This is a genomic window from Aromatoleum diolicum, assembly GCF_012910955.1.
GTDB classification, from domain to species: domain Bacteria; phylum Pseudomonadota; class Gammaproteobacteria; order Burkholderiales; family Rhodocyclaceae; genus Aromatoleum; species Aromatoleum diolicum.
Genome location: NZ_WTVQ01000001.1, coordinates 56,469 through 113,234 on the forward strand (window position 1 = coordinate 56,469; position 56,766 = coordinate 113,234).

The 56,766-nt window shown below is 65.0% G+C and carries 53 protein-coding genes, 1 tRNA gene and 1 pseudogene (2 of these 55 running past the window's edge); 30 read left to right on the forward strand and 25 right to left on the reverse strand.

Translation table 11 applies throughout. The annotated features are described in order from the left end of the window. From GPA25_RS00290 to GPA25_RS00300, 3 genes are all read left to right on the forward strand, one after another. Window positions 1–1,387, forward strand: partial view of a PilC/PilY family type IV pilus protein gene (locus tag GPA25_RS00290; RefSeq protein ID WP_169258352.1) — the 3' end only. It extends 1,904 nt beyond the left edge of the window; the window shows 1,387 of its 3,291 coding nt (coding positions 1,905–3,291); its start codon lies beyond the left edge, outside the window; its stop codon occupies window positions 1,385–1,387. 176 nt (window positions 1,388–1,563) lie between these two features. Next, complete coding sequence (locus GPA25_RS00295; protein WP_169258353.1) at window positions 1,564–2,337, forward strand: DUF2189 domain-containing protein; 774 nt, start codon at window positions 1,564–1,566, stop codon at window positions 2,335–2,337. 166 nt (window positions 2,338–2,503) lie between these two features. Beyond that, window positions 2,504–4,561, forward strand: a complete 2,058-nt coding sequence (locus GPA25_RS00300) for a M3 family metallopeptidase (protein ID WP_169258354.1) — start codon at window positions 2,504–2,506, stop codon at window positions 4,559–4,561. 48 nt (window positions 4,562–4,609) lie between these two features. Here the strand turns inward: GPA25_RS00300 and GPA25_RS00305 are convergent, their stop codons facing one another. The 3 genes and pseudogenes from GPA25_RS00305 to GPA25_RS23810 all read right to left on the reverse strand — a co-directional run. Then, window positions 4,610–4,789 (reverse strand): hypothetical protein, encoded by a 180-nt coding sequence (locus GPA25_RS00305; RefSeq protein WP_169258355.1) that lies wholly within the window; start codon window positions 4,787–4,789, stop codon window positions 4,610–4,612. A gap of 410 nt (window positions 4,790–5,199) precedes the next feature. Next, on the reverse strand, window positions 5,200–5,406 hold the full coding sequence (locus tag GPA25_RS23805; RefSeq protein WP_211162889.1) for a nucleotidyltransferase family protein: 207 nt from the start codon (window positions 5,404–5,406) through the stop codon (window positions 5,200–5,202). Between the two features lie 39 nt (window positions 5,407–5,445). Next, window positions 5,446–5,836, reverse strand: a pseudogene (locus GPA25_RS23810) (UDP binding domain-containing protein); the annotation flags it as partial. Window positions 5,837–5,950: 114 nt separating this feature from the next. Here GPA25_RS23810 and GPA25_RS23815 point away from each other — a divergent pair. From GPA25_RS23815 to GPA25_RS00330, 4 genes are all read left to right on the forward strand, one after another. Continuing rightward, entirely contained in the window at window positions 5,951–6,496 is a 546-nt protein-coding gene (locus GPA25_RS23815) for a sugar transferase (protein WP_343034777.1), read from the forward strand. 216 nt (window positions 6,497–6,712) lie between these two features. Next, window positions 6,713–7,474, forward strand: coding sequence for an exodeoxyribonuclease III (gene xth / locus GPA25_RS00320; RefSeq protein WP_169258356.1), 762 nt, complete (start codon window positions 6,713–6,715; stop codon window positions 7,472–7,474). Between the two features lie 29 nt (window positions 7,475–7,503). Then, complete coding sequence (locus tag GPA25_RS00325; RefSeq protein WP_169258357.1) at window positions 7,504–8,181, forward strand: Crp/Fnr family transcriptional regulator; 678 nt, start codon at window positions 7,504–7,506, stop codon at window positions 8,179–8,181. Window positions 8,182–8,346: 165 nt separating this feature from the next. Continuing rightward, a complete protein-coding gene (locus GPA25_RS00330) occupies window positions 8,347–8,541 on the forward strand; it encodes a YgaP family membrane protein (RefSeq protein WP_169258358.1) in 195 nt (64 codons plus the stop codon). A 60-nt stretch (window positions 8,542–8,601) separates the two neighbouring features. On the opposite strand, the gene rsmA is transcribed toward GPA25_RS00330, so the two are convergent. The 4 genes from rsmA to GPA25_RS00350 form a co-directional block, all read right to left on the reverse strand. Beyond that, window positions 8,602–9,381: a 16S rRNA (adenine(1518)-N(6)/adenine(1519)-N(6))-dimethyltransferase RsmA gene (gene rsmA, locus GPA25_RS00335; protein ID WP_169258359.1), complete on the reverse strand. Its 780-nt coding sequence runs from the start codon at window positions 9,379–9,381 to the stop codon at window positions 8,602–8,604. A gap of 160 nt (window positions 9,382–9,541) precedes the next feature. Continuing rightward, window positions 9,542–10,516, reverse strand: coding sequence for a 4-hydroxythreonine-4-phosphate dehydrogenase PdxA (gene pdxA, locus GPA25_RS00340; RefSeq protein WP_169258360.1), 975 nt, complete (start codon window positions 10,514–10,516; stop codon window positions 9,542–9,544). A gap of 8 nt (window positions 10,517–10,524) precedes the next feature. Continuing rightward, the gene (locus GPA25_RS00345) at window positions 10,525–11,844 is read right to left on the reverse strand and encodes a peptidylprolyl isomerase (protein ID WP_169258361.1); all 1,320 of its coding nucleotides are present in this window, start codon (window positions 11,842–11,844) and stop codon (window positions 10,525–10,527) included. A gap of 35 nt (window positions 11,845–11,879) precedes the next feature. After that, the gene (locus GPA25_RS00350; RefSeq protein ID WP_169258362.1) at window positions 11,880–14,342 is read right to left on the reverse strand and encodes an LPS-assembly protein LptD; all 2,463 of its coding nucleotides are present in this window, start codon (window positions 14,340–14,342) and stop codon (window positions 11,880–11,882) included. Window positions 14,343–14,454: 112 nt separating this feature from the next. Here GPA25_RS00350 and GPA25_RS00355 point away from each other — a divergent pair, with 112 nt between their 5' ends. From GPA25_RS00355 to hemF, 10 genes are all read left to right on the forward strand, one after another. After that, on the forward strand, window positions 14,455–15,456 hold the full coding sequence (locus tag GPA25_RS00355) for a phosphotransferase (protein WP_169258363.1): 1,002 nt from the start codon (window positions 14,455–14,457) through the stop codon (window positions 15,454–15,456). After that, entirely contained in the window at window positions 15,456–16,145 is a 690-nt protein-coding gene (gene murU, locus GPA25_RS00360) for an N-acetylmuramate alpha-1-phosphate uridylyltransferase MurU (RefSeq protein WP_246265142.1), read from the forward strand. The genes GPA25_RS00355 and murU overlap by 1 nt, the downstream gene beginning before the upstream one ends. Window positions 16,146–16,201: 56 nt before the next feature. After that, window positions 16,202–17,554, forward strand: coding sequence for an aminopeptidase P N-terminal domain-containing protein (locus GPA25_RS00365; protein ID WP_169258364.1), 1,353 nt, complete (start codon window positions 16,202–16,204; stop codon window positions 17,552–17,554). After that, window positions 17,541–18,698 carry an FAD-dependent monooxygenase gene (locus tag GPA25_RS00370; protein ID WP_169258365.1) on the forward strand — a complete coding sequence of 386 codons (1,158 nt, stop codon included), beginning with the start codon at window positions 17,541–17,543 and terminating at the stop codon, window positions 18,696–18,698. Before GPA25_RS00365 ends, GPA25_RS00370 begins: the two co-directional genes overlap by 14 nt. 129 nt (window positions 18,699–18,827) lie before the next feature. Further along, a complete protein-coding gene (locus GPA25_RS00375; protein ID WP_246265144.1) occupies window positions 18,828–20,552 on the forward strand; it encodes a diguanylate cyclase in 1,725 nt (574 codons plus the stop codon). A gap of 89 nt (window positions 20,553–20,641) precedes the next feature. After that, window positions 20,642–21,664, forward strand: a complete 1,023-nt coding sequence (gene dusB / locus GPA25_RS00380; protein ID WP_169258512.1) for a tRNA dihydrouridine synthase DusB — start codon at window positions 20,642–20,644, stop codon at window positions 21,662–21,664. Continuing rightward, window positions 21,661–21,897, forward strand: a complete 237-nt coding sequence (locus GPA25_RS00385; RefSeq protein WP_169258367.1) for a helix-turn-helix domain-containing protein — start codon at window positions 21,661–21,663, stop codon at window positions 21,895–21,897. Before dusB ends, GPA25_RS00385 begins: the two co-directional genes overlap by 4 nt. 72 nt (window positions 21,898–21,969) lie before the next feature. Continuing rightward, window positions 21,970–23,565: a bifunctional phosphoribosylaminoimidazolecarboxamide formyltransferase/IMP cyclohydrolase gene (gene purH, locus GPA25_RS00390; protein WP_169258368.1), complete on the forward strand. Its 1,596-nt coding sequence runs from the start codon at window positions 21,970–21,972 to the stop codon at window positions 23,563–23,565. Between the two features lie 68 nt (window positions 23,566–23,633). Further along, window positions 23,634–24,911 (forward strand): phosphoribosylamine--glycine ligase, encoded by a 1,278-nt coding sequence (purD, locus tag GPA25_RS00395; protein WP_169258369.1) that lies wholly within the window; start codon window positions 23,634–23,636, stop codon window positions 24,909–24,911. 2 nt (window positions 24,912–24,913) lie between these two features. After that, complete coding sequence (gene hemF, locus GPA25_RS00400; protein ID WP_169258370.1) at window positions 24,914–25,843, forward strand: oxygen-dependent coproporphyrinogen oxidase; 930 nt, start codon at window positions 24,914–24,916, stop codon at window positions 25,841–25,843. Window positions 25,844–25,902: 59 nt separating this feature from the next. Here the strand turns inward: hemF and GPA25_RS00405 are convergent, their stop codons facing one another. Genes GPA25_RS00405 through hemC form a run of 4 tightly spaced genes read right to left on the reverse strand, consistent with a single transcriptional unit; the run spans window position 25,903 to window position 30,086 of the window. After that, complete coding sequence (locus tag GPA25_RS00405) at window positions 25,903–27,078, reverse strand: heme biosynthesis HemY N-terminal domain-containing protein (protein ID WP_169258371.1); 1,176 nt, start codon at window positions 27,076–27,078, stop codon at window positions 25,903–25,905. Window positions 27,079–27,088: 10 nt separating this feature from the next. Continuing rightward, window positions 27,089–28,321: a uroporphyrinogen-III C-methyltransferase gene (locus tag GPA25_RS00410; protein ID WP_169258372.1), complete on the reverse strand. Its 1,233-nt coding sequence runs from the start codon at window positions 28,319–28,321 to the stop codon at window positions 27,089–27,091. Next, on the reverse strand, window positions 28,318–29,115 hold the full coding sequence (locus GPA25_RS00415) for a uroporphyrinogen-III synthase (protein WP_169258373.1): 798 nt from the start codon (window positions 29,113–29,115) through the stop codon (window positions 28,318–28,320). Before GPA25_RS00415 ends, GPA25_RS00410 begins: the two co-directional genes overlap by 4 nt. 23 nt (window positions 29,116–29,138) lie before the next feature. Then, window positions 29,139–30,086: a hydroxymethylbilane synthase gene (gene hemC / locus GPA25_RS00420; protein ID WP_169258374.1), complete on the reverse strand. Its 948-nt coding sequence runs from the start codon at window positions 30,084–30,086 to the stop codon at window positions 29,139–29,141. Between the two features lie 172 nt (window positions 30,087–30,258). On the opposite strand from hemC, the gene ppc reads away from it, so the two are divergent. Further along, entirely contained in the window at window positions 30,259–33,003 is a 2,745-nt protein-coding gene (gene ppc / locus GPA25_RS00425; protein ID WP_169258375.1) for a phosphoenolpyruvate carboxylase, read from the forward strand. Between the two features lie 23 nt (window positions 33,004–33,026). On the opposite strand, the gene GPA25_RS00430 is transcribed toward ppc, so the two are convergent. After that, window positions 33,027–33,791, reverse strand: coding sequence for a LytR/AlgR family response regulator transcription factor (locus GPA25_RS00430; RefSeq protein ID WP_169258376.1), 765 nt, complete (start codon window positions 33,789–33,791; stop codon window positions 33,027–33,029). Between the two features lie 171 nt (window positions 33,792–33,962). Between GPA25_RS00430 and argH the strand changes: the two genes are divergently transcribed. The 6 genes from argH (at window position 33,963) to GPA25_RS00460 (ending at window position 40,052) form a co-directional block, all read left to right on the forward strand. Next, complete coding sequence (gene argH / locus GPA25_RS00435) at window positions 33,963–35,381, forward strand: argininosuccinate lyase (RefSeq protein WP_169258377.1); 1,419 nt, start codon at window positions 33,963–33,965, stop codon at window positions 35,379–35,381. A 13-nt stretch (window positions 35,382–35,394) separates the two neighbouring features. Next, entirely contained in the window at window positions 35,395–36,675 is a 1,281-nt protein-coding gene (locus GPA25_RS00440) for a serine/threonine-protein kinase (protein ID WP_169258378.1), read from the forward strand. A gap of 271 nt (window positions 36,676–36,946) precedes the next feature. Then, complete coding sequence (locus GPA25_RS00445) at window positions 36,947–37,717, forward strand: hypothetical protein (RefSeq protein ID WP_169258379.1); 771 nt, start codon at window positions 36,947–36,949, stop codon at window positions 37,715–37,717. 105 nt (window positions 37,718–37,822) lie between these two features. Further along, window positions 37,823–38,041: a hypothetical protein gene (locus GPA25_RS00450; protein ID WP_169258380.1), complete on the forward strand. Its 219-nt coding sequence runs from the start codon at window positions 37,823–37,825 to the stop codon at window positions 38,039–38,041. 39 nt (window positions 38,042–38,080) lie between these two features. Continuing rightward, the gene (locus GPA25_RS00455) at window positions 38,081–38,947 is read left to right on the forward strand and encodes an HprK-related kinase A (RefSeq protein WP_169258381.1); all 867 of its coding nucleotides are present in this window, start codon (window positions 38,081–38,083) and stop codon (window positions 38,945–38,947) included. A gap of 4 nt (window positions 38,948–38,951) precedes the next feature. Next, entirely contained in the window at window positions 38,952–40,052 is a 1,101-nt protein-coding gene (locus tag GPA25_RS00460) for a nucleotidyltransferase domain-containing protein (RefSeq protein ID WP_169258382.1), read from the forward strand. 57 nt (window positions 40,053–40,109) lie between these two features. On the opposite strand, the gene grxD is transcribed toward GPA25_RS00460, so the two are convergent. From grxD to groES, 11 genes are all read right to left on the reverse strand, one after another. Next, on the reverse strand, window positions 40,110–40,430 hold the full coding sequence (gene grxD, locus GPA25_RS00465; RefSeq protein ID WP_169258383.1) for a Grx4 family monothiol glutaredoxin: 321 nt from the start codon (window positions 40,428–40,430) through the stop codon (window positions 40,110–40,112). 111 nt (window positions 40,431–40,541) lie between these two features. Next, entirely contained in the window at window positions 40,542–41,384 is an 843-nt protein-coding gene (prmC, locus tag GPA25_RS00470) for a peptide chain release factor N(5)-glutamine methyltransferase (RefSeq protein WP_169258384.1), read from the reverse strand. 155 nt (window positions 41,385–41,539) lie between these two features. Further along, complete coding sequence (gene prfA / locus GPA25_RS00475; protein ID WP_169258385.1) at window positions 41,540–42,619, reverse strand: peptide chain release factor 1; 1,080 nt, start codon at window positions 42,617–42,619, stop codon at window positions 41,540–41,542. Between the two features lie 62 nt (window positions 42,620–42,681). After that, the gene (hemA, locus tag GPA25_RS00480; RefSeq protein WP_169258386.1) at window positions 42,682–43,935 is read right to left on the reverse strand and encodes a glutamyl-tRNA reductase; all 1,254 of its coding nucleotides are present in this window, start codon (window positions 43,933–43,935) and stop codon (window positions 42,682–42,684) included. Between the two features lie 142 nt (window positions 43,936–44,077). Beyond that, window positions 44,078–44,153, reverse strand: a tRNA-Phe gene (locus GPA25_RS00485). 399 nt (window positions 44,154–44,552) lie between these two features. Continuing rightward, window positions 44,553–46,271: a cation acetate symporter gene (locus GPA25_RS00490; protein ID WP_169258387.1), complete on the reverse strand. Its 1,719-nt coding sequence runs from the start codon at window positions 46,269–46,271 to the stop codon at window positions 44,553–44,555. Further along, complete coding sequence (locus tag GPA25_RS00495) at window positions 46,268–46,576, reverse strand: DUF485 domain-containing protein (RefSeq protein ID WP_169258388.1); 309 nt, start codon at window positions 46,574–46,576, stop codon at window positions 46,268–46,270. The genes GPA25_RS00490 and GPA25_RS00495 overlap by 4 nt, the downstream gene beginning before the upstream one ends. Window positions 46,577–46,762: 186 nt before the next feature. Beyond that, window positions 46,763–48,247, reverse strand: coding sequence for a sensor histidine kinase (locus GPA25_RS00500; RefSeq protein WP_169258389.1), 1,485 nt, complete (start codon window positions 48,245–48,247; stop codon window positions 46,763–46,765). Beyond that, the gene (locus GPA25_RS00505) at window positions 48,222–48,908 is read right to left on the reverse strand and encodes a response regulator transcription factor (RefSeq protein ID WP_169258390.1); all 687 of its coding nucleotides are present in this window, start codon (window positions 48,906–48,908) and stop codon (window positions 48,222–48,224) included. Before GPA25_RS00505 ends, GPA25_RS00500 begins: the two co-directional genes overlap by 26 nt. A gap of 312 nt (window positions 48,909–49,220) precedes the next feature. After that, complete coding sequence (gene groL, locus GPA25_RS00510; protein ID WP_169258391.1) at window positions 49,221–50,876, reverse strand: chaperonin GroEL; 1,656 nt, start codon at window positions 50,874–50,876, stop codon at window positions 49,221–49,223. A 45-nt stretch (window positions 50,877–50,921) separates the two neighbouring features. After that, complete coding sequence (gene groES, locus GPA25_RS00515; RefSeq protein ID WP_004311482.1) at window positions 50,922–51,212, reverse strand: co-chaperone GroES; 291 nt, start codon at window positions 51,210–51,212, stop codon at window positions 50,922–50,924. 361 nt (window positions 51,213–51,573) lie between these two features. Between groES and GPA25_RS00520 the strand changes: the two genes are divergently transcribed. Genes GPA25_RS00520 through GPA25_RS00535 form a run of 4 tightly spaced genes read left to right on the forward strand, consistent with a single transcriptional unit; the run spans window position 51,574 to window position 54,137 of the window. Next, window positions 51,574–51,882 (forward strand): BufA1 family periplasmic bufferin-type metallophore, encoded by a 309-nt coding sequence (locus GPA25_RS00520; RefSeq protein WP_169258392.1) that lies wholly within the window; start codon window positions 51,574–51,576, stop codon window positions 51,880–51,882. 29 nt (window positions 51,883–51,911) lie between these two features. Next, a complete protein-coding gene (gene bufB / locus GPA25_RS00525; protein WP_169258393.1) occupies window positions 51,912–52,838 on the forward strand; it encodes an MNIO family bufferin maturase in 927 nt (308 codons plus the stop codon). After that, on the forward strand, window positions 52,835–53,620 hold the full coding sequence (locus GPA25_RS00530; protein ID WP_169258394.1) for an HvfC/BufC N-terminal domain-containing protein: 786 nt from the start codon (window positions 52,835–52,837) through the stop codon (window positions 53,618–53,620). Before bufB ends, GPA25_RS00530 begins: the two co-directional genes overlap by 4 nt. Beyond that, a complete protein-coding gene (locus GPA25_RS00535) occupies window positions 53,604–54,137 on the forward strand; it encodes a DoxX family protein (protein ID WP_169258395.1) in 534 nt (177 codons plus the stop codon). Before GPA25_RS00530 ends, GPA25_RS00535 begins: the two co-directional genes overlap by 17 nt. Before the next feature lie 61 nt (window positions 54,138–54,198). On the opposite strand, the gene GPA25_RS00540 is transcribed toward GPA25_RS00535, so the two are convergent. Both GPA25_RS00540 and GPA25_RS00545 read right to left on the reverse strand, forming a co-directional pair. Continuing rightward, on the reverse strand, window positions 54,199–54,393 hold the full coding sequence (locus tag GPA25_RS00540) for a zf-HC2 domain-containing protein (protein WP_169258396.1): 195 nt from the start codon (window positions 54,391–54,393) through the stop codon (window positions 54,199–54,201). Next, the gene (locus GPA25_RS00545; RefSeq protein ID WP_169258397.1) at window positions 54,387–55,019 is read right to left on the reverse strand and encodes an RNA polymerase factor sigma-70; all 633 of its coding nucleotides are present in this window, start codon (window positions 55,017–55,019) and stop codon (window positions 54,387–54,389) included. Before GPA25_RS00545 ends, GPA25_RS00540 begins: the two co-directional genes overlap by 7 nt. Window positions 55,020–55,246: 227 nt before the next feature. Here GPA25_RS00545 and GPA25_RS00550 point away from each other — a divergent pair, with 227 nt between their 5' ends. Further along, window positions 55,247–56,713 carry an ABC transporter substrate-binding protein gene (locus tag GPA25_RS00550; protein WP_169258398.1) on the forward strand — a complete coding sequence of 489 codons (1,467 nt, stop codon included), beginning with the start codon at window positions 55,247–55,249 and terminating at the stop codon, window positions 56,711–56,713. After that, window positions 56,710–56,766 carry the beginning of an EAL domain-containing protein gene (locus tag GPA25_RS00555; RefSeq protein ID WP_169258399.1) on the forward strand. 2,547 nt of this gene lie beyond the right edge of the window, so 57 of the gene's 2,604 nt are visible here — the first part of the coding sequence; its start codon is at window positions 56,710–56,712; its stop codon lies beyond the right edge, outside the window. The genes GPA25_RS00550 and GPA25_RS00555 overlap by 4 nt, the downstream gene beginning before the upstream one ends.

Genomic DNA, 56,766 nt, shown 5'->3' on the forward strand with positions numbered 1-56,766 from the left:
ACCCGCCAATGACGGCATGGTGCATGCGTTTGATGGCACGACCGGCAGCACCGGCGGCAATGAACTGTGGGCCTATGTCCCCGCATTGTTGCATTCGAGCCTCGCGCAACTCGCCGATCCGGCCTATGTGCACCGCTATTACGTCGACGCCACGCCGGCCGTCGCCGACCTGACAATATCCGGGGTCCGCAAGAAGATTCTGGTCGGAGGGCTGGGCAAGGGCGGACGCGGATACTATGCGCTGGACATCACCGACCCCGCTGCCGCAAGCGAAAGCGCCGTGGCCAGCAAGGTCATGTGGGAAGCGCTGGGCTCACAGGCGAACATGGGATTCAGTTTCGGCACGCCGTTGATCGTCAGCACCCCGAACGATGGCTGGGTGGTACTGGTGACCTCCGGCTACAACAATGGCACCACCACCGGTGGCGATGGCAAGGGCCGGGTCTGGGCACTCGACCCGCGTGACGGCAGGATTCTCCGGGAAATCTCCACCGGCGTCGGCACGCCGAGCTCCCCGTCCGGACTGGCGCATCTCGCGCGCCTGAGTGGCGCATCAGCCACGCAGACCACCCGCTATGTCTATGGCGGGGATCTGCTCGGTAACGTCTGGCGCTTCGACCTCGCGACCTGGTCCGCCGTCAACATCGCCGAACTCGAGGATGGCGCAGGAGCACCGCAGCCCGTCAGTTCCGCGCCGGTGGTGCGACAGGTTTCCGGCACGACGGACAAGTTCTTCGTGTATGTCGGCACGGGCCAGTACCTGGGTGTCAGCGATGTGCCAGGCGAGGCCGGAGCCAATGCGCATGCGACCCAGACGCAGTCGATGTACGGCATCATCGATGACGCGTCGATTGCCAGCCCGACCCTCCCGAACATTCGGGGCAGCAATGGCAGCGCGTGCCCTGACGGCGGCGGCAATGGCGATTTCGTCTGTCAGAAAACCGCCAGCTCGACCAGCACCAGTTTCGCCCTGACCGCCCACCCCCTTCAGAGCACCCACCGCGGCTGGTATTTCGACATCCCGGTGGCCAATAGCCGCATCAACACGCATCCGGCGATCACCACAGCCGGGGTGCTGATCTTTACGGCAAACGTGCCGACGAACGCGCTGTGCGATCCCGGCGGTTCGAGCTGGTTCATCGCGGTCGACGGCGACACGGGCGGATCGGTCAAGAAAAGCACCAAGGGTTCGGAAACCTACGAAAGCGGCTGGTCCCTTGGCTCGGCCCTCGCCAGTCGGCCCGTTATCGTTGAAACGTCCTCCGGAAAACGCGCCCTGATCCGGATGTCCGACAAAGGCGTCAAGAACCCCGCAATTCCGGAAACCGCGCCGCCCACGCCATCAGCGGTCAAATGGCGCCGTATCTACTGGCGCGAGCTGATGTAAGGCCGCTTGCCCGTCACCGCCACGCTCACCCGCGGAGCGCGGCGGCGACGCACGGCACCAACTCGCGAACTTGTCGCTTCTTTACTAGACTAAGTTTCGTATCGGTGGGGCTGCTACCGATCGCACTGCAGTCATATGGGCAGTCCCAAGGTACTTCCACCCCCAAGGAGGCCACCATGGACAAGCCTTTTAACACCCTGGATCGCCATTTTCACCTGCCCCACGTACGACAGGTCGATGCGAGCCGGCCATTGATGTGGCTGCGCATGGGCTGGGATGACATGCGCGCGAATTTCGGCGCCAGTTTGGCGTATGGTCTGATATTCGCCGCGATTGGCTACGTCATTCTCGCCTACGCGGCGGATCTCCCTTACTTGTTTACTGCGGCGATTTCCGGCTTTTTCCTGGTCGGACCGCTGGCGGCAGCCGGCTTGTACGAAATCTCCCGGCGCCATGAGCGTGGCGAGTCGGCGACCTTTGCCGACTCCTTGCGGGGCCTGCGCGAGCACGGCGATCATCTGCTCTATTACGGGGCCTTCCTCGCCGTAGTGCTGCTGGCGTGGGAACGTCTGTCGGCAATCCTGTTCGCCTTGTTCTATGAGGGGGTTGCGCCGGATCTCGGTAATTTCTTCGCGGACGTCTTCCTGTCCGGCGCGTACACCCACTTCGTCGTTTCCTATCTGGTTGTGGGCGGAGCGATCGCCGGAGTGGTTTTCGCCCTGTCGGTGGTTTCCGTGCCGATGCTGATGGATAGAAAGTCGGACATGGTGACGGCGATGATGACCAGCGCCCGTGCTGTCGGCTTCAACCTCGGCGCGATGGCAGTATGGGCGGCGCTGATCGTGGTGCTGATCGGCATCGGCTTCGCGACAATGATGATCGGCATGGTGGCGCTGCTGCCGCTGCTCGGCCACGCCACCTGGCATGCTTACAAGGACCTGGTCGAGTAACAGTGCGCCCACGCGCTGCCGCGTCTGCCACGCGGGGACATCAAACCCCGAGCGGCAGACGCCGTCATGCTCGCGCTGCGGTTAGAATGCCTTGTCAGCCGGCTCGCCACGCCGGCTTTGCCATTTCCGTCTGTTCGACTTTGCCCAAGCGTCCCCGAGGCCCTGCATGTCCAATCCCCTGCTCGACTTTTCGACCCTGCCCCGCTTCGACGCGATCCGGCCGGAGCACGTCACCCCGGCCATCCGTCAACTGATCGACGAGAACCGCGCGCTGATCGCGGAACTGGTCGCCGATCCGGCGCCGCCGACGTGGGCCAATTTTGTCACCCCGATGACCGAGGAAGGCGAACGGCTCGGCCGCGCCTGGGGCATCGTCGGCCACCTGCACAGCGTCATGGATGTGCCGGAATGGCGCGAAGCGTACAACGCGATGCTGCCCGAAGTGTCGAGCTTCTACGCCGAGGTCGGGCAGAACCTGGAGTTGTTCGACAAGTACCGGCAGCTCTTCGGCAGCGCCGAATATGACATGCTGACGCCGGCGCGACAGCGCATCATCGACCATGAATTGCGCGACTTCCGCCTGTCCGGCGCCGAGTTGCCCGACGCTGACAAGCCGCGCTTCAAGCAAATCCAGGAGGAGATGTCGGCCCTCGCCGCCAAGTTCTCCGAGAACCTGCTCGATGCGACCAACGCCCACGCGGAATGGATCGAGGACGCGTCCATGCTCGCCGGCCTACCCGACGACGCAATCGCGGCGGCGCGCGCTGCGGCCGAACGCGACGGCAAACCGGGCTGGAAATTCACCCTGCAGATGCCCGCCTACCTGCCGGTGATGCAGTATGCGGACAACCGCGAGCTGCGCGCCCGGATGTATCGCGCGTATGCGACACGCGCGTCCGAGCAGGGCAGACCCGAGCTCGACAACGGTCCGCTGATCGGCAAGATCCTTGCACTGCGCGCCGAGGAAGCGAAGATGCTGGGCTATCGCGACTTCGCCGAAGTCTCTCTGGTCGCGAAAATGGCCGAATCGGCTGGTGAGGTGCTCGGCTTCCTGCGCGAACTCGCGACCAAGGCGAAACCCTTCGCCGAACGCGATCTTGCGGAGCTGAAGGAGTTCGCCCGCAGCGAACTGAAGCTCGACCCCCTTGAACCCTGGGACGTCGGCTATGCGTCGGAAAAGCTGCGCCAAGCCCGCTACGCGTTCTCGGACCAGGAGGTGAAACAGTACTTCCCCGAGCCCAAAGTGCTCGAAGGACTGTTCGGCGTGATCCGCACGCTGTACGGCGTCGACATCGTCGCCGACGAGGCGCCGAAGTGGGATCCGAGCGCGCATTTCTTCCGTATCGACAAGGGCGGCGTGACCGTCGGGCACTTCTACCTCGACCTGCATGCGCGCGAAACCAAGCGTGGCGGCGCATGGATGGATTCGGCCAGGAGCCGCTACGTCGGTCCGCGCGGCACGCAGACGCCCGTCGCCTATCTGGTCTGCAACTTCCCCGGCCCGGTGGGCGGCAAGCCGGCGACTTTCACGCACGACGACGTGCTGACGCTGTTCCACGAATGCGGCCACGGCCTGCATCACCTGCTGACGCGCGTCGATGACCTCGCGGTGTCCGGCATCCACGGGGTCGAGTGGGACGCGGTCGAACTGCCGAGCCAGTTCATGGAGAACTTCTGCTGGGAATGGGACGTGCTGTCCGGCATGACCTCGCATGTCGACACCGGCGCGCAGCTTCCGCGCGCACTCTTCGACAAGATGATCGCGGCGAAGAACTTCCAGAGCGGCATGCAGACGGTGCGCCAGCTGGAATTCTCGATGTTCGATCTGCGGCTGCACAGCGAGGTCGACGCATCCGGCGGACCGGTGCCGATCGAGCGTGTGATGGCACTGCTTGATGAGGTGCGGAGCGAAGTTGCAGTGATGATCCCGCCCGCCTGGCATCGCTTCCCGCACAGCTTTTCGCACATCTTCGCCGGCGGTTACGCGGCGGGCTACTACAGCTACAAGTGGGCGGAAGTGCTGTCGGCGGACGCCTTCGAGGCCTTCGAGGAGGCCGGCGCCGGCAAAGGGTCGTTGCTGGATCGCGAAACGGGTGAACGCTTCTGGCGCGAGATCCTCGCTGTCGGCGGCAGCCGCCCCGCACTCGATTCGTTCAAGGCATTTCGCGGGCGGGAACCACGGGTGGATGCGCTGCTGCGCCACAATGGCATGGTCAGCGCCTGATACGGCCACATGGCGCGCGCGAATCCGCGTGCGCCATCATGAGGGCCTTCAGTGGACCGATACGGTGGCGTCCATGACCCGGCGCTGAACATGCACCGGTACGCCACGCTCTGTCATGTTCATCCTGGCATTTGCATGGTCGCCACCTTTCGCGAGGTACTGGATGATCGTTTCGACATATTGCCGCATCACCCAATCGACGCGCATCTCGTTTCCTTGGTACGTCATTGTGATCTCCTCGCGGACATATGCCGAATCGCGAAGGGCAAGTGGCTGCGCCCTCATCAAGGCACACGCAAAATTTGCGCCATCCTGCCAAGAGGGCGTATCCATAACGCCACATGGCGGATCAGCGGCGGAATTCCCCCCCACTAAAGGGGCTGTGTGTAAAGTCTTCCGACACGCACGACCCGCTTGCAGCCTGCCATGGAGCGCATCGACGCACGGTGCGCGTTGCCACCTGTTCGCTTGAATATGGCATAGAGGAAGTGGTCGGCGAGTTCAGGGGCGACGCCGAACCGGTTTGCCGCATCCGACGGCCGGGCGCCCCGTTCGCAGCAGGGGGGCCCTTGCACGGCAGCTGTCCGCGCCTGGCGTACGTCCCCTGACCCGCTGTCCGGGGCCTGGCGCCCCCTCGCTCAACCGCGCGCGTCGCCCCAGCGCAGCGCGGTGCGGTCGTCTCCAACGTAGAGCGTCTCGCCGGAACGATCGACGCAGTACTCCTCGATCTTGTGGTGATTGAAGGCGACGTTGATCATGGTCTCGTTCACGCCGTAACGGGCGAGATGCTCGATCAGGTATTCCAGTACGGGTTTGCCGAGGATCGGCACCATCGGCTTCGGCACGTCCTTTGTCAGCGGGCGTACCCGCGTGCCCTGCCCCGCGTCGAGCGCGCTCTTCGGCCGCCCGGCGTAGCTCAGGCGCGGTTCGTCGCCGAAGACCCTTTTCGGCTTCCCGCATCGCCACCGGGTCGTAGGCCGTGACAGTGGCCCCGCGGTGGAACAGCTCGTCCACGATCACCCGGCTGGGTGCTTCGCGCATGTCGTCGGTATCGGGCTTGAAGGCCAGCCCCCACAGGGCGAAGCGGCGCCCGCTGAGGTCGTTGCCGAAGCGGTGCACGATCTTGTCGATCAGCACGTGCTTCTGTGCCTCGTTCGCGGCGGCCTCGACCGCCGACAGCACTTTCAGCTCGCCACCATGCTCGTCCGCCATGCTGATCAGCGCCTTGACGTCGTTGGGGAAGCACGAGCCCCCGTAACCGCAACGGCCCCACAGCCGCGCATTCTTGCGCTGCTCGACGACCTCAAGGACACAACCGCGTCGATCTATTTCGTACCCGACATCTTCGTCACCGACCTGATCCAGGGGCGGCTCGAAAACGTCGGCGGCATGGCCGTCGTGGGCGTGTGCGAAACGCCCTTCACCGGTTTCAACAACATCGTCAAGCGCCTGTCGGATTTCATCCTGGCGCTCCTGATCCTGCTGCTGCTGACCCCGCTGCTGCTGGCCGTCGCCATCGGCGTCAAGCTTTCCTCGCCCGGCCCCGTCATCTTCAAGCAACGGCGCTACGGCCTCGACGGCCGGATCACAGCTTTCGGCGCCTTTATCCGCCGGACTTCGCTCGACGAGCTGCCGCAGTTCCTCAACGTGCTGCAGGGACGCATGAGCATCGTCGGCCCCCGCCCGCACGCGGTCGCGCACAACGAGACCTACCGCAGGCTGATCAAGGGCTACATGATCCGGCACAAGGTGAAACCCGGGATCACAGGCTGGGCCCAGGTAAACGGCTATCGGGGGGAAACCGATACCGTCGACAAGATAGAAAAGCGCATCGCGTACGACCTCGACTACCTGCGTAACTGGTCCCTGGGCTTCGACCTCTGGATCATCTTCAAGACGGCGTTGCTGGTGGTGAAAGACCGCAACGCGTATTGACGCAGACGAGCCTCCCGCGAGGGCGACCGGACCTGACCGCCGGGGCGCGGACGCCCTCGTCACCGAGCCGGCGCGCCCGGCCACGGTGCGATAATGGCGACGACGGTGCGGCCACTGGCACAATGGCGGCAATGAAGCCCTTGTCTGTAGGCAGATGCGTAGCTACGGCGCAAGGGGACCAGAAATTCCCCGAAAAACCCCAGGATCCCCGCCTGCATGAAAATCGCCACCTGGAACGTCAACTCGCTCAAAGTCCGACTGCCCCACGTCATCGACTGGATCGCCGCGAATCGCCCCGACGCGTTGTGCCTGCAAGAGCTCAAGATGGAGGACAAGGCCTTCCCCGTCGCGGAACTCGAAGCGGTCGGCTACCACGCGGCGTTCAACGGCCAGAAGACTTATAACGGCGTCGCGATCCTCAGCCCGGCGCCGCTCGAAGCAGTCGTGCGCGACATCCCCGGCTTCGCCGACGAGCAGAAGCGCATCATTGCCGCCACGATCGGCGGCGTTCGCGTGATCAGCGCGTATTTTCCGAACGGGCAGGCCGTCGGCTCGGACAAGTTCGCCTACAAGCTGCGCTGGCTCGCCGCGCTCACCGACTGGCTGCGCGAGGAACTGAAGACCCACGAGCGCCTCGTGCTGGCGGGCGACTTCAACATCGCCCCGGAAGACCGCGACGCCCATCCCGACTGGAAAGAAGAGATCCATGTGTCGGCCCCCGAACGGACGGCGTTCGCGGCCCTGGCCGCACTCGGACTGCGCGACGTGTTCCGGCAATTCGACCAGCCCGAGTCGAGCTATTCGTGGTGGGACTACCGCATGGGCGCTTTCCGGCGCAATTTCGGCCTGCGCATCGACCATATCCTGGTGTCACCGGCTTTGTGCGCCGGCTGCCGCAGTTGCACCATCGACAAGACGCCGCGCAAACTCGAACGCCCGTCGGACCACGCGCCGGTGAGCGTCGAGTTCGACCTGTAAGCCCACCACGCACCGGACGCTGAACGCCAATGAACCCACATCCCCCGGAACTGGCACGTCTCGCCGAACGCTACCCGATGATTTCGGCGCTGCCCGAGTCCGCACAATTGCGTCTGTTACGTGGTGCTCGCTGGGCACGGGTACCGGCGGGGAGTCTGCTGTTCGACGATCATCAGGCCTGCGAAGGGTTTCCCTTCGTCGTCGAAGGATCGGTGCGCGTGGTGAAATGCGCCCCCAACGGGCGCGAACTGCCGCTGTACCGCGTCTCAGCGGGCGAAACCTGCATCATTTCCTCATCCTGCCTGCTTGGTCACGAGGACTACAACGCGCGCGGCATCGCCGAAGCCGATACCGTGTTGCTGCTGCTGCCAAAGCACGACTTCGACGAACTTCTCGCCGAACCCGCATTCCGCAGCTTCGTGTTCCACCTTTTCGCCGAGCGCATCGCCGATCTGATGCAACTGATCGAGGAAGTCGCATTTCACCGCCTCGATCAGCGCCTCGCCGCACAGTTGCTCGGCAAGGGCCACACCCTCCACGTGACGCACCAGCAACTCGCCGACGAGTTGGGCAGCGTGCGCGAATTCGTCAGCCGGCTGCTGAAAGGCTTTGCGGCACAGGGCCTGGTGAAGCTGTCACGCGAACAGATCGAGATCCTCGACCCCGCGGGTCTGCGCAAGATGGCCAGCGAAGGGCGGCAGGACTAGACAGGGCGCCCTGCTCCGCCACGGGGGCACTTCGAACGTGGTGACGCCCCGTGAGCGGAAGAACAGGTATCGGACGCCCCCCGCTGTGTAACCGAGGTTACAGACCCGCCGCCGATCGGGTGGTCAAATACGCTTGCTCATCCTGACACCCGAACGGAGAAAATCATGAATGCAAACGTTGGCGGCATGGACAAGATCCTGCGCATCGTCGCTGGCCTGGTACTGATCGTCCTCGCCATCATGGGCATCGGTGCCCCCTGGACGTGGATCGGCGTCGTACCCCTCGCTACCGGCCTGCTGGGCTGGTGCCCGGCCTACTCGATCTTCGGCATGAACACCTGCCCGATGAAGAAAGCCTGAACGGCTCGCGACGCATCGCATCACCAAAGCCGGGGCAACCCGGCTTTTTCATTTCCGCCATCACTTCGACTTCATCGCGACGTGGTTGGCAATGGCAATGTACTCGGCAACACTCAGGCGCTCGCCACGCAGGCCGGGGTCGAGCCCGAGTGCGGCAAAATCCCGTTCGTCGAGAAAATCCCGCAGCGTATTGCGCAGCGTCTTGCGCCGCTGGCCGAACGCCGCCGCGACGATGCTTTCCAGCAGCCCCTCGTCCTGCGCGGCAAGCTGCTCGGGCGGCAGCGGAACCATCCGCACGATACTGGACGTCACCTTGGGCGCCGGGCGGAACGCCCCCGGCGGCACATCGAACAGCCGCCCCATGCGGAAGCGGTACTGCAGCATCACCGACAGGCGGCCATAGTCGTCGGTACCCGGCTCCGCCACCATGCGCATCACCACCTCCTTCTGCAGCATGAAGGTCATGTCGCTGACCTGGCCCGCATACGCGGCAAGGTGGAACAGCAAGGGGGTGGAGATGTTGTACGGAAGATTGCCGACGACCCTGAGCGGCGCCCCAAGCTGGCCGAAATCGAACTTCAGCGCATCGCCCTGGTGGATCGTCAGATGCTCCAGGGTGTAGCGTTCCTGCAGGCGGGCAATCAGGTCGCGGTCGATTTCCACCACGTGGAGATGCCCCAGACGCTCGACCAGCGGATCGGTCATCGCCCCCAGGCCGGGGCCGATCTCGACCATGGTCTCGCCCGCCACCGGCCGGATCGCGTCGATGATCTTGCGGATGATGTTCGGGTCGGACAGGAAGTTCTGCCCAAAACGCTTGCGGGCACGGTGCTCGGTCATTGGTCTTCTCGTTTCTTCTTGATTCAAGGAAGCGGGGCCGCGCAGCGTTTGCACAATGCAGCCCCCGCTGCGGCGGCTTTCGGGGCGAGGCGTCCGCCGCGCGCCATCGAGCACCGGAAGCCACCGCAGCGGGGGCGGGTCACCCGCACCGACGGCAACTTCAGGCGCGCACGCGCGCCATGTCGATCGCCAGTTCCACGGCAGCGAACAGACTACCCGGGTCGGCGCGCCCGGTCCCGGCGAGATCCAGCGCCGTGCCATGATCGACCGAGGTGCGGATGATCGGCAGCCCCAGCGTGACATTCACCCCGCCGCCAAAACTCGCGTGCTTCAGCACCGGCAAGCCCTGGTCGTGATACATCGCCAGCACCGCGTCACCCTGCTCCAGCGTATGCGGCACGAACAAGGTGTCCGCGGGCAACGGCCCGATCAGGCGCATCCCCTCGGCACGCAATGTCTCCAGCACCGGCGTGATGATCTCGATTTCCTCGCGCCCCATGTGCCCGCCCTCGCCCGCGTGCGGGTTGAGCCCCGCCACCAGGATGCGCGGCGCTGCCAGCGCGAAGCGCGCCACCAGATCGGCATGCAGGATGCGCAGCGTCTCCTCGAGCACTTCGCGCGTGATCGCTGCCGGCACCGCGGCGAGCGGCAGATGCGTCGTCGCCAGCGCCACCCGCAGCCCGCCGCCGACCAGCATCATCACCACCAGCGGCGTATGCGTGTGCTCGGCCAAATACTCCGTGTGCCCGGTGAATGCCACGCCGGCATCGTTGATGACGCCCTTGTGCACCGGCGCCGTCACCATGCCGGCAAATTCGCCGGACTGACACCCCGCCAGCGCCCGATCGAGCAGCGCCAGCACGTAGCTCGCATTCGCCGGGTCGAGCACTCCCGCCTGCGCCGGCGCATTCAGCGGCACATGCAGTACTTCGAGCGCGCCGGCCGGTCCTCGGCCAAGCGCCGCATCGAACGGCACCACCCGTCGCGATTTGCCGCCACGCGCCCGGATCAGCCCGATATCGCCGAGCACCACCAGGCGCACCGGCCAGTCACGCTCGAGCAGCCGCGCGCACAACTCCGGCCCCACGCCGGCAGGTTCGCCGCTCGTGATGGCGAAAATGGGGAGAGCCGACAATTGAGCGCTCAGTCCTTTTCCGTCCGGAATTCGACGTAGGTCCGGTCACGCAGCTGGCGCAACCACTCCTCGTACGCCTCGTCGGCCTTGCGCTCGCGCAGGGCATTGCGTGCGGCGTTGCGCTTGCGCTCATCGGACACGTCCTGCGTGCGACGCGCCTCGACCTGGATCAGGTGCCAGCCGAAGGGCGAGCGCACCGGCGGACTGACTTCGCCCGGCTTGAGTGCGTCCATCGCACGCTCGAACTCGGGCACCGTATCACCCGGATTGAGCCAGCCCAAATCGCCGCCCTTCGCCGACGACAAGTCGGCAGAATGCGCCTTGGCCAGATCGGCAAAGCTCGCGCCATTGACGACGCGCTCGCGCAGGCCGATCAGGCGACTCTCCGCGTCGGCATCGGTAAGGATCTCCGAAGTCCGGATCAGGATGTGACGCGCCCGCGTCTGCTGCATCTGCTGCGCCTCGGCGGCACCACTCCCGCGCTTGTCGATCAGTTTGACGATGTGCAGACCAGCCGCACTGCGCATGATCTGCGACACCTCGCCCGGCTTCATTCCGCGCACCGCATCGGCGAACATCGCCGGCAGGCGGTCGCGCTTGCGCCAGCCCAGGTCGCCGCCGTTCAACGCATCCGGCGCATCCGAATACGCGGCAGCGAGACGACCGAAATCCTCCCCCGCGCGCAGGCGCGCTGCCACATCCTCAGCACGCGCTGCGCGCTCCGACATCTGTTTGAGGTCCGCGCTTTCGGGCACGCGCACCAGAATGTGCGCAATCTGGAATTCCTCGCCCGACAGGGCCTCCGGATTGTTGGTCAGGAAGTTGTCGATCTCAGCATCGGTCACCACCACCCGGCTGTCGACCTCGCGCTCGCGCAGGCGGGTAAGCAGGATTTCGCTGCGGATCTGGTCGCGGAACCGGTTCCAGCTGACGCCGTCCTTTTCCAGCGTCAGGCGCAGGTCGGTGAGACTCAGGCGGTTGTTTTCGGCGATCCGCGCAATGGCGCGTTCGAGCGTCGCATCGTCAACGCGCAAGGAAGTTTCCGCCGCAAGCTGCAACTGCGCGCGCTCGAGCACCAGCCGCTCGAGCAGTTGCCGCTCGAACACCTCGGCAGGCGGCAGCGCCGTGCCCTGGCGCGCGAGCTGGCGACTGGCCTGCTGGACGCGATCGCGCAGTTCGAGCGTCGTGATGACCTCGTTATTGACGACCGCCACAATGCGGTCGACTTCGACCGTACGCGGGGTGGCCGCATGGGCGGGAAGCAGTGCGGCGACGCAGGACAGGCCGGCAAACAGGGCAAGGCTCAAGCGCGAAGGGATTCGTATCATGGTCTGTCGTGATGTGGATGGGGGCTGCGTGACACTCATTCGGAACCGAAAACGCGGTCGCCGATGGGTTCGTTGATCTTCCCATAACCGGCAACGCTGCGTTTGAGAAGATTGACCGGACTGGAGCCGACACTGGCCAGGTCGTTCAGTTCGAGTTGCAGGAAGACCGCCTGGGTGACGTCGTCGGGATTGGTGGCAAAACGGTGCACCGCGGCACGGAAGGCCCAGCAACCGCCGTCGTACTCGAGCCCGGCAATGGTTTCCGTAACGCGGTTTTCCTTCAGGGAACGGGTGACCCGCCCGACACCGTACCATCGGCCGCCCAGCGGCCACTGGCCGGAGACGTCCAGATCCTGGAGGATGTCACGCGAATAGCGGTAGGAAAGGTTCAGTGCCTTGGCGTAATCAGGCTGGTAGCGCACGCCGAAATTGAAGCGCTCGGTCCAGGTGTCGCGCGGGTTGTACTGCCACGCCGAGTCGAGGGATACGGCCTGCGCGACGCGCCCGCTGAACGCCGCGAGAACGTCTGCACGGCGCCCGGTGCGCGGCACTTCGCCTGGCAGGGTGACGCGCTGGTCGTCGAAATAGAAACGCTGGCCGACCGTCGCACGCAGACGCTCGGCGCCGGTTTCGGGATCGATCAGGCGCGACGTGACCGCGGCCGTGACCTGGTTGGCGTCGGCGATGCGGTCGCCGCCCGAATACAGGTTTTCCGAGAAGATCTGCGCGAATCCGAAGTCGTAGCGCGACGTATCGAACAAGGGAATATCGTCCTGCTCGCGATGCGGCACCTTGACGTAATAGACGCGTGGCTCGAGCGTCTGCAGGTAGTTGCGGCCAAAGAAATCCGCCTCACGCTCGAACGTCAGGCCGCTGTCGATGGAGAAAATCGGCAGCGAGCGGGTAATCGACTCGCTCTTGGTCAGCGGCCCGCCCGCAACCTCGGGCAAACCGCGGTCGAGCGAATACTGCGTGTGATGCAGCCCGAGCTTCGGCGTTACGTAATAGCCGGCGCGCTCGAAAGGCAGCGATACCTGAGGATAAAGCGTGAAGCGGCTGCCCTCGGGCATGTTCGCGTCGGGGTGGTCGAACTTCACATACTCGCCGCGGAAGGCGAACGCCGTGCCTGCCGGCAGTTCGCTGCGGTTCGCATTGAGCAGCAACTGCGGCAGACGCCGATAGGGTTCGCCCCCCGACAGCGTCTGGTAACTCTGCACCAGCGCCGAAGCATTCCACCATTCGCTGCCGGCGTAGTTCAGACTCCCCGAGCGCACCAGGTTTACCCGCGACGCGACCGACAGGCGCGAACTCAGATCCTCGAAATACTCCTTGTCGGTCACGCCGTTCCAGTCGACCGACGCAAACAGGCTGGGGGTAATGATCTGCTGGTGCTGGAACGAGCCAAGCGCCCGCTCCTCGCCGGTGACGTTGTCACGCGGCAGCCATTCGACCCGGCTTTCACCCCGCTGGGTCGCCGTCAGGTAGCGGAATTCGGTGGCCAGCTGCACGCCGCGTCGCCCCATGATGCGCGGCGCAATCGTCGCGTCGTAATTGGGTGCGATATTCCAGTAATAAGGAATGGAGATATCGAGACCGACCTTGTTCGACGCCCCGTAGGTCGGCGCCAGAAAGCCCGACTGGCGCTGCCCGACCAGCGGAAACTCCGCCCACGGCCACCACAGCATCGGCACCCCCTGGAACACCACCGAGGCACCGCGCGCGACACCAACCTCGCGGTCGTAATCAAGACGCAAGTCAGCGGCCTTGATATACCAGTCGGGGTCGCTCGCCTCACAGGTCGACCAGGTCGCATTCTTCAGGCGGTACTGATTCTCACCTTCAAAATACATCACGTCGGCGTGACCACCACCCGACACGACCCGCTCGGACTCCTGCCCCCCTGCCGACCGCTCCCGCGCAGCTTCTCCTGCAAGCGGTTTCGCACTGCGGCTGAAACGATATTCCGGCGATTCGAAGGCCCCGACCCGCTCTGCGAGCTTGAGGCGCGCCTGCGGCCCGCTCATGCTGTCGTCGCCCTGGGTCAGGCGCACATTGCCTTCGGCCTGCGCCTCGTCCTCCAGCTCGCGGTAGACCAGCTTGTCGGCCGACAGCAGCAGGTCATCGCGCTGCAGCTCGGCCTCGCCCTCGGCAACCAGTTCGACCGAATGCGTACCCCGGATGCGCAAGGCGCGAACCTCCGTCGCGCCGGCTGCCAGGTCCGCCGCCGCTGCCGGTGGTGCAGCGGGCTGGATCACGGATCTGGCACCGCCCTCGGCGCCGGCTTTCGCACCGGGCTTCGCCGCCGCGGGCTGTTCACGGACTTCGCCGGCTGGCGCAGGACGGGCGTCAGCGGGCGCCGGCCTGGCGGGCGTCCGGGCAGTCCCGCCACGCACCAGGTCCGGCGACACGACCAGCGGCGGCAATCCGGCCGCCAGTGCGGAGCCCGAGAAACAGCACAGCAACAGCGGAATCAGCCGCAGCTGCGTTCTCAATCGCATTTCGCGCAAGCACTTTCCCCAGTCTTGGATGATTGCCGACCGACCATGTCCGGCACAGTCACGGCGTTTTGATAAACTCGCCGATTTTACACGAAGCGTCGTGGAGAACCCGGTGCACAGACTCACCCAACTGAACGACTGGCTTGCCGCGCAGCTGCCCGGCCAGGACTTTGAACTGAGCCCGGCATCGGCCGACGCCAGCTTTCGCCGCTATTTCCGCGTCCGCACCGCAGACGGCGCCAGCCGCATCGTCATGGATGCTCCGCCCGAGCACGAGGACTGCCGCCCCTGGCTCAAGGTCGAAGAGCTCTTCCGTGACACCGGCGCGCATGTCCCCGAAGTGCTCGCGCAGGACCTCGAGCAGGGCTTCCTGCTGTTGTCCGATCTCGGCAGCACGACCTACCTCGTCGCATTGAACCCGGGCAATGCGGCGCACCTCTACGCCGACGCGCTCGGCTCCCTGATCGCGATCCAGCAGGCGAGCCGCCCCGGCGCCCTGCCCGAATATTCCCGCGAACTGTTGCTGCGCGAACTGAACCTGTTCCCGGACTGGTATATCGCCCACCACAAGGGTGTCACGCTCGACGATCGCCAGCGTGTGACGCTGATGGACACTTTCGACCGCATCCTTGCGGTCAACCTCGCCGAACCGCAGGTCTTCGTGCACCGCGACTACCACTCGCGCAACCTGATGTACCTGCCCGACGGCGGCAACCCGGGCATCATCGACTTCCAGGATGCGGTGTACGGCCCGCTGAGCTACGACCTCGCGTCGCTGTTCAAGGATGCCTACATCCACTGGGACGAGGATTTCACCCTCGACATGCTGGCGCGCTACTGGGAAGCGGCACGCGCGCTCGGCCTGCCGGTGCGCGCCGACTTCTCGGAGTTCCATCGCGACTACGAATGGATGGGCGTGCAGCGCCACATCAAGGTGCTGGGCATCTTCGCGCGCCTGTATCACCGCGACGGCAAGGACGGCTACCTGCGCGACATGCCGCTGGTGATGGACTACCTGCGCCGCGCGTGCAAGCGCTACCGCGACCTCGGCCCGCTGCTGAAGCTGCTCGACCAGCTCGATCCCGAACCGGTCGAAGTCGGCTACACCTTCTGATGCGCGCGATGATCCTCGCCGCCGGGCGCGGCGAACGCATGCGCCCGCTAACCGACACCTGCCCCAAGCCCTTGTTGCAGGCAGGCGGCAAGGCGCTGATCGTGTGGCAGATCGAGCGCCTGCGCGCCGCCGGTTTCGACGAGGTTGCGATCAATCACGCCCACCTCGGCGCGATGATCGAAAACGCACTCGGCGACGGCCGGCAATTTGGTCTGCGCATCCGCTATTCGCCGGAGACCGAGGCACTGGAGACCGCCGGCGGCATCCGCCAGGCCCTGCCGCTACTCGGCGACGCGCCATTCCTCGCGATCAATGGCGACATTTTCTGCGATGCGGATCTCGCGGCGCTGCGCGCAGCCGGCGAAACACTGTCGCCGGAGGGCGACCTCGCCCGCCTGCTGATGGTGCCGAACCCTGAGCACCACCCCGCCGGCGATTTCCACCTCGCCGACAACCGCCTGCACCGCGACGGCACCCCACGACGGACCTTTTCCGGCATCGGCGTGTATCACCCCGCGCTGTTTGCCGGCATCGCGCCGGGCAGCCGCGCGGCCCTCGGCCCGCTGCTGCGCGAGGCGATGGACGCCGGACGCGTCAGCGGCGCACTGCACACCGGCTACTGGCTGGACGTCGGCACCCCGGCACGCCTCAGCGAACTGGACGAACGGCTCCGGCAACCGGCCGCCTGAACGCGACCGGGACGGACCGGTCGAACCCGACACCCCCTGCATGCCATAATCGACCGATGAATACCCTTTCGGACCGCCTCGCTCCCGACATCGCTCCGTTCCGCGCGCGCCGCGAACGGCTGCTGGCCCACATCACGGCGCACGGTGGCGGCATCGCCATCCTGCCGACCGCACCCGAATACGCACGCAACCGCGACACGCACTATCCGTTCCGTTTCGACAGCTATTTCCATTACCTTACCGGCTTCGGCGAGCCTGAAGCGGTGGTCGTGCTGATCGCCGGCGACAACCCGAAAACCGTCCTGTTCTGCCGCGAAAAGAACGAAGAGCGCGAAATCTGGGACGGCTACCGCCACGGGCCGGATGCCGCGTGCGAGCGCTTTGGTTTCGACGAGGCCTGGACCATCGGCGACCTTGACCTGCGCCTGCCCGAACTGATCGCCAACCAGCCTGCGCTGTGGTGCAGCCTCGGCCACGACAGCGACTGGGACGCCCGCATCCTGCGCGCGCTCAATGCCGTGCGTGCCAATGCCCGAGCCGGCGTCGTACCACCGCACGCGATCCGCGACGTGCGCGCCGAACTCGACGAAATGCGCATCCTCAAGGACGACGCCGAGCTTGCGCTCATGCGCCGCGCCGGCGAGATCTCCGGCGAAGCCCATCGCCGCGCGATGACCGCGACGCGCCCCGGCCGCCACGAATACGAAGTCGAAGCCGAGCTGATCCACCATTTCCGCCGCGCCGGCAGCCAGGCCCCCGCCTATCCCTCGATCGTCGCCAGCGGCCCCAATGCCTGCGTGCTGCACTATGTCGAAAACGACAGGTTGATGGCCGACGGCGACCTGCTGCTAATCGACGCCGGCTGCGAACTCGACGGCTACGCCTCGGACATCACGCGGACCTTCCCCGTCAATGGGCGCTTTTCGGCGGCGCAGCGCGACATCTACGAACTCGTGCTCGCGGCACAAGGCGCCGCGAAGGACACCATCCGTCCCGGCACACACTGGAACGCGCCGCATGATGCCGCCGTGAATGTCCTCGCCCGCGGCCTGCTCGACCTGAAGCTGCTGACGGGCAGCCTCGACGAAGTCATCGAACAGGGCCACTACCGCCGTTTCTACATGCACCGCACCGGCCACTGGCTCGGTCGCGACGTGCATGACGCTGGCGAATACAAGCGCGACGGCGACTGGCGCCCACTCGAACCGGGCATGGTGCTCACCGTCGAACCGGGCTGCTACATCCGGCCTGCAGCAGACGTTCCGGAGGCCTTCTGGAACATCGGCGTGCGCATCGAGGACGACGCCGTCGTCACCGCCACCGGTTGCGAATTCATCACCGACGCCGCGCCGCGCACGGTCGCGGAGATCGAGAGCGTCATGCGCGAGGCTCGCGATGCCGCAACATGACCTGCTGATCGTCGGCGCCGGACCGGTCGGGCTCGCGCTCGCCCTCGCGCTAAGGGACAGCGGCCTCGCGATCGCGCTTGCCGATACCCGTGCGCGCGGCGCGATCACCGCCGACCCACGCGTGCTGGCGCTCGCCCATGGCACGCGCCTGACGCTCGAACGTCTCGGCGTCTGGGACCGCCTGCCCGCAACACCGATCCGCCACATCCACATCTCGCAGCAAGGCGGATTCGGCCGTACGCGACTGGACGCCACGGACTATGGCTTGCCCGCGCTCGGCTACGTGCTGCCCGCCGGCGCACTCGCCGCCGAACTGCGCGCTGCGGTCGAACGTGCCGGCATCGCCGTCATGGACGAAACCGAGGTCGCCGCGCTAACACCCGCCAGCGATGCGGTCACCACCACGCTCGCCGGCCCGGGGGCCCGCACGCACGGCACTTGCGCCACGGCCCGCCTCGTCGCCTGCGCCGAAGGGGGACTGAAGGCCGGCGCAACGGATATCGTCGAGCGCGACTACCATCAGCACGCCCTGATCGCGCGCCTTTGCATCGACGGCAGCCACCACGACACCGCCTTCGAGCGCTTCACCGCAGACGGCCCGATCGCCTTGCTGCCGCACGGCAAGGATTACGCGCTGGTGCACGTCGTCGCCCCCGAACGCGCGACCGAACTCCTCGCGCTCCCCGACACCGCCTACCTCGCGCACCTGCAGGCGCGCTTTGGCAGTCGGGTTTGCTTCACCCGCATAGCCGAGCGCCTGCGCTATCCGCTCGGTCTGCGCTATCGACGCAACCCCGTCGCAACGCGCACGGTCTGGCTCGGCAACGCCGCGCAGACCCTCCACCCGGTTGCCGGCCAGGGCTTCAACCTTGCCCTGCGCGACGTCTGGGCACTGTCCAGGGCCCTGCTCGACCATCCCGGCGACCCGGGCCTGCCCGCGACCCTCGCCGCCTACCGCGATGCCCGCCGCCTCGACCGCTTCGGCGCCATCCACTTTACCGACAGTCTCGTCCGCATCTTCAGCAACGACATCGCGCCCCTGCATCACGCACGCGGGGCGGCCCTGTTCGCGCTCGACATGCTGCCGCCCTTGCGACACTTCATCGCCCGCCGCATGATGTTCGGCGCACGCGCCTGGCCCTGAACCGCAACCTCACTGCCAGTCAATTGTTGAATTTCCGCAGCAGGTCGCCACAACACACATTTTGTAACGTTATATGATGGCGGGCGAACAATTCATGGTCAGCGTTATCTCCGAAAAATGAATAAAAACATGCGAATTCGCTACAAGATCACGCTTGCGGTCGGTATTGCCGTCACCACGGTACTTGTGGCGATGGCGGTCTTCTTCACTTACTTCCAGGAACAGTCGGTCCTCAAGCAGAACGAGCGGACCATGGAAAAACTCACTGAAAGCGTGGCCCAGGGCCTGCAGGCGGTGATGCTCGCGGGCTCTGCGGACATCGCGGAATCCTACGCGGATCGCCTCAAGAAGGTCACCGACATCCTCGATTTCCGCATCCTGCGCATCAACGGCGATGAAGCGTTCCGCGACAACAAGACGATCGAAGACGTCAACCGCCGGCGTGGGGACGAAACCTTCGCGCCGCGCGACAGTGAAATGCATGTGCCGGTCCTGCCCGCGAACGACCCCAGTCTTCTCGCCAGCGTCAGCGAAGGCCGCACGATCGCCGTTTATGAGCCGGGCCAGGACGGCCACCGCAATCTCACCTTCCTCGCGCCGATCAAATACGCAGACGCCTGCAGCAAGTGCCACGGCGCTTCGGGCAAGGTGCGCGGCGTCATCAAGCTGACGACCTCGCTGGCCGCCGTCGAACGCGACATCTACGAAGTGCGGCAGTACGCCATCGGCGGTCTCGCGCTGGCGCTCGCGGCAACCATGCTGCTGACCGGCTACATGCTCGGGCGCACGGTCGTCGAACCCCTGGAAAAGGTTACCAATGCGATGGCGCGGGTATCCGGCGGCGACCTCAACCACCAGGTGCCGATCCACAGCCGCGACGAACTCGGCAATATGGCCAGCAGCTTCAACCGCATGACCTCGGAACTGAAGACCACCTACGATGGACTGCGCCGCGAGCAGGACAAGCTCACCACCATCATTCACGGCGCCGGCGAAGGCATCATCGTCACCGACAACACCGGCGAGATCGTGCTGGTCAATCCGGCCGCCGAGCGTCTTCTGGAAAAATCCGCCAGCCAGATTGCCACCGACGGTTTCCGCCAGATCCTCGACAACGAGGAGCAGATGCGCGAGTGGCTGTCCGAAGGCGGCAGTCGCGAACCGATCACGACCACCTACAAGGATCGCGTCCTGCAGGTGTTCGCGTCGACCATTCTCGGCAATGACCACAACGTCGTCGGCTCCGCCGCACTGCTGCGCGATATCACCGAAGAGAAGCGCCTCGAAGACGAACTGCGGCGGCTATCGACGACCGACGGACTGACGGGTCTCTTCAACCGCCGTCACCTCGACAACACCCTCGACACCGAATACAACCGCGCCGCGCGCACCGGCACCTCGCTCGCCGTGGTGATGTTCGATATCGACCATTTCAAGAAATTCAACGACACCCATGGCCACGACCAGGGCGACCGCGTGCTCCAGGCAGTCGCGCACAACTTCCGCGACGCCTTGCGCAAGTATGATCTGGCCTGCCGCTACGGCGGCGAGGAATTCGTCGGCATCCTGCCCAACACCACGCTCGACGGCGCCTACTCCGTCGCCGAACGCCTGCGCAGCGACATCGAGGCCTCCGAAGTCGACGGGCTCAAGGTCACGATCAGCCTGGGCGTCGCGGCCTTCCCGCAACTCGCAGTGGTATCGCCCGAAGGTCTGATCGAAGCAGCCGATGCGGCGCTGTATCGTTCCAAGGCACAAGGCCGCAACCGTACGACCCGTGCAGAACCGCCTCCTGCGGGGAGCGGGCCGGATCAAGCCGGCGGCACACCGGACGCCGATACCACACAGCTGTGACGCAATCGTCGCCGGGGTGAGCATTCGACTGCTCGCCCGGCGCCGCATGGGGTAAAATGCGCGACTTTCCCCCGCTCGTTTCCCCGTCCATGCAGTACGCCGGCTTTACCCTGCGCAACAACCTTTTCGTCGCCCCGATGGCCGGCGTGACTGATCGGCCGTTCCGCCAACTGTGCAAGAAGCTCGGTGCGGGCGTCGCGGTCAGCGAGATGGTCACGTCCAATTCGCTTCTTTACGGCAGCGCTAAAACGCGTCGTCGCGCCAATCACGAGGGTGAGGTCGACCCGATTTCGGTGCAGATCGCGGGCGCCGACCCGCTGATGATGGCCGAAGCCGCGCGTTACAACGCGGACAGCGGTGCGCAGATCATCGACATCAACATGGGCTGCCCGGCGAAGAAAGTCTGCAACGTCATGGCCGGCTCCGCACTGATGCAGGACGAAGCACTCGTCGCGCGCATCCTCGAAGCCGTCGTCGCGGCGGTGCCGAATACGCCAGTGACGCTCAAATTCCGTACCGGCTGGAACCGCCAGAACCGCAACGCCCCGGCCATCGCGCGCATCGCCGAGGCCTCGGGCATCCGCGCCATCGCGATTCATGGCCGCACGCGCGCCGACCAGTACATGGGCGAAGCGGAGTACGACACCATCGCACAGGTCAAGTCACTGGTGAGCATCCCGGTGATTGCCAACGGCGACATCACCTCGCCCGAAAAAGCGAAATACGTGCTCGAGTACACCGGCGCCGACGGCGTCATGATCGGCCGTGCCGCGCAAGGCCGGCCGTGGATCTTCCGCGAGACGGAGCACTATCTTGCCACTGGCGAGCTGTTGCCGCCGCCGCTGGTCAGCGAGATCCTGCAGGTCTGCCGCGAGCACCTGTGCGACCTGTACGCCTTCTACGGCGAGGACACCGGCGTCAAGATCGCGCGCAAGCATATCTCCTGGTACACCAAGGGGCTGGTCGGCTCGGCAGCGTTCCGCCGTGCGATGAACCAGTTGCCCGATGTCCGCACGCAGCTCGAAGCGGTGGACGAATTTTTTGGTCATCTGGCCGAGCAGGACGCCCGCCTGCGCTACGAAGCAGAACTCCCGCAGGAACTTGCCGCATGAGCCGCGCCAACGAGATCGCCGATTCGGTGCAACGCACCCTCGACCAGTATTTTCGTGACCTCGACGGCGAGAAACCGGCCGCCATCTACGACATGGTGATCCGCAATGTCGAACGCCCGATGCTCGAATTCGTGCTGCGCCAGGCCAACGGAAACCAGACTGTGGCCGCCGAAATGCTCGGCATCAACCGCAACACGCTGCGCCGCAAACTCACCGAATACGAATTGCTGTAACTCCGTTTGCCGGAGCGCCTCCCCACGGCGGCGCGCCATCAAGCCTTCCGACTATCCCTTGCGACCCACACGATGAAAGTCTCCCAAGCCCTGATCAGCGTCTCCGACAAACGCGGCGTCCTTGAATTCGCCCAGGCCCTGCATGCCCAGGGCGTCAAGCTGCTGTCGACGGGCGGCACCGCGTCGATGCTGCGCCAGGCCGGACTGCCGGTCACCGACGTTTCCGAGCACACCGGTTTTCCCGAAATGCTCGACGGCCGCGTCAAGACCCTGCACCCCAAGGTGCACGGCGGCATCCTTGCGCGCCGCGACCTGCCCGAGCACATGGAGACGATCGCCGCGCACGACATCTCCCGCATCGACCTCGTCGTCGTGAACCTCTACCCGTTCGCGCAAACCGTGACCGAACCCGACTGCACGCTCGAGGACGCGATCGAGAACATCGACATCGGTGGCCCGACGATGGTGCGCGCCGCGGCGAAGAATCACGGCAATGAAGCCGGCGGCGTTGGCATCGTCACCGATCCGGAGGACTACGCTCCGATCGTCGCCGAACTTCGGGCGAACGACGGCGCGCTGAGCTACAAGACCCGCTTCGCGCTAGCGGTCAAGGCCTTCACGCATACCGCCCGCTACGACAGCGCGATCTCCAACCACCTCACGGCGCTCACCCTCGGGGAAGGCGGTGAGGTCTCGAAGCAGGCCTACCCGGAGCGCTTCCAGGTCGCATTCGACAAGGTGCAAGACCTGCGCTACGGCGAGAACCCGCATCAGAGCGCGGCGTTCTACCGCGAGCCGGTCACGCCGGAAGGCTCGATTGCCGCCTACGTCCAGCTACAGGGCAAGGAACTGTCGTACAACAACATCGCCGATGCCGACGCCGCATGGGAATGCGTCAAGGCCTTCGACCGCGACAGCCACACCGCCGCCTGCGTCATCGTCAAGCACGCCAACCCCTGCGGCGTCGCCATCGCGGAATCGCCGGAAGCCGCCTACCGAAAGGCCTTCTCGACCGACCCGACCTCGGCATTCGGCGGCATCATCGCCTTCAACTGCGAAGTCGACCGTGCCGCCGCCGAAGCCGTCGCAGCCCAGTTCCTCGAAGTGCTGATCGCCCCGTCCTACAACGCCGATGCGCTGGCCGTGCTGGCGGCCAAGCAGAACGTGCGCGTGCTGACCTGCGCGCTCGGCAAGCCCGCCGGCGCCCTCGACTACAAGCGCGTCGGTGGCGGCCTGCTGGTACAAAGTGCCGACGAGGCGCGCATCCAGATCGCCGATCTGAAAGTGGTTACCAAGCGCGCCCCGACCGACGACGAACTGCGCAATCTGCTGTTCGCGTGGCGCGTCGCCAAGTATGTCAAGTCCAACGCCATCGTCTACTGCCGTGACGGCATGACCGTTGGCGTCGGCGCCGGCCAGATGAGCCGTGTCGATTCCGCCCGCATCGCCGCAATCAAGGCCGAGAACGCCGGCCTCACGGTGCGGGGTTCGGTGGTCGCCTCCGATGCCTTCTTCCCGTTCCGCGACGGCCTTGACGTGCTCGCACAGGCGGGCGCGACTGCGGTTATCCAGCCCGGCGGCTCGATGCGCGACGCCGAAGTCATCGCCGCGGCCGACGAGCAGGGTATCGCGATGGTCGTCACGGGTTTCCGCCACTTCCGCCACTAAGCATTTGCAAAGAAATCGTTGCGATCGGCAGCCATGGTCCCGACTCTGATCGCAGCACGGAGATATACATGAAAGTTCTCGTCATCGGCTCCGGCGGCCGCGAACATGCGCTGGCCTGGAGACTCGCCCAGTCACCGAAGGTGACCCGCGTGCTCGTCGCGCCGGGCAACCCGGGTACCGCGCGCGAGCCGCTGCTCGAGAACGTCGCCGTCACGGCGATTCCCGAGCTCGTCGAGCTCGCCCGCCGCGAACAGGTGCAGTTCACTGTCGTCGGCCCCGAGGCACCGCTCGCCGCGGGCGTCGTCGATGCCTTCCGCGCCGCCGGCCTGCCGATCTTCGGTCCGTCGAAGGCGGCTGCACAGCTCGAAAGCTCGAAGGATTTTGCCAAGCGCTTTCTTGTCCGACACAACATCCCGACCGCGAAATACGAGACCTTTTCCGATGCGGCCGCTGCCCATGACTACGTGAACGCGCAGGGCGCGCCGATCGTCATCAAGGCCGACGGCCTCGCCGCTGGCAAGGGCGTGGTCGTGGCGATGACACTCGACGAGGCACATGGCGCGATCGACATGATGCTCACCGACAATCGCATGGGCGATGCGGGTGCGCGCGTCGTGATCGAGGAATTCATGCTCGGCGAGGAAGCGAGCTTCATCGTCATGGCCGACGGCAGGCACGCCCTTGCGCTCGCGACCAGCCAGGATCACAAGCGCCTGCTCGACAACGACGGAGGCCCCAACACCGGCGGCATGGGTGCCTATTCCCCTGCCCCGGTCGTCACGCCCGAAGTACACGCCCGCGTGATGCGCGAAATCATCCTGCCGACGCTCGCCGGCATGGCGGCCGATGGCCAGCCCTATACCGGCTTCCTGTACGCGGGTCTGATGATCGACGACGCTGGCCAGCCGCGCGTCGTCGAATTCAACTGCCGCATGGGCGACCCCGAGACCCAGCCGATCATGATGCGGCTGAAGACCGACCTGTCGGACCTGATCGAAGCCGCGATCGGCGGCCGTCTCGACCAGGTCGAGGCCGAATGGGACCGCCGTGTCGCGCTCGGTGTAGTGCTCGCCGCCGAGGGCTATCCCGAGGCACCGCGCAAGGGTGCCACAATCGCCGGTCTGCCGACGACCGACGCCGATGACGTGCATGTGTTCCACGCCGGCACAGCGGAACAGGACGGGCAGATCGTCACCAACGGCGGCCGCGTGCTGTGCGTCACCGCCCTCGGCGACAACGTGCGCAATGCGCAGAAACGGGCCTACGAGATCGCCGATGCGATCGTCTTCGAGGGTCGCCAGTTCCGTCGCGACATCGGCCACCGCGCCGTCGCCCGCAAGAACTGACCATGACCGCGCCCGACTCCACGATCGTCAAGCAATACCTGCTGGATCTGCAGAACCGTATCGTTGCGGCCCTGGAGCAGTTCGACGGCGAAGCGTTCCGCACGGACGCCTGGGATCGCCCCGGTGGCGGAGGCGGCATCACGCGCGTGATCGAGGAAGGTCGCTTCTTCGAGCGTGGCGGAGTCAATTTCTCGCACGTGATGGGCACCGGCATGCCGGCCTCGGCGACCGCACACCGGCCGGAACTCGCGGGCCGCTCGTTCGAGGCGATGGGCGTGTCGCTGGTGCTGCACCCGCGTAACCCGCACTGCCCGACGGTGCACATGAACGTGCGTTTCTTCATCGCCCTGCCGCCGGCGGACGACGCCGCTGCGGCGCCGATCTGGTGGTTCGGCGGAGGCATGGACCTGACGCCCTACTACCCGATCGAGGACGACGTGCGCCACTTCCACCGCAGCTGCAAGGCTGCGGTGCTGCCCTTCGGCGGTGAAGCCGAATACCGTCGCCTGAAGGACTGGTGCGACAGCTACTTCTTCCTGAAGCACCGCAACGAACCGCGCGGGGTGGGCGGCCTGTTCTTCGACGACCTCGGTGCCGACAGCGCGATCGATTTCGACACCGCCTTCGGGCTCACCCGCAGCGTCGCCGACTCCTTCCTCGGCGCCTACCTGCCCATCGTCGAGCAGCGCCGCGAGCTGCCTTACGGCGAACGCGAACGCGACTTCCAGGCCTATCGGCGCGGTCGTTACGTCGAATTCAACCTGGTGTTCGACCGCGGCACGCTGTTCGGCCTGCAGTCCGGCGGTCGTACCGAATCGATCCTGATGTCGCTGCCACCAATCGTCAAATGGCGCTACGACTGGCGGCCCGAAGCCGGCAGCCCGGAGGCACGACTGTACGACGAGTTTCTCAAGGTACGCGACTGGTGCTGAGGGCTCCAGCTCACGGACACTGAATTACGGCCGCCGCAGCATCGGGCGGCCGTTGTGTTTCAGGCTATCGAACGCTGTGCAGCGGCACGGTAATGAGCCTGCGCCTCGTTCGCGCGCTCCAGGCGTTCGAGCAGACCGGCCAGCGCGAGGTGGGTTTCCACCGACGGAGCCAGATTCAGCGACGCTTCCAGATAGCTCTGCGCCTTGCCCCACAGCTGGGCAGTCAGGCACAAGCGCCCCAGTGCGTACAAGAGGCCGGCATCTTTCGGCTGCGTGCGCAACCAGCGCTCTCCGCGTGCCAGACATTCCACCGCGTCGCCTTCGCCGCAATGCGCATACAAACGGGCCAGCGCACTGTCCCATTCCTCGTCGAGCAGGCGTTCCAGCGTCTTGCGTGCGAGCGCCCCCTGCCCCGCTGCGGCGAGATAGGGAACCGCCCTTTCCACCATGCGCCGGTCGTTCAACTCGTCGGCTGGAATGCCCTTCCAGTAAGCGGCCAGACCTTCGGCGTCCCCAGCCAGTTCGCGCAAACGCTCCAGGTGCGCACGGCGCAACACCGACGAAGCCTGCTCATCCGACAAGGCCTTGTGCTTGCGCAACTGGCGCGCCAGGCGCAACACCTCTTCCCATTGCGCCAGTGCGGATGCCACCCGCAGCGACAAGCGTAGCGCGGCGATATGCCGATGACCGGCGAGGCGCAGACTGTCCAGGCGCTCCGCGGCCTCATCGAAGCGGCGCCCCTCGACGGCAAGCTCGGCTTCAGTCATCAGCCGCGCGACGCGGGACTCCTCTTCCTGCTCCGACGCCCGCCCGATCCAGATACGGTAGCGCGTGTCGTCGCGCATCGCATGCGCTGCACGCGCAGCCACCAACGCGGCCATCGCACGACTCTCGCCGTCGGAAAACGCCGCGCCGGCAAGCTTCATCGACTGCGCGAAGCGTCCTTCGAACAACGCTCGCAGCGCATCACGCAGCGCGCGGCCGGCCCTGTCCTTGCGCCGCCGCTCGCGGAAAACGCCGACGCGCCGCGGCAGGGCCGCCGTCTTGCCGATCAGGCGCAACACCGCGTAGGCGCAGACGAAGGACAGCAAGAGGCCCACAATCAGTAAATTGAGTGACAGCTGTGCCCGCCACGGAGGCAACACCAACAAGACGTAGCCGGTATTGATGCTTGCCAGCATCGCCACCCCGGCCGCCAGGGCAAAGATTCCGATGAGCCAGATCAAAGCACGCATTTCCGGCTCCTCAGCGTGCGCCGCTGGCGGGTTGCTGCGCCGGCGGCGTGTCCTGGGAGCCGGAAGGCGCAGCATTGGGTGCGCCGGCCGTGCCCGGCGACGCCTTGCTCGCCTCACCCGCGCGCGCCTGCAGCAATCGCAGCGCCGCGATGCTTTCGGTGGGCGCCGGCTGCTCGACCTTGACCGGCATGGCCACGAGGGCGGCGAGTTCGGACAGGGCCTCCTGTACCTTCGAGTCGCGCTGATCGAAGAAGCGCTCGATCCAGCCGCGCGCCTGAGCCAGATCAGCGGCATAGGTACGCCCGTCACGCGCCAGCAGCGCGAGCCGCGCCGTCAGCAGCCGGATCTTGAGATTTTCACGCAGGAAGGTGCTCTGGGCCGGCGCGAGCAGGACCGGCTCGGACTGGTCAAGCCGCTCGATGCGCACCAGCGTGCGCAATTCCCGCCACACATCGCCTGCCAGCGCAGTGACGAAATCCAGTGGTGACGGCTCGCCGACGGCGGGCGCCGCCGCGGCGTCGCGCGTAACCGGCGGCACATTCTCGGCAAGCTCTCCGGCAAAGGCCAGCGGCAGCGTGTCGACGCGTTCAAGCAGCACTTCAAGGCGCAGGGCGATGCCCTGCACATCCACCTGCGGCACGGCCTTGAGCCTTTCGATATCACGCATCAGCGCACGACGTAGCGACAACAGCTGCCCGCGATCCTGCGCCGCTAGGCGGGCTTCCGCTCCCTGCAGCGCGATCAGCGCCGCCTCCGAGTTGCCGGCAAGCTGCAACTGTTGCGTCGCAATTCCCACGGCATACTCAGCCTCGGCCACCACGCGGTCCTCGCGCGTACGCGAAAACTCCTGGTACAGCGATTCCAGCGCCGCGGCCTGCCCTTCGGTGGCCGCGACCTGTGCTTCGAGCGCACCAAGCTTGCCCTGCAGCGTAGCAACCGCTTCCTGTTGCTGGCGCGACAGGGCGCGGCTTTCCGTCGCCGCCGACTCGCCCGCAGCCAGCCGCTGCGCGACTTCCAGACGCACTGCGGCAACGCCGCTGCGCAACTCGTAGACCTGCCAGGCGATCAGTCCGACAGCGACGACGGCCGCCCCTGCCAGCACACCGGGCCAGCTGGAGCGACCGCTTGCGGCTACCGGGGCCGGAATGGCCGCGGACGCATTCCTCGCCGCGGTTTCGCGGTCTGGCACGGAGTTCGATTCGGACGGAGCGGGCAGGGGGAGCGCTGAATGTTCTTCGTTCATGGCCGGAGTGTAACCGAGGCTTGCTGGAAATGAGATTCGAGGGCGGCAATCAGTCCCTCGTCGCCGGGGGGGGTTTCGATCACCCGCAGGAAGCCCGCGGCGCGTGCATGCGCAACGATGCGCGGGTGAGGCGCGAAGACGGCAACGTGTTTCAGCAGCTGCCAGCCAGCCTCGCCCACCATCGTCAGCAGGTTGGGAACCCCTTCGCTGCTGGTCAGGGTAATGGCATCAAGATGCCCATGGGCCGCGAGATCGAGCAATGACGCGGGATCGAGATCGGGGCAATAACGCCGGTAGCAGGTCACGTACTCGACGGACGCCTCGCGCTCGCGCAGCGTTTCGCCAAGCAGATCGCGTCCGCCATCGCCGCGGAAGATCACTACGTTCCGGCCAGCGATCGACTCCCGTTGAAATTCGTCTAGCGCCAGTACCGCCTCGCTGTCGAAGCCGCTCTGCGGGGCGATTACGTGCGCGAAACCGAATTCGGCGAGCGCGCGCTCGCTGCCCTTGCCGACAGTCGCCGCGCGCAGATGCGCGGGCCAGGCGCGATGCGCAAGAATCGGTTCCAGCGCGTAGCGCACCGCGTTCGGGCTGACGAAAAACGCCAGATCGAAGGCATCGAGCCGGTCGGCAATGCCTTCGAGTGCCGTCACATCCGCGACGGCGCCGATTGCGAGCACCGGAAAGCGCAGCGCAATGCCACCGCGGGCAGCAATCGCCGCGCACAAACTGTCGGCCTGGCCGGCCGGCCGGGTCACCACGATGTGGCGCCCGGACATCGATTCCGAGGTCATCGCCGACACGGCCGCAGGCAATCTCAGCCGATCTGCGCGAGGATTTCCTCGGCCCCCTGCGAGCGCAGGTCATTCGCGAGCGCCAGACCGAGGGATTCGCAGTCTTCGGGGCGCCCTTCGCGTTCGGCACGCACCATGCGGCTGCCGTCGGGCAGCGCGACGAAGCCGCGCAGCCACAGCAGGCCGTCGCGCATCTCGCCGTAAGCGCCCAAGGGCACTTCACAACTGCCGGCGAGCGCACGCGACACGGCACGCTCGGCACGCACGCAGGCCGAGGTATCCGCATCGTTCAAGGGCGCGAGCCATGCGGCGACGTCGGTCCGGCTGGCGAGGCACTCGATGCCCAGTGCCCCCTGTCCCGCCGCAGGCAGCGACACTTCGGACGGCAACTCGCCGCGGATGCGGTCGGCCAGGCCGAGACGCTTGAGGCCTGCCGCGGCAAGGATGATCGCGTCGTACTGGCCTTCGTCGAGCTTGCGCAGGCGGGTGTCGAGGTTGCCGCGCAGGCTGGTTACCGAGAGCATGGGGTACTGCGCATGCAGCTGCGATTCGCGGCGCAGCGACGACGTGCCTACGACCGCGCCCGGCGGCATGTCGGCAAGGCTCTCGTAGCGGCTGGAGACGAAAGCATCGAGCGGCACTTCGCGTGCTGAAATGCACGGCAGCGCGAACGGCTCGGTGAGTTGCATCGGCACGTCCTTCATCGAATGCACCGCGATGTCGGCGCGACCGTCGAGCAGTGCGGCCTCGAGTTCCTTGACGAACAGCCCCTTGCCCCCGACCTTCGCGAGCGGGCGATCGAGGATCTGGTCCCCGCGCGTGGTCATGCCGAGCAGTTCGACGCGGCAACCCGGGTACAGGGATTCGAGGCGAGCCTTGACATGCTCGGCCTGCCACAGGGCGAGACGGCTTTCGCGGGTGGCGATTACGATGCGTTCGGGCGGGGTGAAATCGGCAGTAGTGGCGCTCACGGTGGGCAGACTCGTCACGGGAGGAATGGTTTAGGATTCGAAGCAGACGCGAAAATTCCCGCGCCGCAACATCAGGGTTGGCGCCAATGGCGCAACGATAATTAGGCATTCTAGCATGGGTGCGTATTGCACTCTTTGCTGCCCCCCAGACTCCACGGACCCCGGACTGACCATGAACCAAGACAAGGACGCACCGCTGCGCGAAGACATCCGACTGCTGGGCCGCGTGCTCGGCGACACCGTGCGCGACCAGCAGGGCGAGGCCGTGTTCGGCCTAATCGAACGCATCCGCCAGACTTCGGTGCGCTTTCGCCGCGACGACGACCGTGCCGCGCGCGTCGAACTCGAAGGCATCCTCGACGCACTGTCCCGCGAGCAGACCATCCAGGTGGTGCGCGCCTTCAGCTATTTCTCGCACCTCGCCAACATCGCCGAGGACCAGCACCACATTCGTCGCAGCCGCGCGCACCTGATCGCCGGCTCCGCGCCGCGCGAGGGCAGCCTTGCCCATGCGCTCACCCGCGCGTTCGGTGGCCACAATGCCGGCGAGTTGGCTGCGTTCTTCGATAGGGCATCGATCTCGCCGGTGCTCACCGCGCACCCGACCGAAGTGCAGCGCAAGAGCATCCTCAACTGCCAGACCGACATCGCCCACCTGCTCGATATGCGCGACCGCATGGAACTCACCCCGGAGGAACGCGACGAAAGCGACGAGGGATTGCGGCGCGCGGTGCTGACGTTGTGGCAGACGCGCATGCTGCGGCCGGCCAAGTTGTCGGTCGTGGATGAAGTCGCCAACGGCCTGTCGTACTTCGATGCGACCTTCCTGCGCGAACTTCCGCGCCTCTACGCAAACCTCGAAGATCAGCTCGCGAGCCGCGATCAAGCGCTGGGCGCACTCGAACTTCCCGCCTTCCTCAAGGTCGGGAGCTGGATCGGCGGCGACCGCGACGGCAACCCCTTTGTCACCGACGAAGTTCTGGAACGCGCGCTGGCCATGCAGGCCGCTGCCGCGCTCGGCTTCTACCTTGACGAATTGCATGCGCTCGGTGCGCGATTGTCGCTGGCGCTCGGCCTGGTGAGCGCCTCCGACGCGCTGCTCACGCTCGCCGAGCGGTCGCCCGACCATTCGCCACACCGCGACGACGAACCCTACCGGCGCGCGATCTCGGGCATCTACGCGCGCCTCGCCGCCACGCACCGCACCTTGCTCGGAACGGAGCCGCCGCGCCACCCCGTCGCACCGGCGGAACCCTACGCCCGAGCCGACGAACTGGCCGAGGATCTCGATACGATCCACCGCTCGCTCGTTGCCAACGGCTCCGCCGCGCTCGCGCGCGGGCGCCTGCGCCTGCTGCGACGCGCAGTGCGCGTGTTCGGTTTCCATCTCGCGCCGATCGACCTGCGCCAGAATTCCGACGTACACGAGCGCGTCGTTGCCGAACTGCTGGCCACCGCACGCCCGGGCACCGATTACCGCGCACTCGACGACGCCGGGCGCACCGCACTGTTGCTCGAAGAGCTCGCGACGCCGCGCCCGCTCGCATCGCCGCACGTGCGCTACTCGGACGAAAGCGAAGGCGAACTGGCGATCTTCCGCGCCGCCCGTACGGCGCACCTGCGCTTCGGCAAGGCCGCAATCACCAACTGCATCATCTCGAAGACCGACGACGTTTCCGATCTGCTGGAACTCGCGCTGCTGCTCAAGGAGGCCGGCCTGTTGCGGCCGCACGAGCAGGCGCTGGACGTCAACATCATCCCGTTGTTCGAGACCATCGAGGATCTCGCCAACGCCCCGTCCGTCATGGACCGCCTGTTCGCGCTACCCGGCTACAAGCGCCTGCTCGCCTCGCGCGACGACATGCAGGAGGTGATGCTCGGCTACTCCGACAGCAACAAGGACGGGGGTTTCCTGACCTCCGGCTGGGCGCTGTACAAGGCCGAGATCGGCCTGGTCGAGGTGTTCGCGCGACATGGCGTGCGCTTGCGCCTCTTCCACGGCCGCGGCGGCTCGGTCGGGCGCGGCGGCGGCCCGAGCTACCAGGCGATCCTCGCGCAGCCCGGCGGCGCGGTGCAGGGGCAGATCCGCCTGACGGAACAGGGGGAGGTGATCGCCGCGAAGTACGGCAACCCCGAAGTCGGCCGGCGCAACCTCGAGGTGCTGGTCGCCGCGACGCTCGAGTCAAGCCTGCTCGCCGACCGCGCGCCGGCGCCGCGCGCCGAGTTTCTCGACACCATGCAGACACTGTCGGACGCGGCGTTCGCGGCCTACCGCGGCCTTGTCTACGAGACCGAAGGCTTCGAGCGCTATTTCTGGGAATCGACGGTGATCTCGGAGATCGCCGAACTCAATATCGGCTCGCGCCCCGCCTCACGCAAGAAAGGCACGCGCATCGAGGATCTGCGCGCCATCCCGTGGGTCTTCAGCTGGGCACAGTGCCGGCTGATGCTGCCGGGCTGGTTCGGCTTCGGCGCGGCGGTCAAGGAGTGGCTCGCCGCACATCCGGCAGACGGCCTCGCCCGGCTGCAGAGCATGTACCAGGAATGGTCCTTCTTCGCGACGCTGCTGTCGAACATGGACATGGTGATGGCGAAGACCGACCTGGCAATCGCCTCGCGCTATGCCGGGCTGGTCAAGGACGCGACGCTGCGCGACGCGATTTTCGGGCGCATCCGCGCCGAATGGCAGGACACCGTCGACGCCCTGCTGGCGATCACCGGCCAGGCCGAACTGCTCGACGGCAACCCGCTGCTGAAGCGCTCGATCCGCAACCGCTTCCCCTACCTCGATCCGCTCAACCACGTGCAGGTCGAGCTGCTGCGCCGCCATCGCGAAAGCCACGACGACGCGCGCATCCGGCTCGGGATTCACATCTCGATCAACGGCATCGCAGCGGGTTTGCGCAACAGCGGCTGACAGGAAGCGGCAGTTCCCGGCCCTCAGATCCCGAGCATCTGCTTCACCGTCGGCCATTGCCGGCGACTGATCGGCAGGCGCTCGGCGAGGCCGGCGAGCAGGACGTCCCAGTGCGTCTCGCCTTCATGCTCGCCCGCGCGCTCGACGCCGACGACCGCCGCCCGTGCGACCAGGCAGTTGCGATGGACGCGCAGGAAACGTCCGGCAAACTCCTGTTCCAGCTGGACCAGCGATTCGTCGAGCAGATACTCGCGCGCCACGCTGCGCGCCGTCACATATTTCGACTCGGCGCGCAGGAACAGCACCTCCGCAACCGGCACCAGCAGGACGCGGCCGCGCTCGCTGACGCTGAAATGCTGTCGCGCCCCCGGCGCCAGGCCGGCCAGCGCCGCATCCGACGGCGGCAGATGACGACGGGCCTTCGCCAGCGCATCGGCGAGGCGCTGCGCACGTACCGGCTTCAGCAGGTAGTCGACTGCCGCGAGTTCGAAAGCCTGCACCGCGTACTCGTCGTATGCGGTCGTGAAAATTACCGCCGGCGGCCGCTCCAGCCTGCCCAGGTGGCGCGCCAGTTCGACGCCGTCCATCACCGGCATGCGGATGTCGGCCAGCACGACGTCCGCCGGCTCGCTTTCGAGCAGGCGCAATGCCTCGACCCCGTTGGCCGCCACCCCGACGACCACCGTCGGCTGCGTCTCCGCAATGTCCCCCAGCAGATCGCGCAGCCGCGCGCGCGCGGGCGCTTCGTCATCGACGATCGCGACACGCAATGCAGGTCCACAAATCATTGAATCGCCTCCTGCGCAGCAAACTCCGTCCGACCGGTTGCACCGCCCTCCCGGCAAGGGCATCGGCCTTTTGCTTTATACTTTTCCGTCTGTTTGCGCGGTGGCCGGACGGTACGGCTGCCGTGGCATTGAACGACCGACTCCGGTCAGGCTATTCCACCCACGGACATTATGACAGACACCACTTCCTCGCAGCCGGCCAAGGCCTGGTCGGGCCGTTTTTCCGAACCGGTCTCGGAGCTCGTGAAACGCTACACCGCTTCGGTGTTCTTCGACCAGCGCATGGCGCGCCAGGACATCCGCGGTTCGCTCGCGCACGCGAAGATGCTCGCGCGCCAGGGGATCATCGCCGACCAGGATCTCGCCGACATCGAGCGCGGCATGGGCATCATCCTCAATGAGATCGAACGCGGCGAATTCGCCTGGAACCTCGACGACGAGGACGTGCATCTCAACATCGAAAAGCGTCTCACCGCGCTCGTCGGCGACGCCGGCAAGCGCCTGCACACCGGCCGCAGCCGCAACGACCAGGTCGCGACCGACATCCGCCTGTGGCTGCGCGACGCGATCGACCAGATCCTCGTGCTGATCGGCGACTTCCAGAAAAACCTGCTCGATGTCGCCGAAGCCAACGCGGCGACGCCGATGCCCGGCTTCACGCACCTGCAGGTCGCGCAGCCGGTGACTTTCGGCCACCACCTGATGGCCTACTTCGAGATGAGCCGGCGCGACGCCGAACGCTTCGCCGACTGCCGCAAGCGCGTCAACCGCCTGCCGCTCGGAGCCGCCGCGCTCGCCGGCACCAGCTACCCGATCGACCGCGAGTTCGTCGCACGCGAACTGGGCTTCGACGAGGTCTGCTACAACTCGCTCGACGCCGTCAGCGACCGCGACTTCGCGATCGAATTCTGTGCCGCCTCGGCGTTGCTGATGACGCACCTGTCGCGCTTCTCCGAAGAGCTGATCCTGTGGATGAGCCCGCGCGTAGGCTTCATCGACCTCGCCGACCGCTTCTGCACCGGCTCGTCGATCATGCCACAGAAGAAGAACCCCGATGTACCCGAGCTCGTGCGCGGCAAGACCGGCCGCGTCAATGGCAGCCTGATCTCGCTGCTGACACTGATGAAGGGCCAGCCGCTCGCGTACAACAAGGACAATCAGGAGGACAAGGAACCCTTGTTCGACACCGCCGACACGGTGATCGACACGCTGCGCATCTACGCCGACATGATCACCGGCATCCGCGTCAAGGCCGACGCGATGCGCGACGCGCTGAAGCAGGGCTACGCCACCGCGACCGACCTCGCCGACTATCTGGTCAAGAACGGCCTGCCTTTCCGCGACGCCCATGAAGCCGTGGCCCTGGCGGTACGCGCCGCGGAGGCCAAGGGCTGCGACCTGCCGCAGTTCTCGCTCGACGAGTTGCGTGCGGCAATGGCGCACGTGCCGGGCGCCGCAGAACGCGTCAAGGACGACGTCTTCGGCGTCCTCACCGTCGAAGGCTCGCTGGACTCCCGCAAACATATCGGCGGCACGGCTCCGGAACAGGTCCGCGCCGCGATCGCACGCGGGCGCAGCACGCTCGGCTAAGCGGCCAGCGCCGATGGAACGGATCGGCAAATACGAGATACGGCGGCTGCTCGGGGCAGGTGCCACGAGCGCCGTTCATCTCGCCTACGATCCGTTCTCACGGCACGAAGTCGCCATCAAGCGGATCCACCCCGAGATCCTGCGCGACCCCGCCCGCGGCCGCCTCTACCGCCATCTGCTAACGAACGAAGCGGCGCTGGCCGGCAGGCTCGTTCATCCGCACATCGTCCGGATCCACGATGCCCACATCGGCGAGGACGACGCCTGGATCGTGCTGGAATACGTGGCGGGCGGCACCCTCGCCGACTTCTGTTCCGCCGATCGCCTGCTGCCCTTCGACCGGCTGATCGAGATTGTCTTCAAGTGCACCCGCGCACTCGACTATGCCTTTCGTCAAGGGATCACCCACCGCGACATCAAGCCCGCAAATATCCTGCTGAGCAACCGCGACGAGCAGGACATCAAGCTCTCCGACTTCGGCGCCGCCTTCGACGCCGCCAGCGAGGCCACGCAGATCACCGCCGTCGGGTCGCCCGCTTACATGTCGCCGCAGCAGGTACGCGAACTGCCGCTGGATCACCAGACCGACATCTATTCGCTCGGCGTGGTGATGTATCAACTGCTCACCGGCCGTCTTCCACACGAGTCCGATAACCAGTACAGCCTGCTCTATCGCATCGCCCACGACGAGCCCCCTGCGCTTTCTGCAATCCGCCGGGACATTCCGGAAACGCTCGAAGCCATTGTCAGACGTGCCATGGAGAAGGACCTTGAGCGGCGCTACCGTGACTGGGCCGAGTTTTCCCACGATCTCGCACGGGCCTTCCGCAACCGCGAACTGCAATCGGACCGGGCCAGCATTCCCGATGCCGAAAAATTCCAGTCCCTGCGCCGACTGAGCTTCTTCCGCGAGTTCAGCGATGTCGAATTGTGGGAAGTGATCGGCTTCTCGCGCTGGAGCCGGGTCCAACCCGGTACCGTCGTCATGCGCGAAGGCGAGCGCGGCGACCACTTCTGTTTTGTCGCGACCGGCGAAGCACGGGTGAAAAAGCACGGACGCCTGCTGAATCTGCTCAGCGAAGGCGAGTGCTTCGGCGAAATGGCCTTGTTTGCCGCCAGCGGTGCGGTGCGTTCGGCCTCGGTCGAAGCCGCGACGACCCTCAAGCTCATCCGTATCGACGCGAACACCTTGCTACAGGCATCCGACACGGTCCGGATGCACTTCTACAAGGGCTTTCTTGAGGTTCTGTCGTCCCGGCTTTCCGTCGCCAATGCGCGGATTGCCCACGTTTGATCCATCCCATGACGGGCGTCACGCGTACCAGGGACTTCATCTTGCTGCGCCGCTGCCGGTGAGCTAGTTTATCTGCATGAAGTGGGCTGGATGCTCAGGCCGTGCAAGTGTCGGTCTTCTTTACACATTAAGCGCGGCATCGTCGCTCTAAAATAAATAGCGCTGTGCAATCAAGCACATGAAAATCTCTAAAATTCGGTACGAATCGTGCTTCATGACAAGGGGCCGCATGTCGCATACGTGTGCGGATTTGTCTGCGGATAATAAGCTAATGGCCACGAACCCTGAACCGACCGACAGCATTGACGGACTTCCGTCACCGAGCCAGATTTCACGGCCGGCGGGAATCCGTTCGCGACGTCGCTTTATGGGCGCAGCAGCGGGCAGTGTCGGCGTCTTCCTCGCGGTGCAGGCCAGGTCCGCCCTGGGGCAGGTCAGCTGCCAGAGCCCGTCGGCGCTCGTAAGCGGAAACCTCAGTCACCAACCGGTCCCCCAGGTCTGTTCGGGAGGCTTGTCGCCCACCGATTGGAAACTCAAGGACACCTTACTGCTCTGGGGTTCCGTCGGGGTAAGCCCTCCGACATTCACGACCGCGCTGGAAGACTCCCTCGGATGCAACAACGGTCATGTCATTTCGGACCCGAAGAGTGTCATGAGCAATGCAGGAACCCTCGTTGACACAATACTGCCCGGCGCAGTCGCCAATACCGGCATTTGGGAGATTCTTGCCTTCCCGAGCCTGTTCTCCTCGGGAGAATTGATGAGTCACCTCATCGCGGCTTGGCTCAATGCCACTTTGCATGCGGACTATCCCATCCGACAGTCGCACGTTTCGGACATGTGGACCGCCATGCAGGGCAGCGGACCATACTGCCCGGCTAGCCTGGTATGCAGTGATTCGTCGGGGATGGGCGAAGCGGACATCATCGCCTATATCAAGAATACGTACAGCCTCAATTCGGATCTGATCGCCGTCTGCGAGGTCAACGGTAGCAGTACCGCGAGCCAGGGAAACACTGGCAATACCACGCCGAAAAAGTGAACCGTGCATAGTGACGACGCTTCATCGCATGCACGAGGGCTTCTTCAGGTACTCCCCGGCCGCGCCATGATCTGCTCCCCTGCCTGGCCAGACGAGCAGGCAGCCGTGCTGTTCGATAGCAACTCAGGCGATTACTGGGTCGTCTCGAACCTGGCGCGCGACATCGTCATGTTGTCAGCCGACACCGGCTCGCAAAGTGTCGAGACGCTGATCCGGCATGCCCTCAGCCGCCGCGATGACGTTGAAGACTCCAATGTCACTGCAGCGATCGCCGAGAAGGTGATTGACGAACTGGTGCAGCAGGGAATTCTGGCGCAAACTTGAGCCCACTTCGTTTCGAAGGCCGCGAGTCGGGTAACCGGATTGATTGACGCCACACTCCACCTCGCTCCTGTCACGGTGCGCATCCGCTCGCCATTCAGCGCGGTCAGCGCCCATCTCGAGACCTTTTATCCGGACGCACTCGCCTCAGGCCGGCGTGCCGAACCATTCACCGACTTCGACATCCGCATCATTCGTGGCGCGGGACTGCGTAGATGGCTTCGGCCGCAGGCGCACTTCATGCTGGACCATATCGATCCCTTTCTGCCGCTGCCGGCCGACCAGGCCGCCCCCCTTTTCGAATGGGGGCTCAACTGGTGTCTGGCATCACGCCCGCTCGGCTACCTCGTCATGCATGGCGCCGTCGTCGCCAGCGACGGCGATGCGTTAGTCATGCCGGGATTTCCTGGTGCAGGCAAGAGCACGCTGTGTGCAGCGCTCACCTTCGTCGAGGGCTGGCGCCTGCTATCCGACGAATTGACGATCCTGGATCCGGAAAGCGACAAGCTACTCCCGAACCCGCGCCCCATCAGCCTCAAGAACGAGTCGATCGACATCGTCGCGCGCTTCCCCGGCGTGTCGCTCGGACCGCGGTACGAGGACACCCGCAAGGGCACCATCAGCCACGCGGCACCGCCGGCAGCATCACGCATCGCCGCGGCACAGCACGCGCGCTGCCGCTGGGTGGTGTTTCCGCGCTTCATCGCCAGCTCACCACCGTTTTGCGACGAAATCAGCCGCGCCGAGGCCTTCGCCCGAATCGCCGAGCAATCCTTCAACCGCGATCGCATGGGCGAGACCGGCTTTCGCGCCCTCTGCGCAATGCTCGACGGCGCCCACTGCTTCGACATCGGGTACGACTCGACGGACGCAGCCCTGACGATGGTGCGTGATATCACCGGCCAATGACACGATGAACGGGATCCGTGGCGCACAACTCGTGTCCGCACTGAAGTCGCCCAACCAAGCGGCGCAATTCACATCGTCGCAATGGTCCGCGCTGATCGCCTGCGCCCGTGCCGCCAACCTCGCCGGCTTGCTTGCCGAGCGCGTCCGCAGCGCAGCGATTCCGATGCCGGCGGATGCGGCCCGTCACCTCGACGCAATCCTGCAACTGGGTCGCCGTCAGACGCAATCGGTGCTTTGGGAAGTCCATGGCCTGCAGCGTGCGCTCGCGCCATTGAACATCCCCGTGGTGCTGCTGAAGGGCGCGGCCTACGCCGTATCCGGCCACCCGGTCAGCCGCGGTCGCCTGTTCGGCGACATCGACATCCTGGTGCCGCGGGAGGTACTGGGCGACGTGGAAATCCGCCTGATGGTCGCCGGCTGGATGTCAGCAAAGAGTACGCCGTACGACCAGCGCTATTACCGAACGTGGATGCATGAGCTGCCACCGATGGTGAATGTGCGGCGCGGCACCGTGCTCGACGTGCACCACACGATCCTGCCGCTGACCTCGCGGCACCGTCCGGATGCCCGGCACATCATCGAGGCCGCCCAAGCCTTGCCCGGCTTGCCCGCGATCCGTGTTCCGCGCCCTGAGCACCTGCTGATCCACAGCATTGTGCATCTGTTGCATGAAGGCGAACTGCACAACGGCCTGCGCGACCTGTTCGACATCGACGGATTACTGCGTGCAGGAGCCCTGGAAACGGATTTCTGGCCGCGGGTGATCGATGCTGCACACACCCTGGATCTCACTGCGCCAGTATTTTTCGGACTTCACCTTGTACACCAGGTGATCGGTAGCGAGATTCCCGCTCCGGCGCTTGCAGCGTTGCAACCCGCTTCCGGCGCTCAGCGACCGTCGCGCTCGCTAACGTGGCTGTATCGACAAGCCGTCCGACCCGAGAGCGAAGCGGCCGAAAGCCTGCTGGCCACCGCCGCACGCCTGGCGATCTATGTCCGCGCCCACTGGCTGCGCATGCCCCCGCATCTGCTGGCGTGCCATCTGGCACACAAGTCGATGATGCGCCTGAAAAAAAACGAGCCCGCTGCCGAAGGGCGGGCCTGATCGCAAACAGCGCACTTCCGACCCGGGACGACCCAAGTCCGGAGAATCAAAGGCTTCTCAGTTGACGCCGGCCTCGGCAAGCATCGTCTTCAGTTCGCCGTTCTCGTACATCTCGCGCATGATGTCGCAGCCGCCGACGAACTCACCCTTGATGTAGAGCTGCGGAATCGTCGGCCAGTTGGCGTATTCCTTGATACCGTTGCGAATGTCCTCGTTCTCGAGCACGTTCACCGAGTACAGCTGGGTAACGCCGAGGTTCTTGAGGATCTGGATGGCGGTCGCCGAAAAACCGCACATCGGGAACTGCGGCGTACCCTTCATGTAGAGCACGACCGAGTTGCTGGCGACCTGTTCGCGGATGACGTCCTGGATGTCCATGCTGTGCGTTCCAAAAGTTGAGTAATTAACTCGGGAAATTTTAGGGTTTGCCCAGTCGACAGTCAATAGGCTCGCGCGGGCCGGAAGCCCTTCCACCGCATCCCCCTGCAACTATCGCCCCAGCCACTGGCCGCCTGACACCCGCTCAATCCCGGCGAGATCCTTCCATGACGCAATTCCGGAAAACCCTGCATCGGTAAGCAGACCGCGCACCGCGCCAGCCTGGTCGTAACCATGCTCCATGAACAACCAGCCGCCGGGCTCGAGGTGGCGCGGCGCACCCGCCGCAATCGTCGCCAGATCGTCCAGACCCTGCGGGCCGGCTGCCAGCGCGGTGCTCGGTTCGAAGCGCACGTCGCCTTCCTCCAGATGCGGATCGGCCGCCGCGACGTAAGGCGGGTTGGCGACGATCAAATGGTAGCGGTCGCCGCCCAGCGGCGCGAACCAGTCGCCAAGCACGAAGGACACGCTGGCCTTGAGCCGCGCCGCGTTGGCCATGGCCACCAGCAAGGCCTCACGAGAGCGGTCCACCGCAGTCACATCGGCATCCGGCAACTCCAGCGCCAGACTGACCGCCAGTGCACCGCTGCCGGTACCGAGATCGAGCACGCGACTGTGCGGCTTGTCGCCAAAATGCGCCAGTGCCAGTTCGATCAGCAATTCGGTGTCGGGGCGCGGAATCAGCACCACCGGAGAGACGAGAAACGGCCGCCCGTAGAACTCGCGTTCGCCTGTGAGGTAGGCGACCGGTTCGCCCACTTCGCGGCGTTCGACCAGACTGCGAAATTCTGTCCACTCATCCATCGCAAGCCGTGCCTCCGGGTAGGCCGCCAGCCGCGCGGAGGAACACTGCAGCACGTGGCGCAGCAGTACACGCGCGTCGACCACGGCGATGCGCGCGCGCGCCCAGTTGAGGGCGCCAGCGATGTCGGGAGCGAGTTCCGTCGCGGCCATCCTAGTACTCCGAGCGGAGCAAACCGCCGGCGGGTAACAGGACCGAAAGGCGCGCCGCCGTCCGCCGAATGCAGAATACCCGCCGAGCACATCCGGCGGAAGGCGCCTTCGACACCTGCGCGCCGCAACAGTGACGATTCGTTACGCGCATTGCATTAGTCGCCCGCCAGCGCCGCGAGCAGATCCGCCTGATGTTCCGCGGTCAGCGCATCGATCAACTCGTCGAGTTCGCCTTGCATCACCGCATCGAGCTTGTAGAGCGTCAGGTTGATGCGGTGATCGGTAATCCTGCCCTGCGGAAAGTTGTAGGTGCGAATCCGTTCCGAACGGTCACCACTCCCCACCAGGCTCTTGCGCGTCGCCGCCTCACGCGCCTGCTGCTCGCGCAATTGCACGTCGTGGATCCGCGCAGCGAGCACCGACATCGCCTGCGCGCGATTGCGGTGCTGCGAGCGGTCATCCTGGCACTCGACGACGATGCCGGTCGGCAAATGGGTGATGCGCACCGCCGAATCAGTCTTGTTGATATGCTGGCCACCGGCGCCGCTTGCGCGGAAGGTATCGATGCGCAAATCGGCCGGATTGATGTTCACCGCCTCGACTTCGTCGGCTTCGGGCATCACCGCAACGGTGCAGGCGGAGGTGTGGATGCGCCCCTGAGTCTCGGTCGCGGGTACGCGCTGCACGCGATGGCCGCCGGATTCAAACTTCAGTTTCGAGTAGGCCCCCGCGCCGACCACACGCACGATCACTTCCTTGTACCCGCCCAGGTCCGATTCGCTGGCGGAGACGACTTCGACCTTCCAGCGCTGACGCTCGGCATAGCGCGTGTACATGCGCAACAAGTCGCCGGCAAACAGTGCAGCCTCGTCGCCTCCGGTACCGGCGCGGATTTCGAGGAACAGGTTGCGCTCGTCACTCGGATCGCGCGGCAGCAATGCGCGCTGCAATTCGCCTTCGAGCGCCGCGATGCGCGCGACGCTGGATTCCACTTCGCTCTGCGCCAGTTCGCGCATTTCAGGGTCGGACAACATCTCGCGCGCGCTCGCGCAGTCAGCCTCCGCCTGACGATAGGCGTCGTATAAGGCGACCACCGGTTCGATCTCGGCGCGCTCGCGCCCGAGTGCTCGAAAGGCGTCCATGTTGCGCGCGGCGTCCTCGGACGAAAACTCGCGATCGAGCTCCACCAGTCGACTGGTGAGGAATTCGAGCTTGTCACGAATACTCTGCTTCATGGGAGGCCGTAAGCTGGGGTGAACAGAAAGACGGACCGCGCCCGCAGCGGGCGCGGCTTGACCTACTCGTGCGAATTGAGATTGAAGAGTTGTTGCACCAGCCGGCTGGCGTCAGCCTGCAACTCGCCTTCGGTCTGGTTGAGATAGCGCGTCGGACCGTGCATCAGCTTGTTGATGAGACCGTGACTCAGCGCGTCTAGCACTTTCTTCGGATCTTCACCCTTGGCCAGTAGTTTGACCGCACGCTCGAACTCTACCGTGCGCAGCATCTCGGCATGCTGGCGCAGCGCGCGAATCGTCGGTACCGCATCGCGCGCCTGCATCCAATGCAAGAAGCCATCGACGCGCGAATTGATGATCTCCTCGGCCTCGAGCACCGCCTGCTGGCGCGACTCCAGACCGGCATCGACCACTTGGGCGAGATCGTCCACGGTGTATAGGAACACGTCGTCCAGATCCGCGACTTCGGCTTCGATATCGCGCGGCACGGCGAGATCGACCATCACGATGGGCTTGTGCCGCCGCACCTTGATCGCCCGCTCGACCATGCCCAAGCCGACAATTGGCAAGGGACTCGCCGTACAGGAAACGACGATGTCGAAACGCGGCAGCATCTCGCTGACCGCATCGAGGCGCATCACTTCCGCGCCGTACCGGCTCGCCAGCACCTGCGCACGCGCTTCGGTGCGGTTGGCGACAGCGATCGCTTTCGGTTTGGCACCGGCGAAATGCGCTGCGCACAACTCGATCATCTCGCCGGCGCCGATGAACAGCACGCGCTGGTCGGAGATGCTCTCGAAAATGCGCTCGGCCAGATGCACCGCCGCCGCCGCCATCGACACGGTGTTGGCGCCGATCGCGGTGGTCGAGCGGACTTCCTTGGCTACCGCAAAGGTGTTCTGGAACAGCTTGTGCAGCAGGGTTCCCATCGTCCCCGCTTCTTCCGCCCGGCGTGCGGCGTCCTTGACCTGGCCAAGAATCTGCGGCTCGCCGATCACCATCGAGTCGAGCCCGCTCGCGACGCGGAAGACGTGGCGAATCGCGTCGCGCTGCGGATACGTGTACAGGTAGGGCGAAACTTCGCTCAGCGACAGCTGGTGGAAGCGCGCCAGCCAGTCGGCGGCGTGCTGCGGCTGCTCGGTGGCGAAATACAGTTCAGTGCGGTTACAGGTCGACAGGATTGCCGCCTCACGCACGGTGCGCGCGTGTGTCAGATCGTGCAGCGCATCATCCAGCCGCTCAGGCTGAAACGCCACTCGCTCCCTGATGGTTAGCGGAGCGGTGTGATGATTCAGGCCAAGAGCATAGAGTTGCATTCGCGATTACAGAGGGGCGTAATGCTGCCGATTATAGCACTGCGAAAAACCGCGAAAGATTGCGCAAAATCAGGCAATTCTGTTGCGTTTTCTGCAACGTCAACGAAAACGGGCCGGCATGAGCCGACCCGTTTTCTGATACTGGTGGCCAGGGGCGGAATCGAACCGTCGACACGCGGATTTTCAATCCGCTGCTCTACCAACTGAGCTACCTGGCCAGCGAGCGCGCATTATAGCGACTCCTTGCCGAGAGTCAAACACCTTTTTCGAAGATTGCAGTCCCACGACATTTTGAACGCCCCGTCCAGGCGTGCGCTCAGGCTAATACCCCGTGGCCGCCTAACCTAAACGGGGTAATGCTTTCTGCGTTTCCGGCACGGACGTTGGCGCAGCATGGGCAAAGACAATCCGGATCAGTGGGCATGAACGCGAAATCCACGACCGTGATTCATCCGATTCGCGCACCAACAGCCACATGGACACGGCAGCGCCGACACGGCACGCAACGAGCAGCTGGCCTGAAAGCACAAACGCGGAGCGGCGACCTCTCGGTCGCCGCTCCGCGTTTGTAGCTTGCTTGCGCCGACGCCTTGCGGCCGCCGGCAGCAGAGGACCGCTTAGTGGCCCGAGGCACCCTCGGCGCCGATACCGGTTTCCGAACGCACCTTCTGGGCGATGTAACCCGCACGATCTTCGCGAGCGCGGTCACTGCGGTCCAGAATCGAGAACAGCCAGATGCCGATAAAACCCGCAGCCATCGAGAACAGCGCCGGCGAAGTGTAGGGGAACAGCGCCGAGCCCTTGGGATTGCCAAGCGTCACTTCCCACACGGACGGCGACAGGACCGTCAGTACAACCGCGGTGATCAGACCGAGGAAGCCACCGATCGTCGCCCCGCGCGTCGTGCAGTCCTTCCACAGGACGGACATGAAGAGCACCGGGAAGTTCGCCGAGGCGGCGATCGCGAAGGCCAGCGACACCATGAACGCGATGTTCTGCTTCTCGAACGCGATACCGAGCACGACGGCGACGATGCCGAGCGCCACAGTCGTCATCCGCGACACGCGCAGCTCCGACGCGGAGTCCGCGTTGCCTTTCTTGAACACCGTGGCGTACAGGTCGTGCGAGACCGCCGAGGCGCCCGACAGGGTCAGGCCGGCCACGACCGCGAGAATCGTCGCGAACGCCACCGCCGAGATGAAGCCGAGGAAGACGTTGCCGCCGACCGCGTTGGCGAGATGGATGGCCGCCATGTTGCTGCCGCCAATCAGGCCGCCCTTGGCATCGAGGAAGCTGGGGTTCGTCGACACCAGCACGATTGCACCGAAGCCGATGATGAAGGTCAGCACGTAGAAGTAGCCGATCCACGTCGTCGCCCAGAACACCGACTTGCGCGCCTGCTTCGCATCCGGCACCGTGAAGAAGCGCATCAGGATGTGCGGCAGACCGGCGGTACCGAACATCAGCGCCATGCCGAAGGAGATCGCGGAGATCGGATCCTTGATGAAGGAACCCGGTCCCATGATCGCCTGGCCGATGATGCCCGCCTCTTCGGGCGTCTTGCCGGCGGACAGCGCGAGCTGCGCCTTGACCTCGGTCGAGGCGGCGAACAGCGCTTCGGGCGAGAAGCCGTAGGACAGCAGCACCATGAAGGCCATGAAGGACGCGCCGGCAAGCAGCAGGCAGGCTTTGATGATCTGCACCCAAGTTGTCGCCGTCATGCCGCCAAACAACACGTAGACCATCATCAGCGCGCCGACGATGACCACCGCCATCCAGTATTCGAGGCCGAACAGCAGCTTGATCAGCTGACCCGCACCGACCATCTGCGCGATCAGGTAGAACGCGACAACGACCAGCGTGCCCGAGGCCGCGAATGCACGGATTGGCGTCTGCTTGAAGCGGTACGCGGCGACGTCGGCGAACGTGAACTTGCCGAGGTTACGCAGGCGCTCGGCCATCAGGAAGGTGATCACCGGCCAGCCGACCAGGAAGCCGATCGAGTAGATCAGGCCATCGAAGCCGCTCGCCATCACCGCCGCGGAAATCCCGAGGAAGGACGCCGCCGACATGTAGTCGCCGGCGATTGCCAGCCCGTTCTGGAAGCCGGTGATGCCACCGCCGGCGGTGTAGAAGTCGGCTGCCGACTTGGTCTTCGCTGCCGCCCACTTCGTGATGTACAGCGTGCCGAGAACGAACGCGCCGAACATCGAGATCGCGGTCCAGTTGGTCGCCTGCTTCTCGGCCTGACCGAGGTCCGCCCCTGCGGCGAGGGCCGCGGCGGACAGCAGCGCGAGGATCAGTCCTGCGCCAATATGCGTGAAACGGCCGCTCATTGTGCGGTCTCCTTGATGATTTCCTGGGTCAGCGTATCGAACTCGGAGTTCGCACGGCGAACATAGATGCCGGTGATGAGAATCGTGAATACGATCACACCTAAACCGACCGGGATGCCGACCGTCATGACGCCGTCGCCGAGCCGCTGCGCGAATAATTCCTTATTGAAGGCAATGACCGCGATGAAGCCGTAGTACACGAGCATCATGATCGCTGTGAGAATCCAGCCGAACGAAGAGCGTGTGCTCACGAGGCGCTGGTATTTTGGGTTGGCGACCACTCTTGTCACCATGTCGTTTTGCATGTCTCCCTCCTTGATACTATGACGAGACCGAGAGTTGCCCGGGCTTACGACACCTTATTACGGGAGACTTACGATGCGCTTACGACTAGAGACATAAATACCGTCTTGGAACCACGCGGCCATGTTGCGGACGAAAACCTGACGCACTGGCGCTGCGCCGAACGCGGGCCGCAGGCCGCAGGCACGCTAACCGACAGGACTGAAGTCGCCCAGCACCGGTACGGGCAGCGGCATTGCGCCACGCGGGAACACCACTTGCACAACAGTCCCCACACCCGCCGGGTTGGGATTCAGTGCCACCGTTGCGCGGTGCAGCTCGGCAATTTCGCGCACGATCGGCAGGCCTAGGCCCGAGCCGTCTTCGCCACTGCCAAGCACGCGGTAAAAGCGCTCGAACACGCGCTCGCGATCAGCCTCCGGGATCCCGACGCCGGTATCCTCGACCTCGAAAATCGGCGCTCCGGCGTGGCGCGTGCGGGCCGTGACCCGACCGCCCGCGGGGGTGTACTTGATCGCGTTATCCACGAGATTCTTGATCATTTCACGCAACAGCACCGGATTGCCTTCGACGATCAGCGGCTCGCTCGTGCCTTCGACACCCAGATCGATATCCTTTTCCTGTGCGCGCGGAAACAGGTCCTGCGCGACGTCACGCACCAAGGGGCGCAGGTCGACCTGCTCGACGGCATACAGCTTTTCGAAGCTCGCCTCGGCACGCGCCAACGACAACAGCTGGTTGATGAGGTGACTGGCACGCTCGGTACTCTGCGCGATGCGCGACAGCGATCCACGCAACGCTTCAGGATCGGTCTCAAGCAGCGCCAGCTCGGTCTGCATCCTCAGGCCCGTCAGCGGCGTACGCATCTGGTGCGCCGCATCCGCGATAAAACGCTGCTGCGCCTGCAGGTTCTCTTCGAGACGCGCCATCATGTCGTTGAACGCGACAATCAGCGGCCGGACTTCCTCGGGGGCGCTCGCCGCGACAATGGGTGACAGGTCGGTGGGCCGGCGGCGGCGGATCAGGCTCTGCAAGCGGTTGAGGGGTGCGATCCCGCGAGTCAGACCCACCCACACCAGCACCACGGCGAGCGGGATGATCGCAAACTGCGGCAGCAGCACCCCGGTCACCACACGCGAAGCAAGGTCGCTGCGCTTGTTACGGGTTTCGGCGACCTGCACCAGGACCAGCGGGCTCGCCGGCTCCGGCCAGGGACGCAAGAACTGGAAGGCCACGCGCACCTCTTCGCCATGGATGACGTCGTCGCGATAGAGCACTTCCTCTGGAATCACCGCCGGCGGGGGTGGCGTCCAGCCGATCTCGCGATCTCCGGTCACCAGATCGCCGCTCTCGTTGGCAACCTGGTAATACACGACGTCGTCCTGATCGGCGCGAAACAGCGCGCGCGGCGGCGCCGGAAAATGCACCGTCACCTTGCCATCTTCGACCGACACCAAGCGCGCCAAAGCCCGCACGCTGTCGGCCAGCGCACGATCATATGGCTGATTGGCGATGCTGTCGGCGACGTTGTGGGTGACGATGATCGAGATCGGCCACAGGAACAGCAGCGGCGCGAGCATCCAGTCAAGGATCTCGCCGAACAAGGAATTCGGCTGCGAGGGCGGCCGATTGGCCGCCACCGTCTTGTCAGGCTTTCGCCGCCTGGGCAGCATCCACGGGTTCCAGGCAGTAGCCGAGTCCGCGCACCGTCACGATACGCACCCCGCTGTCTTCGAGCTTCTTGCGAAGGCGATGGACGTAGACCTCAATGGCATTGCTTGAGACTTCTTCTCCCCAACCGCACAGGTGGTCGACCAGCTGATCCTTGCTCACCAAGCGCCCCACCCGCAGGATGAAGACCTCCAGCAGGCCGATTTCGCGCGCAGAGAATTCGACGACCTGGCCATTGATCTTCACGACCCGATCGGCCTGATCGTAGGACACGCCGCCGACTTCGATGCAGCGCGGCTGCCCGGTGCCGCGCCGGGTCAGGGCTCGCACGCGCGCTTCCAGCTCCGGCAGCGCGAAGGGCTTCGTGAGGTAGTCGTCGGCCCCGGCATCGAGCCCGCGTACGCGCTCCTCGACGCCATCCTGCGCGGTAAGGATCAGCACCGGCACGGCCGACTTGCGCGCGCGCAGGCGCTTGAGCACGTCGATCCCGGGAAGTCTGGGCAGGCCCAGGTCGAGAATCAGCAGATCGTACGGCTGCGATGCCAGAGCCGTATCGGCCTCGGTTCCCGACGCCACGTGATCGACTGCATAGCCGCCGCGCTTGAGCGCGCGGCACAAACCGTCAGCGATGACGGGATCATCTTCTGCCAGGAGAATCCGCATTGGAATCAGGATGTAAGTTATGTGTAAGCGGGCACACCTAGATTCACACCCGCTGTTCTCCTTTACCCGGTCAGAGGAATGACCGCGCCGCCAGCGCGTTTATTCCCGGGAGCTTCCTGTTCAAAGAACCGGGGCTCCCGACCGCCTTTTTTACAAATCCGTTCAATTATCACACGCTTCTCTCGCATCTGCGCGGATCGGCACAGGCGCGTCCGTGCAAACTGCACGCGCAATTGAAAACGGCTCCGCCGCAGCGGAGCCGTTCCACCGGGCACGAATGCCCGGAAACTTGAGGCGGACCTCAGGCAGGCATTACATGCCCATGTCCATGCCGCCCATACCACCCATACCACCCATACCACCCATGCCGGCGCCCATCGACGGCTTGTCTTCAGCCGCCTCGCCAACCATGCAGTCGGTGGTCAGCATCAGGCTGGCCACGGAGGCGGCATTCTGCAGCGCGGTGCGGGTGACCTTGGTCGGATCCAGCACGCCCATCTCGACCATGTCGCCGTACTCGCCGGTAGCAGCGTTGTAGCCGAAGTTGCCCGAACCTTCGACAACCTTGTTCACCACCACGGAGGGTTCGTCACCGGCGTTGGCGACGATCTCGCGCAGCGGCTGCTCCATCGCGCGCAGCACGATCTTGATGCCGGCGTCCTGGTCGTGGTTGTCGCCCTTGAGGTTGTTCAGGCTAACACGGGCACGCAGCAGCGCAACACCGCCGCCGGGGACGATGCCTTCTTCGACCGCAGCGCGGGTGGCGTGCAGCGCATCTTCGACGCGCGCCTTCTTTTCCTTCATTTCGACTTCGGTCGCGGCACCGACCTTGATGACTGCCACACCGCCGGCCAGCTTGGCCACGCGTTCCTGCAGTTTTTCACGGTCGTAGTCGGAGGTCGCTTCCTCGATCTGTACGCGGATTTGCTTGACGCGCGCTTCGATGCGATCGCCCTGGCCGGCACCGTCGATGATGATGGTGTTTTCCTTGCCGATCTCGATGCGCTTGGCCTGGCCGAGGTCGGTCAGGGCAGCCTTTTCGAGGGTCAGGCCGACTTCTTCGGCGATGACCTGGCCGCCAGTCAGAACGGCGATGTCTTCCAGCATGGCCTTGCGACGGTCGCCGAAGCCCGGAGCCTTGACGGCGCAGGTCTTCAGGATGCCGCGGATGTTGTTCACCACCAGCGTGGCCAGTGCTTCGCCATCGACGTCTTCGGCGATGATCAGCAGCGGACGGCCGGCCTTGGCGACTTGTTCCAGCACCGGCAGCAGGTCGCGGATGTTGGAGACTTTCTTGTCGAACAGCAGGACGAAGGGGTTGTCGAGGATCGCAACCTGCTTGTCCGGGTTGTTGATGAAGTACGGCGACAGGTAGCCGCGGTCGAACTGCATGCCTTCGACGACGTCCAGTTCGTTGTTCAGGCTCTTGCCGTCTTCAACGGTGATGACGCCTTCCTTGCCGACCTTGTCCATCGCGCGGGCGATGATTTCGCCGATGTCGGCGTCGGAGTTCGCGGAGATCGAACCGACCTGGGCGATTTCCTTGTTCGTCGAGCAGGGCTTCGACAGCTTCTTCAGTTCTTCAATGGTGGCGATGACGGCCTTGTCGATACCGCGCTTCAGGTCCATCGGGTTCATGCCGGCGGCAACGTACTTCATGCCTTCGCGGACGATCGACTGGGCCAGCACGGTCGCGGTGGTGGTGCCGTCACCGGCGATGTCGGAGGTCTTGGAAGCGACTTCCTTGACCATCTGCGCGCCCATGTTCTCGAACTTGTCCTTCAGTTCGATTTCCTTGGCAACCGACACGCCGTCCTTGGTCACCGTCGGGGCGCCGAACGAGCGCTCCAGCACGACGTTGCGGCCCTTCGGGCCGAGGGTCACCTTGACGGCGTTGGCCAGGACGTTGACACCGGCAACCATGCGGTCGCGGGCGGAATCACCAAATTTGACTTCTTTTGCAGCCATTCTTCATTGCTCCTTGAATTCTGTGGATCGGTCCGACCGGGGCGCTCAGGCCTCGACCACACCCATGATGTCTTCTTCGCGCATGACGAGCAGCTCGTCGCCTTCGACCTTGACGGTCTGGCCGGCGTACTTGCCGAACAGAACCTTGTCGCCGACCTTGACGGCCATCGGGCGGACCTTGCCGTCGTCGAGGATCTTGCCGTTACCGACGGCCAGCACTTCGCCCTGATCGGGCTTCTCGCCGGCCGAATCCGGGATCACGATGCCGCTGGCGGTTTTGCGTTCGGCTTCGAGGCGCTTGACGATCACGCGATCATGCAAGGGACGGATTTTCATTGAGTCACTCCTTTTTGTTTCATCGAGTGCGGGACGTGGCCCGCCAGAAAAATTCGCAGTGGCCGCGGGCGTGGCCCGGGCCGTTAGCACTCACTGCCAACGAGTGCTAATAATAGGGACGCACTTTTGGTATTTCAAGTGCGCCAGCGCGGAAATATCCGAGCGACCGGCGATACCCGGCGTTTCGCAGGCTTTCAAGTCGCCGTCTGGCGCGATTTCAGCTAGTTGGGGACGCGATCGTTCTTTTTTGGAAGCCGGTGTAAGAAACGGGTGCGCAGGCGCGACTACTGCAGCAACACGACGATATCGCGATCGCCGTGCCATGCAGCACCCCCAACCCTACCCATCGAAGGAGATCAAAATGTCCCACACCACTTCCCGTTACGTATCCGCGGCAGCCATGGCGCTGGCCTTGAGTGCAGCCCTCTCCGCTTCTGCCATATCCGCTGCGGAACCCCCTGCCGACAAGGAGAAGTGCTTCGGCGTGGCGCTGAAGGGCAAAAACGACTGCGCCGCCGGCCCGGGCACGAGTTGCGCGGGGACGGCGAAGATCGACTATCAGGGCAACGCCTGGTCGTTGGTGCCCAAGGGCAGCTGCGACAAGACGGCGTCGCCGACCTCGCCGAGCGGCTTCGGCCAGATGCAGGCATTCAAGGAAAGGAAGTCTTGATCAGTCCCGTTGAAAACGGAGCGCGTCACATGTCGCCCGCTTCGCCATCGACGTCGCGCACGCGGGGCGCTGCGGCCCGGACCTTGCCCCCACGGGCGGGGCTGGGCCTCAAGCCTGCCCATTTCCAGGTGATTCTGGAAACCTTGCCGCAGATCGGTTTCTTCGAGGTGCACGCCGAGAACTACATGGTGGCGGGCGGGCCGTTTCATCATTACCTGGGGCGTATCCGCGAACAGTATGCGCTGTCCTTGCATGGGGTCGGACTGTCGATCGGCGCGGAAGCCCCCCTGGATGTGGCGCATCTGGATGCGCTGGCGGCACTGATCGACCGCTATGCGCCGCAGTCGTTCTCGGAACACCTCGCGTGGTCGACTCACGGAGATGTTTTCCTGAACGACTTGCTGCCACTGCCGTACACGCGTGCGACGCTGCAGCGCGTCTGCGATCATATCGACCAGGTGCAGTCACATCTGCGCCGACGCATGTTGCTGGAGAATCCGGCGACCTATGTCGAGTTCGCCGCGTCGACGCTAAGCGAGACCACATTCATTGACGAGGTGGTGCGCCGCACGGGCTGCGGGCTGTTGCTGGACGTCAACAATCTTTATGTATCCTGCGTCAATCACGGACGCGACGCCGCGGCTTACCTGCGCGCGCTGCCGCTCGGGCACGTGGGCGAGATCCACCTTGCCGGTTTCGCCCGCCAGCAGGATGCCGCCGGTGATCTGCTGCTGATCGATAGCCACGGCGCACCGGTGGCGCAAGCGGTGTGGGATCTGTATCAACTGGCCCTCGACGTGACCGGCCCGGTCGCGACGCTGATCGAACGCGACAACGATATTCCGCCGCTCGATGTGCTGCTGGCTGAAGTCGGCGCGGCAGACGGACTGCTCGACGCTGCACAACACGAGCCCCCATCCGGCAGGCGGCCGGAGCACGCGGAGATGCCGGCATGAGTGCGCAGGCGCGCTTTACCGACGCCCTGCTCGACCCGGCGCTGCCGTGCCCGGAGGGTCTCATGACGTGGAACGGTTCCGACCTGGCGCTGCGCTTCGCGGTGTATCGCAACAATGTCGTCGTGTCGCTGGTCGATGCCCTTGCCGATACCTTTCCGGTGACGCGCGAACTGGTCGGCGACGAATTCTTTCGCGCGATGGCGCAGGTTTTCGTCCGTACATACCCGCCCCGCTCACGCGTCCTGGCCGGTTTCGGACGCGACTTCCCGGACTTCGTGGAGACCTTTCCACCGGCTGCCCCCCTGCCCTACCTCGCGGATGTCGCACGGCTCGAGATGTTGCGCGTGCAGGCCTACCACGCGGCGGACGTCCCGCCGCTGGTGCCCGCGGCCATCGCCGGGATGCTGGCCGAGCCGCGGCAACTCCCCGCGCTGCGCATCGGCTGCCACCCGTCGGCGGCGATCCTGCGTTCGTCCCATGCGGTGTTTTCGCTGTGGGCGGCGCACCAAGGGAGGGTGTGCCTGTCGGCCGTCAATCCGGCACTCCCCGAAACGGTGCTGGTGGTGCGCGTCGGTCTGGATGTCCAGACGATTCAGCTCAGGCCTGCGGTCGGCCTGTTCATCGCGCACATGATGCGCGGCACGAACCTCGCGACGGCGGTCGACGCAGCAAGCGCCGACGATTCCGGCTTCGACCTTGGCGAAGCGCTCGCAATGCTGCTTCGCTGGCAGTTGATCACGGCGCTGCATACAGGAGATCACGCTCATGAGCACCCATATTGAAACTGTCAGCAGCGTCGGCGGCGGCGCCAAACCGGGTCCAGCTGCGCTGCTCGGCCAGGTCGTCACGCTGTTCGAGCGCATCCCGGACTCACTGATCGCGTTCATCGGGCGCTTTTCGATCGCAGCAGTATTCTGGAAGTCCGGACAGACGAAGATCGAGGGCTTGGCCATCGATCTCGTGAGCGGCGAGTTCGAACTGGGAATGCCGCAGCTGTCGGACGATGCGCTGTTCCTGTTCCGGGACGAATACCGCCTGCCGCTAATTCCGCCCGAGCTGGCCGCGCCACTGGCGGCATTTGCCGAGCATCTGTTTCCGGTCCTGATCCTGATTGGACTGGCAACGCGCTTCGCCTCGCTTGCGCTGCTGGTGATGACATTGACGATCCAGCTCTTCGTCTACCCCGACGCCTACCCGACGCACGGGGTATGGGCGGCCGTGCTGCTGTACCTGATGGCCCGCGGCCCGGGCAAGGCCTCGGTGGACCACTGGATCACGCGCCACTGCGCACCGCGCTGACGGAGGCTCGGCGAGGGGCTTGCGGCCTCCTTTGCCGGGGCCTCAGGGCGCGCGTCGCGGCTCACTTGCCCCCGGTGTTGTCGCGACCTTTTGCATAGGCGCGCATCGCTTCGCGGAGAAATTTCATGTGCTCGCCGAAATTGCGACAACCCGAGCACATCGCGATGTGCATCCGCAGCAGCAGTCGCTCCTTCACCGTGAGCTCGCGTTCCTGCGATTCCGAGTACAGGCGGGTCACTTCCCGGCAGTTCAGCATGCTTGCTCTCCGTTTGCGAACCAGCGGTTTTCGAGACATTCCCGCAAGCGCATGCGCGCGCGGTACAGCATCACGTTCAGATTGCTGGTCGTGATGCCGACCGATGCGCAGATTTCGCTGGAATCGAGTTCGATGAATTCCCGCATCATGAAGACACGCGCCTGATTTCCCGGCAGACCTTCGAGGCAGGTCTCGAACACGCGCCAGAACTGGCTTTCGCGCAGGGATTCATGGGGATTGCCCCAAGTCGCGGGGTGTTCGTCGGCCTGCCAGAACCCCCGGCGATTGAAGAGCACTGAAAAGTCCTCGTCCTCGTCGTCTTCGCGCAGCAGGCTGCTGGCATCGACGACACGCAGCCGCTGGCGCAGGATATCGGCGATCTTGTTCTTGAGGATGGCGAACACCCAGGTTTTCAACGCGGCGCGGCCGGAAAACGATCTTGCATTGCGCAGCGCACCGATCAGGGCTTCCTGCACGGCATCCTCGGCGAGATGAGCATCCGAAAGCTGGAGCGTCGCAAACCTGAGCATCTGCCGCCGCAGTGCCTCGAGAAAGTCATCGTCATACAAACCGACGTGCTTGGACGCACCGGAAGGGGTATCCGCGGCCGGTACCTGCTGAGTCATTTCCGGGCTCCCATGTGTGGCACACAGCCTCGCGATACAAGCGGGATGTATCCTGATTCCAATCCGCCAAAAGGCCTCTGCTGCAGATTCGTCCGGCGCCGGAAAAAATGCAAGCAGCCATTCCCGGAGCAGTCCACACGCCGCGCTGGCTTGCAAGGTGCCGCCGCGTAGTAGACGTAACTTTATGTGACAATACCCCCCCTACGACATAGGTTATAAAGCTGCCGATGTATTCCCTGCTTCGCAAGCACCTCTTTCCTTTGCTCGCAGTCCTGACGATGGCCGGGGGGGCGCTTCTGCCCGCACCGGCGACGTCCGGCGAACAGGCTGACCGCGCCGTGGCAGCGGTGCAAAAACTGCTCGCATCGGGCCACGTGGCACCCGGTACGCGACTGCACCTGGGCTTCAAGCAGGGCAACATCGATGCCTTCCTCGGGCGCGATCTGACCTTGCAGAAGGAGTGGGAAAATCTGACCGGTATCGTCCTCGACGCACAAATCGTCCCGCAACAGTCGGTCCGTCAGACGCTGCAGAACGACACGGGCGTCGACATTACCGTCGCGCGCAACCACGAATACCCGGACCTGCTGGCGGAAGGCTTGGTCACCGACCTCACCCCGCTCTACGCGGAATACGGCTTCCAACTCGACGACAACGCGACCGACGGCTTCATCCGCCCGGATCTTCAGGCGTGGGTGGGCGAGCGCGCGGTGGCAATTCCTGCCGATGGTGACATCGTACTGCTGTACCTGCGCCGCGATCTGCTGGACAGCCCCCAGGAGCAGGCCGCATTCCGCAAGACCTACGGCCGGGCGCTGGCGGCGCCGAAAACCTGGGCGGAGTACGAGGATCTGCTGCGATTCTTCCACCGCCCCACACAAGGCCTGTATGGCTGTGCCGAAGAACGCGATCAGGAAGGCGCATGGATGTACTGGATGCCGCGCTTCCTGTCGGCGACTTCACCTTACCAAGCCTTGTTCGATGCGCAGATGCGCCCCCTGCTCGACACGCCGGTGGGCGTCGCCGCAACCGAGAGCTACATTGCCGCGGTGAAGTATTCCGCTCCCGGGACCACCGACAACGGTCGGGGTTACAACTTCGTCCTGCCGCTGTTCGCCCAGGGCAAGGCGTTCGCGACGATCTTTACGGTAGCCGGGGCCAAACTCTTCAACGGCGAAGGTTCGGCAGTGCGCGGGAAATTCATCACCGTGGCAATCCCCGGATACCGCCACGGCGGACAGTTACTGCATCGAAACACGCCAATCTATGGCAACAATCTGGTCATCCCGAAATCCGCGAAAAACGCGAAGCTGGCGTTTCTTTATGCCATGTGGCTTACCGACCCGGACATCTCGGCGCGCTCGATCGGCGTGACCGGGGGTTTTGCCGACCCGTATCGCTGGAGTCATCTGCGCGATGCACGCATCCGCGAGATCTATACCGCCGAGGCACTGGAGACTTTCGCCGGTGAGTGGGCAACGACGCTGCCGGCCGGGACCGGCCTGCGTGGCGATGGCGACTATCTGGCAGCGCTCGATCGCAACCTGACGGCGGCGGCGCGTGGCGAGATCGGTGCGCACGAGGCGATGAAGCGCACCAGCGCGGAATGGGAGGCAATCACCGAGCGGCTCGGCCGGGCGGAGCAGGTCCGTCAGTGGCAGGCGTCGCGCAAGCGTCCCGGTGGGCGTTCATGAGCGCGCAGCCTTATCAATCCGGCCCCGCCACTGTGCAAGCGCCCCCGGCACGG

Bases quoted from the DNA above. Each gene is read 5' to 3' on its own strand.
- GPA25_RS00295 (WP_169258353.1), top strand. From the start codon at position 1,564: ATGGACAAGCCTTTTAACACCCTGGATCGCCATTTTCACCTGCCCCAC.
- GPA25_RS00300 (WP_169258354.1), top strand. From the start codon at position 2,504: ATGTCCAATCCCCTGCTCGACTTTTCGACCCTGCCCCGCTTCGACGCG.
- GPA25_RS00305 (WP_169258355.1), bottom strand. From the start codon at position 4,789: ATGACGTACCAAGGAAACGAGATGCGCGTCGATTGGGTGATGCGGCAA.
- GPA25_RS23815 (WP_343034777.1), top strand. From the start codon at position 5,951: ATGGCCGTCGTGGGCGTGTGCGAAACGCCCTTCACCGGTTTCAACAAC.
- xth (WP_169258356.1), top strand. From the start codon at position 6,713: ATGAAAATCGCCACCTGGAACGTCAACTCGCTCAAAGTCCGACTGCCC.
- GPA25_RS00325 (WP_169258357.1), top strand. From the start codon at position 7,504: ATGAACCCACATCCCCCGGAACTGGCACGTCTCGCCGAACGCTACCCG.
- GPA25_RS00330 (WP_169258358.1), top strand. From the start codon at position 8,347: ATGAATGCAAACGTTGGCGGCATGGACAAGATCCTGCGCATCGTCGCT.
- rsmA (WP_169258359.1), bottom strand. From the start codon at position 9,381: ATGACCGAGCACCGTGCCCGCAAGCGTTTTGGGCAGAACTTCCTGTCC.
- GPA25_RS00345 (WP_169258361.1), bottom strand. From the start codon at position 11,844: ATGATACGAATCCCTTCGCGCTTGAGCCTTGCCCTGTTTGCCGGCCTG.
- GPA25_RS00350 (WP_169258362.1), bottom strand. From the start codon at position 14,342: ATGCGATTGAGAACGCAGCTGCGGCTGATTCCGCTGTTGCTGTGCTGT.
- murU (WP_246265142.1), top strand. From the start codon at position 15,456: ATGCGCGCGATGATCCTCGCCGCCGGGCGCGGCGAACGCATGCGCCCG.
- GPA25_RS00365 (WP_169258364.1), top strand. From the start codon at position 16,202: ATGAATACCCTTTCGGACCGCCTCGCTCCCGACATCGCTCCGTTCCGC.
- GPA25_RS00370 (WP_169258365.1), top strand. From the start codon at position 17,541: ATGCCGCAACATGACCTGCTGATCGTCGGCGCCGGACCGGTCGGGCTC.
- GPA25_RS00375 (WP_246265144.1), top strand. From the start codon at position 18,828: ATGCGAATTCGCTACAAGATCACGCTTGCGGTCGGTATTGCCGTCACC.
- dusB (WP_169258512.1), top strand. From the start codon at position 20,642: ATGCAGTACGCCGGCTTTACCCTGCGCAACAACCTTTTCGTCGCCCCG.
- GPA25_RS00385 (WP_169258367.1), top strand. From the start codon at position 21,661: ATGAGCCGCGCCAACGAGATCGCCGATTCGGTGCAACGCACCCTCGAC.
- purH (WP_169258368.1), top strand. From the start codon at position 21,970: ATGAAAGTCTCCCAAGCCCTGATCAGCGTCTCCGACAAACGCGGCGTC.
- purD (WP_169258369.1), top strand. From the start codon at position 23,634: ATGAAAGTTCTCGTCATCGGCTCCGGCGGCCGCGAACATGCGCTGGCC.
- hemF (WP_169258370.1), top strand. From the start codon at position 24,914: ATGACCGCGCCCGACTCCACGATCGTCAAGCAATACCTGCTGGATCTG.
- GPA25_RS00405 (WP_169258371.1), bottom strand. From the start codon at position 27,078: ATGCGTGCTTTGATCTGGCTCATCGGAATCTTTGCCCTGGCGGCCGGG.
- GPA25_RS00410 (WP_169258372.1), bottom strand. From the start codon at position 28,321: ATGAACGAAGAACATTCAGCGCTCCCCCTGCCCGCTCCGTCCGAATCG.
- GPA25_RS00415 (WP_169258373.1), bottom strand. From the start codon at position 29,115: ATGACCTCGGAATCGATGTCCGGGCGCCACATCGTGGTGACCCGGCCG.
- ppc (WP_169258375.1), top strand. From the start codon at position 30,259: ATGAACCAAGACAAGGACGCACCGCTGCGCGAAGACATCCGACTGCTG.
- GPA25_RS00430 (WP_169258376.1), bottom strand. From the start codon at position 33,791: ATGATTTGTGGACCTGCATTGCGTGTCGCGATCGTCGATGACGAAGCG.
- argH (WP_169258377.1), top strand. From the start codon at position 33,963: ATGACAGACACCACTTCCTCGCAGCCGGCCAAGGCCTGGTCGGGCCGT.
- GPA25_RS00440 (WP_169258378.1), top strand. From the start codon at position 35,395: ATGGAACGGATCGGCAAATACGAGATACGGCGGCTGCTCGGGGCAGGT.
- GPA25_RS00445 (WP_169258379.1), top strand. From the start codon at position 36,947: ATGGCCACGAACCCTGAACCGACCGACAGCATTGACGGACTTCCGTCA.
- GPA25_RS00460 (WP_169258382.1), top strand. From the start codon at position 38,952: ATGAACGGGATCCGTGGCGCACAACTCGTGTCCGCACTGAAGTCGCCC.
- grxD (WP_169258383.1), bottom strand. From the start codon at position 40,430: ATGGACATCCAGGACGTCATCCGCGAACAGGTCGCCAGCAACTCGGTC.
- prmC (WP_169258384.1), bottom strand. From the start codon at position 41,384: ATGGCCGCGACGGAACTCGCTCCCGACATCGCTGGCGCCCTCAACTGG.
- prfA (WP_169258385.1), bottom strand. From the start codon at position 42,619: ATGAAGCAGAGTATTCGTGACAAGCTCGAATTCCTCACCAGTCGACTG.
- hemA (WP_169258386.1), bottom strand. From the start codon at position 43,935: ATGCAACTCTATGCTCTTGGCCTGAATCATCACACCGCTCCGCTAACC.
- GPA25_RS00490 (WP_169258387.1), bottom strand. From the start codon at position 46,271: ATGAGCGGCCGTTTCACGCATATTGGCGCAGGACTGATCCTCGCGCTG.
- GPA25_RS00495 (WP_169258388.1), bottom strand. From the start codon at position 46,576: ATGCAAAACGACATGGTGACAAGAGTGGTCGCCAACCCAAAATACCAG.
- GPA25_RS00500 (WP_169258389.1), bottom strand. From the start codon at position 48,247: ATGCTGCCCAGGCGGCGAAAGCCTGACAAGACGGTGGCGGCCAATCGG.
- GPA25_RS00505 (WP_169258390.1), bottom strand. From the start codon at position 48,908: ATGCGGATTCTCCTGGCAGAAGATGATCCCGTCATCGCTGACGGTTTG.
- groL (WP_169258391.1), bottom strand. From the start codon at position 50,876: ATGGCTGCAAAAGAAGTCAAATTTGGTGATTCCGCCCGCGACCGCATG.
- groES (WP_004311482.1), bottom strand. From the start codon at position 51,212: ATGAAAATCCGTCCCTTGCATGATCGCGTGATCGTCAAGCGCCTCGAA.
- GPA25_RS00520 (WP_169258392.1), top strand. From the start codon at position 51,574: ATGTCCCACACCACTTCCCGTTACGTATCCGCGGCAGCCATGGCGCTG.
- bufB (WP_169258393.1), top strand. From the start codon at position 51,912: ATGTCGCCCGCTTCGCCATCGACGTCGCGCACGCGGGGCGCTGCGGCC.
- GPA25_RS00530 (WP_169258394.1), top strand. From the start codon at position 52,835: ATGAGTGCGCAGGCGCGCTTTACCGACGCCCTGCTCGACCCGGCGCTG.
- GPA25_RS00535 (WP_169258395.1), top strand. From the start codon at position 53,604: ATGAGCACCCATATTGAAACTGTCAGCAGCGTCGGCGGCGGCGCCAAA.
- GPA25_RS00540 (WP_169258396.1), bottom strand. From the start codon at position 54,393: ATGCTGAACTGCCGGGAAGTGACCCGCCTGTACTCGGAATCGCAGGAA.
- GPA25_RS00545 (WP_169258397.1), bottom strand. From the start codon at position 55,019: ATGACTCAGCAGGTACCGGCCGCGGATACCCCTTCCGGTGCGTCCAAG.
- GPA25_RS00550 (WP_169258398.1), top strand. From the start codon at position 55,247: ATGTATTCCCTGCTTCGCAAGCACCTCTTTCCTTTGCTCGCAGTCCTG.